We start from the raw sequence: 57,492 nt of genomic DNA, 5'->3' as shown, positions 1-57,492 counted from the left end.
GGCCGGGCGCTGGTCCGAGCGGCCCTCGAGGAGGCCCGCCGCAGAGGAGCCCGCCGCATCACGCTGCGCGTCCTCGGCCACAACACACCGGCCCGCAAGCTGTACGAGGCCGAGGGGTTCGTGGTGGAGGGGGTGCTGCCCGAGGAGTTCTTCCTGGGTGGGGAGTACGTGGACGACGTGATGATGGGGCGGAGTCTCTGACCGCGCCCGCTTGTCCTACGACCTGTCCTACGACTTGTCCTACGACGTGACGAGGTCCCCCGTGTCCACCGGTGCGGTGGCGTTCGCGGCGCGCTGCGCGTCGGAGGCGACCTCGGCCGCCGTCAGCACGTAGCCCGTCTCGTCGTCGGAGGTGGAGCGGGCGAAGACCACGCCGAACACCTTGCCGTCGGTGGTCAGCAGCGGGCCGCCGGAGTTGCCGGGGCGGACGGTGGAGCGGATCGAGTAGATCTCGCGGGTGACGGTCTCGTCGTTGTAGATGTTCTGGCCGGTCGCCCGCACCCGGTTCGCGACCGTCGCCGCCTGGAGGTTCAGGTCGCCGTCCTCCGGATAGCCCGCCACGACCGCCGAGTCGCCGCGCGTGGCGTCGTCGTCGAACCGCAGGACGGGGGCGCGCAGCTCGGGGACGTACAGCACGGCCACGTCCCGCTCCGGGTCGAAGAGCACCACCCGTGACTCGTACGACCGCCCGACGCCGCCGACGCGGACGCTGGGCTCGTCGATGCCGGCCACCACATGGGCGTTGGTCATCACGTGCTGCGGGGCGTAGACGAAGCCGCTGCCCTCGCGGCCCTGGGTGCCCGAGACGCCCTCGATCTTGAGCGTGCTGAGCTTGGCGGCGTTGGTCGCGGCAGGCGTGACGCTGTCGCCGGTGGGCCTTGCGACCTCGGCGGTCGACTCGTTCTCGAACGGGTTGAAGACCTGCGGGAAGCCTGCCTCGGTGAGTGCGGAGGTGGCCCGTGAGAACCAGGCGGGTGTCGTGTCCGGCATGGCACTTTGCACGGTCCCGAGCAGCCGGGAGTCCCGGATCGCCGAGGTGAGCATCGAGGAGGAGGACGCGGCGAGAACGCTTGCCGCCACCCAGGCCACGATCAGCACGGCCACCGAGTTGGCCACCGCGCCGCCGACGCCGTCGGCCACCCTCAGCGGCCCCCGGTCCAGCTCCCGGCGCAACCGCAGCGCCAGCCGGCCCGCCAGCTCGTGCACCACCGCGGCCGGGACCAGCACCGTGAGCACGGCGGTCACGGTCGCCTGCGTCGTACCCGGTGTGACCAGGCCCATCATCCACGGCAGGATCCATACGCCGATCACCGCACCGCCCACGAAGCCGGCCAGCGAGACGCATCCGGCGACCAGTCCACGCCGGTAGCCGGACGCCGCGTAGGCCAGGATCACCAGCAACAGCAGGATGTCGAGCAGGTCCACGGAGCCGCCTTTCTCTAGGACCCCTTAGTACGCGCGCGAGGCGCCTGTTGATCAGCACACGCACGCGTACTGATCGGAACCGGCCACCCTGCGTGCACCTGGAGAAACGCCCCGGACCAGGACGATGGTTCCACCGGGTGGCACACCACACATCGCGGGCGGACCGGATCCGTCGGACAGTAGGACCATGCGTGCCTTCCGACGGGCCACTCGACGGGTCTTCCGACGAACGCGGGGGAGACGAAGACCTCGTGCCGTACGAATACCGTGGGCTGCGCGGATGTGGGGGGTGGCGTGGGAGCGGGAGCAGGCCCGGGCCCAGGCCCAGGCCCAGGCCCAGGCCCAGGACCAGGCCCAGGCGGGGGCGTGGGCGCAGGCGGGGGCTGGGGATGCGCGTGGGTTGGGCGCGGGGTGGGAGGTAGGGGCTGCGCGTGGGTCGGGGGAGGGGGATGCGCGTAGGCCGGGACTAGGGCGGGTGCAGGGCGCGGTGTCTGGGCCGGGAGCAGGGCCTGTAGGCGACGCGGAGCTGGAGCCGGGAGTAGAGCCTGTAGAGGGCGCGGCGCTGGAGCCGGGCGTGGGGCGGGTTGGAGGCGCTGCGCGCGGGCCTGGTGCGGCGGGGCGTGAGCCCGGTGCGGGGCGTGAGGCGGGAGTGTGGAGGGCGGGGCGGGGCGCGGGAGCGTCGGGTTCCTGGGGCCGGGGGCAGGCCGGGTGGGGGGCGGATGCCGGGAGGACTGCCGATACCGGGAGGACTGTGGATGCCGGGAGGGTGTCGGCGGGCGGGGGAGCGGCGGATGTCCGAGAGACAACGCCGGATGCGGGAGCGTCGCTCGGTGCCTCGCGAATGTCGCCGGGCGGGCGAGATGCGCCAGGGGTGCGGGAAGCGCCGGGGGTGCGGGAAGCGCCGGCCGGGCGAGGGGAGCCCGTCGTACGAGAACAGTCGGCTGGGCGAGAGGTGTCGTCCGGGCGGGAACAGCTGGTCGAGTGGGAGCAGCTGGGTGGGCGGGAACGGGCGGCTGCGGAGGAACAACCGGCTGGGCGAGAGCGGTCGGTCGTGCGAGATGCGCCCGTCGTACGGGAGCAGCCAGCCGTGCGAGAGGTCTCGTCCGGGGAGGAACAGGCGGTTGAGTCGGAGCAGTCGACTGGGCGGGAACAGTTGGCTGGGCGAGAGCGGTCGGTCGTGCGAGAAGCGGCGGCCGGGCAGCAACAGCCAGCCGTGCGAGAAGAGCCTGCCGGGCGGGAACAATCGGCCGGGCGGGAGCCGCGAGCCGAGCGAGAAGCGCCGGCCGGGCGGGAACAGTCGGTCGGGTCGGAGCGGCGCGCTGGGCCGGTGCCACCACGTACCGCGCGGCAGGCCCGACACCGGCAGGGGCCTCGAAGCTTGCGGCAGGCCCGGGCCGGGCAGCGGTCCGGGGCCGGACTGCACTCCCAAGCCCAGCGGGACTCCCAAGCCCAGCGGGACTCCCGAGCCCAGCGGGACTCCCGAGCCCAGCGGGACTCCCGAGCCCAGCGTCGTCCCCGAGGCTGGCGGCAGCTCCGAGCCGGGCGGCCGTTCCGAGACCGGCTGCAGGCTCCTGCCGGACAGCACTCCCGAGCCGGGCTGGGGCCCTCGGTCGGGCAGAGATCCCGAATCCGGCTCTGGCCGTCGGCCGGGCAGCGGTCCCAAGACCGGCCGTGGCCGTGGGCCGGGCAGCGGTTTCGAGCCCGGCTGTGGCCCTCGGCCGGGCAGCGGTCCCGAATCCGGCTGTGGTCGTCGGCCGGGCAGCGGTCCCGAGCCTGGTTGTGGCTGCTCTCCGCCGGGCTGCAATCCCGGGCCACGGCGCAGTCCCCTGCCGGGCGGCCTGTACCGCCCCTCGTGCTCGTGCTGCTCGGCTGTCTCCCCGGCCTCGCCGCCGTTCTCGCGCTGGCGCTGTGTGCGGGTGGGGTCGAGCGGAGCGTCGCGGCGTCCGGGCGGCAGGTCGTCGCGCGCCCCGCCGCCGCGCACAAGGCGGCCCGGCCGCACATCGTGCCGAGATCGGTATGGCTGGACGACGACACCCGGCACGCCCAGCCGCCCCCGCGCTACGACGACAGGGTCATCGCCGTCTTCGTCCACCACACCGACTCGCCCAACGGCTACGACTGCGCCGACGCGCCCCGCATCATCCGCTACCTCTACGCGGGCCAGATCGGCTCCCGCGACTGGGACGACATCGGCTACAACTTCCTCGTCGACCGCTGCGGCACCATCTACGAGGGTCGTGCGGGCGGCGTCGACCGCCCTGTCACCGGCGCCCACACCCAGGGCTTCAACCACCGCACCACCGGCATCGCCGCCCTCGGCACCTTCACGGCCGGCGTCCCCGTGCCGAAGGAGATGACCGACGCGATCGCCGCGCTGGCTGCCTGGAAGCTGGGGCTGTCCGACACCGACCCGCGGGCGAGGGTCCGCCTGACCTCCAGCAACAGCCACAGCCGCTACGCCGCCGGCACCAGCACCACGTTCCCGGCCCTGGCCGGCCACAGGGACGGTTACATGACCAGTTGCCCGGGCGCGGCGCTCAGCGCCCTCCTCCCGGGGATCAGGGAGACGGCGGCCCGCCTGCAGGGCAGACACTGATCCGCGTGCTCCAGATCCACCGACCCATCAGCCCGCCGATCGCCGACCACCGACCCACCCCCTCACCGCCGCCCGAGATAAACCCCCAACGCCCGCTGCAGCACCCTGCCCTGGCTGCCCACCGGAAGTTCCCACTCGCCGAGGTACTCCACGGCCCGGCCGCCGGTGCCCGTCTTGAAGTGGAGGCGGCCGAGCAGGCGGTCGTCGGCGAGGGCGGGGGTGATGGAGCGCAGGTCGTACGTCTCGGCGCCCGCCGCTCGCGCGTCACACAGCATGCGCCACAACAACGCGCTGCTGGGCCGCAGTTGGCGCCCGCGGCGGCCGGACGCGGCGTAGGAGTGCCAGGCGCGGGAGCCGACGTTGATCATCAGGGCCGCGGAGAGCACCTCGTCGTCGTACTCGGCGAGGTAGAGGCGCAGCCGGTCGTCGTCCTCGGCGTTCAGGGCCTTCCACATGCGCCGGAAGTACTCCAAGGGGCGGGCCTTGAAGCCGTCGTGGGCGGCGGTCGCGGCGTACAGGCGGTGGAATTCGGGCAGGTCGGCCGCCGAGCCCCAGGAGACCCGAACGCCTGCCGACTCGGCCGTGCGCAGGGACTGTTCCCAGTGCGGGGCAAGGGCGCCGCGCAGATCGTCCACCGTGCGTCCCGCCAACGGGATCTCACAGCCGTAGCGCGGCTGGCCGAGACCGAATCCGCTGCCGTCGTCCTCCTCGCACCGCCGCCACCCGAGTCGCCGCAGCCGCTCCGCGGCGTCGAGCGCGTATCCGTCGATGCCGGCCGCGGGCAGCTCGTGCAGATGGCGTACGTCGGGGTCGGCGATGCCCGCCGCCACGGTGGCCGCGTCCCAGTGACGTACGACGAGGGGCGGGCCGATCCGCACCGAGAACGCCCCGATCCGCTTCAGATGGGCGACGAGCGGGTCCAGCCACCGCTCCAGGCGCGGCGTACGCCAGTCGATCCCGGGACCGTCGGGGAGGTAGGCGAGGTAGCGCCGGGTCCCGGGCAGCGGCCGGTACAGGACCAGTGCCGTCGCGACCAGCTCCCCGTCCTCGAACCAGCCGACGCTCTCCGGCAGCCAGTCGGGCTTCACATCGCCCCACTCGGGTATCTGCAGGTGGCTCGCGTCGGGATACCGCCGCAGATGGGCGAGGTGCTCCGCGCGCGGTATCTCCCGCACGAACAGGCTGGTCATGGGCAGGGTGCTCCTGGTCGGGGCGGCCACCCTAAGCCGGAGATCACACAACGGGTCAAGAGACGGGGCGTGAACCTTCCCGACCCGCCCGGTGACGTCGGTCACCAGGTGAAAACGCCTCACAGGTTTCTCGTAGCCGACTCAAGGATCGCCCCGAGACTGCCTCCCTATCGTCATGCACACGCACTGACCGGAGGTGGGGATCATGAGCAGCAGCAATAACAACAGCAACAACAGCAGCAACAACAGCCACAGGCGCGTGCGGGTCTGGACGGTGGTCTGCGCCGTCGCGACCGTCGTCCTCGGGCCCGCCGCCGTCACGGCGTCCGCGCTGGACCAGGCCAACAAGGCCCCGATGTACCACGCGGTGAAGGCCGAGCCGACGCAGGCCTACATCCCGTCGGACCCGAGCCGCCGACGGGCCATGGCCTGAGGCTCAGTCCTTGAACCGCTCCCACAGCCTGGGATACCGCTCCGCCAGCGCCCGTTCGTTCTCGAAGTCGACCGGTGCGCCTTCCGGTTCCGAGGGCGCGGGGGCGATGCCGAGGTCGGGGGCGACGGTGCCGGTGAGCTGTTCGTAGGCCTCGTCCGCGGCGTAGCCGAGTTCCTCGCCGTCGCCGTCGAACTCCTCGTCGAAGTCGCCCAGCAGGTCGGCGAGTGAGTCGGGCTCGTGTACACCGCCCTCGTACACCTCGCGGCCCTGGCCGATCAGCCAGCACCGGAAGAAGTCGAACGCGTCGTCGCTGGCCCCGTCCAGCAGGACCCAGGCGGCGCCCCACAGGTCCCAGTTGTACGCGCGGTTGTAGCGGGCCTCGAAGTGACGGGCGAAGTCCAGGACCATGTCCGGGTCCAGCTGCAGGAGCTTGTCGAGGAGCAGGTCGGCCTGCTCCTCGGGGTCGCCCTCGGCGGCCTCGCGGGTACCGTCGATCAGCTCCCAGAACTCCGTCTCGTCCATCACGGGTCAAGCATCGGCCCTGTGCGGGTGGGGCGCACGTGGAGTGCGACGGATTGTTATGGGCGGATCGACCGCGCAGAGGCGCCGTGCGGCATGCGGAGGGCGGAGGGCGGCGTGCGGAGGGCGGCCCGGCAGGTCTCGCGGGCGCACGGCTCATGACCGCTCATGACCGCTCATGACCGGTACAGTGCGGCCAGCCGTATCGCGTCGCTCGCGAACCGCTCCCGCAGTGCCTCCGGCGCGAGCACCTCGACCTCCGGGCCGAGCGATGCGAGCTGGCTGTGGGCGACCTCCTCGGATTCCACCGGGAGGGTCAGCGTCACCCACCCGTCCCCGTCCGGGGCACCCGCCGCCTCCAGCGCCTCCCGCGCGGCCTGCGGATCAACGGCGTACGGCAGTCCGCGCACCCCGCCCGGGGACACCCGCACCACGACCTCGGCACGCAGGATGGACCGCGCGAACTGCTCCGCCCGCTCCTCCCAGAAGCCCGGCAGATCGAACTCCTCGTCCCGCTCGAACCTCTCGAACCGCTCGTCACCTGCGTCCACTGCGGTGAACCGGTCGATGCGGTACACCCGGTACGACCCGTGCCCCGCGACCCGGGCGCACATGTACCAGACGCCTGCCTTCAGCACGAGCCCGTACGGCTCCAGCTCCCGCTCGACCTCGGCCTCCCCGCGCCGGTACCGAGCGACGATCCGCCGGTCGTCCCACACCGCGTCTGCGACGGCCGGCAGCAGCTCGGGGGTCTTCGGTTCCTTGAACCAGTTCGGGGCGTCGAGATGAAACCGCTGAGCGGCCGTACGGGAAGCGTCGCGCAGGGAGGGCATCAGGGCTGCCGACACCTTCAGCCGGGCGGCGGAGGCGGCGTCCTCCAGCCCCATCTCCCGCAGCGCCCCCGGCACCCCGGACAGGAACAACGCCTCGGCCTCGCTGCGCGCGAGCCCCGTCAGCCGGGTCCGATACCCCCCGATGAGCCGGTACCCCCCGGCCCGCCCCCGATCGGCGTACACCGGAACCCCCGCCTCCGACAACGCCTGCGCATCCCGCGTGACCGTCCGCTCGGACACCTCCAGCTCGCGCGCGAGCTCGGCGGCCGTCATGGCGGGCCGGGACTGAAGGAGCAGCACCATCTTGATGAGCCGAGCAGCACGCATACGGCCATCATGCCGGGGACCACTGACAACGAAGGGGTACGGCAGTCGCCGTACCCCTTCATCGCTCGTCGGCTCTTACAGGCCGTACTTCTCCCGCGCTTCCTTCACCGCCGTCGCCTTGACCTCGCCCCGCTTCGCGAGCTGGGCCAGGGCCGCGACGACGATCGACTGGGCGTCGACGCCGAAGTGGCGGCGGGCGGCCTCGCGGGTGTCGGAGAGGCCGAAGCCGTCGGCACCCAGCGAGGAGTAGTCCTGCTCGACCCACTGCGCGATCTGGTCGGGGACCTGGCGCATGTAGTCGGAGACCGCCAGCACCGGGCCCTCGGCGCCGTGCAGCGCCTGGCGGACGTACGGCACGCGCTCCTCGCCGCGGAGCAGGGCCGCGTCCGCCTCCAGGGCGTCCCGGCGCAGCTCGGTCCAGGACGTCGCCGACCAGACGTCGGCCGCCACGCCCCACTCCTCGGCGAGCAGCTTCTGCGCCTGCAGGACCCAGTGGATCGCGGTGCCGGAGCCCAGCAGCTGGATGCGCGGGGCGTTGGCCGTCGGGGACAGTGCCGCCGACTCCGCCGTGTTGAAGCGGTACAGGCCCTTGACGATGCCCTCGTCGATGCCGAGGCCCTGCGGCTTCGCGGGCTGCGGCAGCGGCTCGTTGTAGACGGTGAGGTAGTAGAAGACGTTCGGGTCCTCGCCCGGTGCCGCCTCGCCGTACATGCGGCGCAGGCCGTCCTTGACGATCGTGGCGACCTCGTACGCGAACGCCGGGTCGTACGTCAGTGCCGCGGGGTTCGTCGCCGCGATCACAGGCGAGTGACCGTCGGCGTGCTGCAGGCCCTCGCCCGTCAGCGTCGTGCGGCCGGCCGTGGCGCCGACCAGGAAGCCGCGGCCGAGCTGGTCGCCGAGCTGCCACATCTGGTCGGCCGTGCGCTGCCAGCCGAACATCGAGTAGAAGATGTAGAACGGGATCATCGCTTCGCCGTGCGTGGAGTACGCGGTGGACGCGGCGATGAAGTCGGCCATCGAACCGGCCTCGGTGATCCCCTCGTTGAGGATCTGGCCGTTCTTGGCCTCCTTGTAGTACATGAGCTGGTCGCGGTCGACGGGCTCGTACGTCTGTCCCTTGGGGGAGTAGATCCCGAGGGACGGGAAGAGGCTCTCCATGCCGAAGGTGCGCGCCTCGTCCGGCACGATCGGCACCCAGCGCTTGCCCGTCTCCTTGTCGCGGACCAGGTCCTTGATGAGGCGGACGAAGGCCATGGTGGTGGCCACGTTCTGGGAGCCGGAGCCCTTGTCGAAGGAGGCGAACGCCTTCTCGGCCGGGGCCGGCAGCGGGGCCACCGGGTGCACGCGGCGGGCCGGGGCCGGGCCGCCGAGGGCCGCGCGGCGCTCCTGGAGGTAGCGCACCTCGGGGGAGTCGGCGCCGGGGTGGCCGTAGGGGACGACCCCGTCGACGAAGTCGCTGTCCTTGATGGGCAGGTCGAGCAGGTCGCGCATCGCCTTGAACTCGTCCGCCGTCAGCTTCTTCATCTGGTGGTTGGCGTTCTTCGACGCGAAGCCCTCGCCGAGCGTGAAGCCCTTGACCGTCTGGGCCAGGATCACCGTCGGCGCGCCCTTGAACTCGACGGCGGCCTTGTAGGCGGCGTAGACCTTGCGCGCCTCGTGACCACCGCGGGAGAGGTGGAAGCACTCCAGGATCTTGTCGTCGCTCAGCAGCTTCGCCATCTCGACGAGCGCCGGGTCCTTGCCGAAGAAGTCCTGGCGGATATAGGCGGCGTCGCGGGTCTGGTACGTCTGCACCTGCGCGTCGGGTACCTCGCGCAGGCGGCGTACGAGCGCGCCGGTGGTGTCGAGCTGGAACAGCTCGTCCCAGGCCGTGCCCCACAGCGTCTTGACGACGTTCCAGCCGGCGCCGCGGAACTGGGCCTCCAGCTCCTGCACGATCTTGAAGTTCGCGCGGACCGGGCCGTCGAGGCGCTGCAGGTTGCAGTTGATGACGAAGGTCAGGTTGTCCAGGCCCTCGCGGGAGGCCAGGGCGAGTGCCGCCGTGGACTCCGGCTCGTCCATCTCGCCGTCGCCGAGGAAGGCCCAGACGTGGGACGCGGAGACGTCCTTGATGCCGCGGTTGGTCAGGTAGCGGTTGAAGCGCGCCTGGTAGATCGCGGAGAGCGGGCCGAGGCCCATCGACACCGTCGGGAACTCCCACAGCCAGGGCAGGCGGCGGGGGTGCGGGTACGACGGGAGGCCGCCCCCGCCCGACTCGCGGCGGAAGTTGTCGAGGTGGTCCTCGTTCAGCCGGCCGTCGAGGAAGGCGCGGGCGTAGATGCCGGGGGAGGCGTGGCCCTGGATGTACAGCTGGTCGCCGGAGCCGGGGGAATCCTGGGATTCCTTGCCCTTGAAGAAGTGGTTGAAGCCGGTCTCGTAGAGCCAGGCCGCGGAGGCGAAGGTGGCGATGTGGCCGCCGACGCCGTGTTTGCTGCCCCGGCTCACCATCGCGGCCGCGTTCCAGCGGTTCCACGCGGTGATCCGGGACTCCATCGCCTCGTCACCGGGCACGGACGGCTCGGCGGCGGTGGGGATGGTGTTGACGTAGTCGGTCTCGAGAAGCTTGGGCAGCGCGATGCCGGTGCCCTCGGCACGCTCCAGCGTGCGGCGCATCAGGTACGCCGCACGGTGCGGCCCGGCCGCCTTGGCGACCGCGTCCAGCGAGGCCTGCCATTCGGCCGTCTCCTCCGGGTCACGGTCCGGGAGCTGGTCGAGCGCGCTCGGCTGGATGGCGTTGGGGTCGGTCATGTCGCCGCCTTCCTCAGTCGAAGGGGGTTCCCTCAATCGGTAAGGGTTCGGGGGTGCCCTAGGTCTTTGGCAGGACAGGGCGGAGGGCCTCGGGTGCGGTGACACCCTGCGGCTCTGCCGCTTGGCCCGTCGGCGACTGTAACCCCCTGATCGATGATCGATCAAAGGGTGGAGGGCTAAAAAGTCTCGACATCGAGAAATTGGCATCCGGTGCCGGGGAAGCAGGCACGCGGTGCCGCGTTTTCGCTGCTCACCTGAGTTGCGAGCGGCTAGCTTGGGCGGCTTGGGCCGACGGCGTTCGGGGCGCGGACGGGGGCGTGGTCAACCTGTCGTTGCCTGAGCGGCCTTGCGGGCGCCCGCCCCGAAGGGGGCATTTGCCCGACCCGACCTGACCTGAACTGACCCGACCCGATCCGGCCCGAACCCGGCGCAGGCTACTCGCTCTCGTGCCGCGGCGCGCACCCCAGCACGTGGGCCTTCACGAGCTCGGCGATCCGGGGATCCCGGCGCTGGAACGCGGCCACCAGCGCCTCGTGCTCCTCCGCGTACGACTGCTGCACCGTGCCCAGCCACCGGATCGACAGGGCCGTGAACACCTCGATGCCGAGGCCCTCCCAGGTGTGCAGCAGCACCGAGTTGCCCGCCGCCCGCACCATCTCGCGGTGGAAGGCGACCGTGTGCCGCACCTGGGCCGTGCCGTCGGACGTGCGGTCGGCCTCGTACAGGGCGCTGACGTGCGGCTCCAGGGCGGAGCAGTCCTGCGCGAGGCGGTCGGCCGCGAGTTCCGCGGCGATGGCCTCCAGGCCGGCCCGGACCGGGTAGCTCTCCTCCAGGTCGGCGGCCGTCAGACTCCGCACCCGCACGCCCTTGTTCGGCGCCGACTCGATCAGTCGCAGCGACTCCAGCTCGCGCAGTGCCTCACGCACCGGTGTCTGGCTGACCTCCAGCTCGGTGGCGATACGCCGCTCCACGATCCGCTCGCCCGGCTGCCAGCGACCGCTGATGATCCCCTCCAGGATGTGCTCGCGGATCTGTTCGCGCAGCGAGTGGATGACGGGGGCGGTCATGAGGGCTCCTTAGGGCGCGTTGACGCTTAGACAATACGGCCGGTGCGCTCCGCTGGGAGGGCTGACGGGGGTGCTTTGTTGCAGGTGAGACGAGACTTACACGGCGTTGGGGTGGGGCCGGGCGCCTGGAGGCTCGGATTCTGAAAAGGCGGCGCCCCGCCCGGAGAAGTCCGGACGGGGCGCCGTCAGGCAGACGGACCAGCTGGCTTACAGGCCGAGCTCGACCTCGAACTCGCCCGCCTCCAGGATCGCCTTGACCGCCGTCAGGTAACGGGCCGCGTCGGCGCCGTCCACCAGGCGGTGGTCGTAGGACAGGGTCAGGTACGTCATGTCGCGGACGCCGATGACCGTGCCCTCCTCCGTCTCGATGACGGCGGGGCGCTTGACCGTGGCGCCGATGCCGAGGATCGCGACCTGGCCCGGCGGCACGATGATCGTGTCGAAGAGCGCACCGCGCGAACCGGTGTTGGAGATGGTGAAGGTCGCGCCGGACAGCTCGTCCGGGGTGATCTTGTTGGCGCGGACCTTGCCGGCCAGCTCCGCCGTGGCCTTGGCGATGCCCGCGATGTTCAGGTCGCCGGCGTGCTTGATGACCGGGGTCATCAGGCCCTTCTCGGAGTCCACCGCGATACCGATGTTCTCGGTGTCGAAGTAGGTGATCGTGCCCTCGGCCTCGTTGATCTTGGCGTTGATGGGCGCGTGCGCCTTCAGCGCCTGGGCCGCGGCCTTGACGAAGAACGGCATCGGGGAGAGCTTGACGCCTTCGCGGGCGGCGAAGGAGTCCTTCGCCCGGGCGCGCAGCTTCATCAGGCGCGTGACGTCGACCTCGACGACCGACGACAGCTGGGCCTGCTCGTGCAGCGCCTTGACCATGTTGTCGCCGATGACCTTGCGGATGCGGGGCATCTTGACGGTCTGGCCACGGAGGGGGGAGGCCTCCAGGCTCGGGGCCTTCTTCGCAGCGGCGGCCGGGGCGGCTGCGGCCGGAGCCGGAGCAGCGGCGGCGGCCTTCGCGGCCTCGGCGGCGGCGATGACGTCCTGCTTGCGGATACGGCCGCCGACGCCGGTGCCCTTGACGGTGGCCAGGTCGACGCCGTTCTCGGCGGCGAGCTTGCGCACCAGCGGGGTGACGTAGGCGCCCTCGTCGGTCGCCTGGGCGGCGGCCGGAGCGGCCGGAGCCGGGGTGACCGGAGCCGGAGCGGCCGGAGCGGGGGCCGGGGCCGCGGGGGCGACCGGAGCCGGGGCGGCAGCGGCGGGCGCGGCCGGAGCGGCAGGGGCGGGCGCCGGAGCGGCCGGAGCCGCGGGCGCGGCCGGGGCAGCCGGGGCCGGAGCGGCCGCCGGAGCGGCACCCGCGACGCCGATGACGGCCAGCTTGGCGCCGACCTCGGCCGTCTCGTCCTCGCCGACCACGATCTCCAGCAGCGTGCCGGAGGTGGGGGCGGGGATCTCGGTGTCGACCTTGTCGGTGGAGACCTCGAGCAGCGGCTCGTCGGCCTCGACGCTGTCGCCGACCGACTTCAGCCAGCGGGTGACGGTGCCCTCGGTGACGGACTCGCCGAGCGCGGGCAGGACGACGTCCGTGCCCTCGGCGGAGCCGGCACCGGCGGCGGCCTCGGCGGTGGGGGCCGGGGCAGGAGCGGCCTGCTCGGTGGACGGCTGGGCGGCCGGGGCGGGCTCGGCGGCCGGAGCCGGAGCCTCGGCGGCAGCCGGGGCCGGGGCGGCGGCGGGCGCGCCCGTGCCGTCGTCGATCACGGCCAGCTCGGCGCCGACCTCGACCGTCTCGTCCTCGGCGACCTTGATGGACGCCAGGACGCCGGCGGCGGGGGAGGGGATCTCGGTGTCGACCTTGTCGGTCGAGACCTCGAGCAGCGGCTCGTCGGCCTCTACACGCTCACCCTCGGCCTTCAGCCAGCGGGTGACAGTGCCCTCGGTGACGCTCTCGCCGAGCGCCGGAAGGGTTACGGAAACCGCCATGGTTTCGGTTGCTCCTTACGAATTGCGGAAGTCTGTGTCGTCGCTAAGACGCGGAGTCGCTTCGTCGACCGAGGGATCAGTCGTGCGCGTGCAGCGGCTTGCCCGCGAGGGCCAGGTGCGCCTCGCCGAGCGCCTCGTTCTGCGTCGGGTGGGCGTGGATGAGCTGGGCGACCTCGGCCGGCAGCGCCTCCCAGTTGTAGATCAGCTGGGCCTCGCCGACCTGCTCGCCCATGCGGTCGCCGACCATGTGGACGCCGACCACGGCACCGTCCTTGACCTGGACGAGCTTGATCTCACCCGCGGTGTTCAGGATCTTGCTCTTGCCGTTGCCCGCCAGGTTGTACTTCAGAGCGACGACCTTGTCCGCGCCGTAGATCTCCTTGGCCTTGGCCTCGGTGATACCGACGGAGGCGACCTCCGGGTGGCAGTACGTCACCCGCGGGACACCGTCGTAGTCGATCGGAACGGTCTTCAGACCGGCCAGACGCTCCGCAACCAGGATGCCCTCGGCGAAGCCGACGTGCGCGAGCTGGAGCGTGGGGACCAGGTCACCGACGGCGGAGATGGTCGGGACGTTGGTGCGCATGTACTCGTCGACGAGGACGTAGCCGCGGTCCATGGCGACGCCCTGCTCCTCGTAGCCGAGACCGGCGGAGACGGGGCCGCGGCCGACGGCGACGAGGAGGACCTCGGCCTCGAACTCCTTGCCGTCGGCGAGGGTGACCTTGACACCGTCGGCCGTGTACTCGGCCTTGGAGAAGAAGGTGCCCAGGTTGAACTTGATGCCGCGCTTGCGGAACGCGCGCTCAAGAAGCTTCGAGGAGTTCTCGTCCTCGACCGGGACGAGGTGCTTCAGGCCCTCGATGACGGTGACGTCCGAGCCGAAGGACTTCCACGCGGAGGCGAACTCGACGCCGATGACGCCGCCGCCCAGGATGATCGCGGACTTCGGCACGCGGTCCAGGACGAGGGCGTGGTCCGAGGAGATGATGCGGTTGCCGTCGATCTCCAGGCCCGGCAGCGACTTCGGTACGGAGCCGGTCGCCAGCAGGACGTGGCGGCCCTGGATGCGCTGGCCGTTGACGTCGACGGAGGTGGGGGAGGAGAGACGACCCTCGCCCTCGATGTACGTCACCTTGCGGGAGGCGACGAGCCCCTGCAGACCCTTGTACAGGCCGGCGATCACGCCGTCCTTGTACTTGTGGACCCCGGCGATGTCGATGCCCTCGAAGGTGGCCTTCACACCGAACTGCGCGCTCTCGCGGGCCTGGTCGGCGATCTCGCCCGCGTGCAGCAGGGCCTTGGTGGGGATGCAACCCCGGTGCAGGCAGGTGCCGCCGACCTTGTCCTTCTCGATCAGGGCGACGTCCAGGCCCAGCTGCGCCCCGCGCAGGGCCGCGGCGTAACCGCCACTACCACCGCCGAGGATCACTAGGTCGAAAACGGTGCTGGCGTCGTTCGCCACGTCACGTCCTCCATGCATGTGCGCCGTACGCCGGTCTTCGATGACCGGCAGGCGGCTGGTGTCCGGCCGCTCTTTCTTCGGCCCTGGGGTGGGGCCCTGTCCTGCCGAGCCCCATCTTCGCACTTGTCCACACCGAACGAGACGCCGGGCCGGTGTGTGAGACGTCCCACGTTCAGTCGAGCGGACACGGAAGAGGGGGCTCCGCCCTACCCGCGCGCGGAGCCCCCTCATTCAGAACAACTTCAGCCCAGGTCGCCGGCCGCCGTCAGCTCGGCCAGCCGAACCAGCGTCCGCACCGCGCTACCGGTACCACCCTTCGGTGTGTAGCCGAAGGGCCCGCCCTCGTTGAACGCGGGACCGGCGATGTCGACGTGCCCCCACGTGATGCCCTCGCCCACGAACTCACGCAGGAAGAGACCGGCGACCAGGCCCCCACCCATGCGCTCACCCATGTTGGCGATGTCGGCGGTCGGCGAGTCCATCCCCTTGCGCAGGTGCTCCGGCAGCGGCATCGGCCAGGACTCCTCGCCGACCTCCTCGGCCGCCTCCACGATCGCGGAGCGGAACGCGTCGTCGTTGGCCATGACACCGAACGTCCGGTTGCCCAGCGCCAGCACCATCGCCCCGGTCAGCGTCGCGACGTCCACGATCGCGTCCGGCTTCTCCTGCGACGCCGCCCACAGCGCGTCCGCGAGCACCAGCCGGCCCTCGGCGTCCGTGTTGAGCACCTCCACCGTCTTGCCGCTGTACATGCGCAGCACGTCACCCGGGCGCACGGCGGAGCCCGACGGCATGTTCTCGGCGAGCGCCAGCCACCCGGTGATGTTCACCTCGAGACCGAGGCGCGCGGCGGCGACGACGGCGGCGAACACGGCGGCCGCACCGCTCATGTCGCACTTCATCGTCTCGTTGTGCCCGGCCGGCTTCAGCGAGATGCCGCCCGAGTCGTAGGTGATGCCCTTGCCGACGAAGGCGAGGTGCTTGGCCGACTTGGAGCTCGTGTACGTCAGCTTCACCAGCCGCGGGCCGGCCGCCGACCCGGAGCCGACGCCCAGGATGCCGCCGTAGCCGCCCTTGGCCAGCGCCTTCTCGTCGAGCACCTGCACCTTGATGCCGTGCTCCTTGGCCGCCGCCGAGGCGATCGCGGCGAAGGACTCGGGGGTGAGGTCGTTCGGCGGGGTGTTGATCAGGTCGCGGGCGCGGTTGAGCTCCTCGGAGACGGCGGTGGCGCGCTCGATCGCCGCCTTGTGCTCCTTGTCGCGCGGCTTGCCGCCGAGCAGCGCGGCCTCGGCGAGGGGCGCCTTGCCGTTCTTCTTCTTGTCCTGAACGTTGTTGTCGTTGCCCTTGTAGGCGTCGAAGGCGTACGCCCCGAGCAGCACGCCCTCGGCGACGGCGCCGACGTCACCGGCGTCGCCCAGCGGCAGCGCGAACGCGGCCTTCTTGGAGCCGGCGAGGGCGCGGGCGGCGACACCGGCGGCCTTGCGCAGGGCCTCGCCGTCGTAGGCCCCGTCCTTGGGGTCCTCGGGCTCGGCACCCAGGCCCACTGCCACCACGAGCGGGGCCTTGAAGCCGGCGGGTGCGGGGAGCTTCGTCACCTCGCCCTCGGCGCCCGAGGCACCGAGGGTCTCCAGGACGCCGGCGAGCTTGCCGTCGTACGCCTTGTCCACAGCCTCTGCGCCCGGTGCGACAACCGGGCTCTTGGCGCCCTTGGCGACACCGATCACGATCGCGTCGGCCCGCAGGCCGGGCGCCGCGGCGGTGCTGAGAGTGAGAGCAGTCACGGTGGTGAAATCTCGCTTCCGATGTGAAGTTTGCGATGGCCGAATGGTGTGGGTCGACCGGGCCCGACGGCCGACCCTAGTTCCGACCTACGGGTGCGGTAGCAGCGGGGCCTTCCCCGGTACGGCGAACACTCGGGACGAGCCTACGCTCGTGTGAGCGTTCGCTCATTCCTACGGGCGTTCACCTGTCGGTGGCGTCGTCGCCATTTCTTGATCCTCGATCTTGGTGAGCTGAGTCACACTCGTCTGGTTCCGGTGAGCCATCAGCTTGCCGCTTTGCATGATTTCCACGGATCCTCCGCCGATTCATCGCAAGGGGAAGCAAGGGGATCTTCCGGGGGGAAGGGGCGACCAATGGCGCAGAGTGCGCACATCTGGAGAAACGCGGCCGCTGCTGTGGCGGCCGCCGGTCTGCTGGCGCTGGGTCTGGGAGTGCCCGGCGCCGCGGCCGCCGAGGAGCCGCGCATCGATCTCAGGGTGCTGGTCGTGGACAACGGCGACAGCCCCGTCCGGGCCATCACCGCCCAGCTCAAGAGCACCGGCATCCCGTACACCACCGTCGACCTGACCGACGCGAACCGCCCGACCATCACGGACGCGTTCCTCAGCGACACGGTGAACGGCACGCCCCGGGCCAAGTACCAAGGCGTCGTCCTGCCGAGCGAGGCCCCCTTCGGCGCGGGCTCCGCCGAGCAGACCGCGCTGGAGAGCTACGAGCGGACCTACGGCATCCCGCAGGTCGACGCCTACACCTGGGCCCACCCGGGCGTCGGCCTCGACTACACCAGCGAGGGCGGCTGGGCCGGCACTCTCGACGGGCGGGCGGCCTCCGTCACGACCGAGGGCAGGGCGGGGTACTTCGGCTATCTCGACGGCGCCTTCACGTTCGAGGACAACGACGCGTCCGTACAGGAGAGTTACGGCTTCGTCGCCAGGCCCCGGACGGGCTTCACCAGCTATGTCGACATCCCCGTGCCCGCCGGCTCCGGGCGCGGCAGCCTGATCGGCGAGTACAGCCACGACGGGCGCCGCGAACTGGTCGTGACCTTCGCGTACAACGAGTACCAGCAGCAGTTCCGGGTGCTTGCCCGTGGCATCGTCGAATGGCTGACTCAGGGCGTGCACCTGGGCCAGGCGCGCAACTATCTCGCGGTGCACGTCGACGACGTCCTCGCGCCCGACAGCCGCTGGGACACCGAACACAACTGCACGCCCGGTGACTTCGACTGCGTGGGCGGTGACGGCGGGGGGACCACGCCGATCCGTATGACGGCCGAGGACGCGGTCCACGCCGCGCAGTGGCAGCAGGAGCACGGCTTCACGCTGGACATGGTCTACAACGCCGGGTCCGGCGAGGAGTGGAAGAGCGCGAACGGCGGCACCGACCCGCTCGCCGACCGGCTGCTCGCCGACAAGGCGCAGTACCGCTGGATCAACCACACCTACACGCACGCGTTCCTGGGATGCGTCCAGGACACCTCGACCGTCCCCTGGAGCTGCGCCGAGAACGCCGACGGCTCGACCCGGTACATGAGCCGCGCGGACATCTCGGCGCAGATCCGAAACAACTACGACTGGGGCGTCACCAAGGGGCTCCCGCTCGACCGCACGGAACTCGTGACCGGCGAGCACTCGGGCCTGAAGACCCTGCCGCAGCAGCCCGACGACAACCCCGACCTGGCCGGCGCCCTCGCTGACAACGGCGTCAAGTGGACCGCCTCGGACAACTCCCGTGAGCCCGGCCAGCGTGCGGTCGGCGCCGCCCTGACCGTGCCCCGGCACCCGATGAACGTGTACTACAACGTGGGTACCGAGGAGGAGATGGTCGACGAGTACAACTGGATCTACACCTCCACGGCCGACGGCGGCAGCGGCATCTGCGCGAACAACCCCGCCTCCACCTGCCTCGACGACCCGCTGGACCCGGCCACCGGGTACACCGAGTACATCGTTCCGCTGGAGGCCCGCACCGCCCTCGGGCACGTGATCAGCAACGACCCGCGGCCGCACTACGCCCACCAGTCCAACCTGGCCGAGGACCGGACGCTGTACCCCGTCCTGGACAAGGTGCTCGCCGACTACCAGGCGCTCTTCGCCGACAACACCCCGGTGGAGAACCTCGCGCAGAGCGCCATCGGCACCGAGCTCCAGCGCCGCGCCGCCTGGCGGACCGCGCTGGCGGCCGGCAAGGTCACGGCGTACCGGATCGGCACCACGGTCACGATCACCGCACCGTCCGGGACCCGGATCCCGGTGACCGCACCGGAGGGCACCGGGAAGCAACTCCTGCTCTCCACCACCGCGTTCGGGACACCGTACGCGGGCAGGCGCTCGGCTTGGACCACGCCGGAGCCACTGCAGTCGGCAGTGACGCTGAAGCTGCCTTAGCTGGAGCGCCCCGTCAGGGGCGCGGGGCTGTATCGATATGCGGCTCCGCCGCGCGGGCGCGACCAGCCACGACGAACCCGCAGCCGGGGTCCGGGCAGCAGTTCCCCGCACATCATCCGCACTACAGGGGGAAGCAACGCAGCGATGCGCACAGGCCGTCATGTCACCATGCTCACCGAAGGCACCTATCCGCACGTCCACGGCGGAGTCAGCACCTGGTGCGACCAGCTCGTCAAGGGCATGCCGGAGGTCGACTTCCACATCGTGTCGCTCACCGGAACCGGCCGCGAACCCGTCACCTGGGAGCTGCCGCAGAACGTGTACCGGCACATCTCCGTACCGACCTGGGGCCCGCGCCCGGGGCGCAAACACGCGCCGTACGGCAGGGCCCGGCGCCGTTTCACCGACTCCTACGAGCGCTTCCTGCTCTCCTTCCTCGACCCCGAGGCGAGTGGCGACTTCGGTGAGGCCCTGTACGAGCTGGCCCAACTCGCCCGCGACGGGCGCCTGTCGGCGGCGCTGCGCACCGAGTCGGCGCTGCGGTCGCTGATGTGGATGTGGACGATGCCGCATCTGCCGACCGCCGCCGCCCGACCGACCGTCCACGACGCCCTGACCGCGACCGACCTGCTGGAACACGCCCTGCGCCCCCTGGGGATCCGCATCCCCGAGGACTCCGTCGCCCACGCGGTGAGCAGCGGCCTTGCGACTCTCCCGGCCCTCGCCGCCCGCAAGCTGGACGGCGTGCCCTTCCTCCTCACCGAGCACGGCATCTATCTGCGCGAGCGCTACCTCGGCTACCGCAGCGACGCCCAGCGCTGGCCCGTGAAGGCGTTCATGCTCGGCTTCTACCGTGAGCTGAATTCACTCGGTTACCGGACGGCCGACCTGATCACCCCCTGCAACCAGTACAACCGCCGCTGGGAGGAGCGCGGCGGCGCCGACGCCGACAAGATCCGCACCGTCTACAACGGCGTCGACCCGCACGCCTTCCCGCACGCCGGCCCCGAGCCCGAGGTCCCCACCCTCACCTGGTGCGGCCGCGTCGACCCCATCAAGGACCTGGAGACCCTGCTGCGGGCCTACGGCATGGTCCGCGCCGAACTCCCGGAAACCCGACTGCGGTTGTTCGGCCCGGTTCCACCGGGAGGCGAGGCCTACCGCACCAAGCTGGAGAAGCTCGCCGCCGAGCTGGGCGTGACGGACGGCCTGACCTTCGAGGGGTGCATCAGCGAGGTCTGGCGCGCCTACGCCGCCGGTCACGTCGTCATGCTGTCGTCCATCTCCGAGGGCTTCCCGTTCTCCCTCATCGAGGCCATGTCCTGCGGCCGCACGACGGTCTCGACGGACGTCGGGGGAGTGCGCGAGGCCGTCGGCGACACCGGCCTGGTGGTCCCGCCGCGCGAACCGGAGAAGATGGCGGCGGCCGCGCTGACCCTGCTCCGCGACGACGAACGGCGCCTGAAACTGGGTGAGTTGTCCCGTCAGCGCGTGATCGACCGCTTCACGCTGCGCCGCTCCGTGGACAATTTCCGGACGATCTACCAGGAGCTCGCGGGCAGCACCGAGGTGTACGAGCCCACTCTGGAGACGGTCGCCGACTGGACCCTCGAACTGCGCGACCCCTGGTACGAGAAGGTCGCGACGGACGGAACCGGCTGGTGAGCGGAAGCATCTGGATGCCGCCCGGCTCCCGCCCCGACACCCTGCCCGCCGTCCCGCGCCGGCGCACCACACCCAGCTGGGCGCAGCCCGACCCCCTCGACGAACTCGCCGAACGCCTCGACGACTTCATAGCCGCCGCCGTCCACCCGGACGAGATCGCCGCACTGCTGGAGTCCGACGGACTGTCGGACGACCAGATACGCGAGCGCTACGGCGTCAAGAACTCCTTCGCCCTGGCCGAGGAACTCTTCGAGCGGGTCGAGCGCCGCTACCCGGAGCCGGACGGCCCGGCCCACGACCCCTGGCAGGTGGGCCTGCTCGGCTGCCTGCTCAGAGGCGTGGTCTTCGCCCTTCCCGGCTTCGGCTACGTCCTCGGCGCCCCCCTGCTCGCGGGCCCGCAGGGCGACTTCGGCCTGCCCGCGGGCACGGTCCCGCTGCTGGCCGGCGCCCTGACCGGCTGGACCTGGAACCAGGGTCTCGCCCACCGGGCGTACTCCTGGCTCGGGCTGGGCGACCGGGGCGCCGCCCGCCGCTCCCTGCTCCTCGGCGCACCGGCGGGCGCCCTGCTCGGCGCCCTGGTCGCCCTGGTCGTCGCGGGGACGGCGGGTACGTTCGACGCGGCGGCGGCCGCCTTCGCCGCCGGGCAGTCCTGCTACCTCGGCGCGGCGACGGTCCTGCTGGTCATGGGCCGCGAACGGGCCCTGCTGGCGGCCCTGCTGCCGATGGCGGCGGCAGCGGTCCTCGCCCTCCTCCACCCCATCCCCGACCTGGCGGGATCCGCGCTGCTGCTGGGCTCCCTGCTCGCGGTGGCGGTGCTCGCGTTCCTCGAAGTCGCGCCTGCCACAAGGGAGTGGGGCAAGGGCGGCTGGACCGCCGGACTCACCGCCCTCCTGCCCTTCGGACCGTACGGCACCGCACCCGAGGGGCAGCCGGAGCGCACCGCCACTCCCGGCCTCACCGGCTCCCTCCCGTACGCCCTTTTCGGCCTGGGCACCGGCGTGCTCGTCCTGTACGCGGCCCTGGGAGACGTCCTGGCGGACGAGGGGGCCGGGACCGGCGCGGTCGCCGCGCCCGCCGCCGTCGCCCTCACCCTCAGCATGGGCCCCGCCGAATGGCTGCTGTACCGCTTCCGCAGCGGCAGCCTGGCGGGCCTGCGTTCCAGCAGCACGCCGAGGGCGTTCTGCCGGACGACGGTGCGCACGGTCGTGGAGTGCCTCTCCGGCTACCTGGTCGCCCTGCTCGCCCTGAGCCTCGCCACCTCGGCGCTGTGGCCGCACGCCCCGGGTGTCTCAGGCGTCCGCCTCGCAGGTCTGCTCCTGCTGGGCGTGGTCCTGTGGACGGGCCTGCTCCTGCAGTCCTTCGGTGCGGTGCTCAGCGCCGCGACGATCTGCTGCGCGACGGCCCTCGCCCAGACGGTGGCCCTGGTGACGCACTCGGGCAGCCCGCACGGGGTCGGCCTGATCGTGCACGGGACGGCGGCGGTGGCCCAAGTCGTCCTGGTCTGCGCGCTGTTGGGGAGGGCGACCGCCCACCGATGAGCGAGCTGCTGGTCCCTTACTACGAGCACCCGTCCGTCCGCCCCGCCGAATGGGACGCGATCATCGCGGCCGCGCCCCGCCTCTACGGGGTCGTCCTCAACCCGGCCAGCGGCCCCGGCGAGGCGCCCGACCCGGCGTTCGCCGAGGTCGTGACCCGGCTGCGCGGCGCCGGGGGCACCCCCTCGGGGGGCGTGCGGGTGCTCGGCTACGCCGACACCGACTACGGCCGCCGACCGCACGCCGACGTCGCACGCGACATCGCCCGGCACCGCGACTGGTACGACGCGGACGGCGTCTTCCTCGACCAAGTCGCCGCGGGACGCGAGGAGTTCGCGTACTACCAGCGGCTCGCGACGGCGGCCTGGGGCGCCGGCTGCGGCACGCTCGCCCTGAACCACGGCACGACACCGCACCCGTCGTACGCCAGGATCGCGGACGTCCTGGTCACCTTCGAGGGCACCTGGACGTCGTACACCCGGCTCGGCCCGCCGCAGTGGCGTGGCGGCGGCGGAGTGCGCCTGTGCCATCTGGTGTACGGCGTCCCGGCCGGGGCCGAGCTGGCGGACCTGGCCCGCGCCCGCGGGGCCACCGTGCACTGCGCGGTACCGGGGATGGGCGATCATCCTTGGGGAACGTTGCCGCACACTCTGGAGCCCGCTCGGTGAGACGCCTCATCATTCCGCTGGTTGTTCTGCCTCTCCTCCTCCTGGCGGGCTGCACGACGGCCCCTGACGGCGCCGGCGACGGCGAGGGCGGCGAGGGTGGTCCGAGCGGCTCGCGCTGGCAGCCGCGGCCCGGCACGGCCTGGCAGTGGCAGCTCCGCGGCCGTATCGACACCTCCGTCGACGTGCCGGTCTACGACATCGACGGCTTCGACCAGTCCGGGAAGACCGTCGCCGCGCTGCACCGCGAGGACCGCAAGGTCATCTGCTACCTCTCCACCGGGGCCTGGGAGGACTGGCGCCCCGACGCCGGGAAGTTCCCCAAGTCGGTGATCGGCAAGGGCAACGGCTGGGAGGGCGAGCGCTGGCTCGACATCCGGCGCCTGGACGTCCTGGAACCCCTGATGGCGGCCCGGCTGGACATGTGCCGCGAGAAGGGCTTCGACGCGGTGGAGCCCGACAACATGGACGGCTACAAGAACCGCACCGGCTTCCCCCTGAAGGCCCGCGACCAGCTCCGCTACAACCGCCTGATCGCCGGGCTCGCCCACGAGCGGGGCATGGCGGTCGGCCTGAAGAACGACCTGGACCAGATCCCGGAGCTGGTGGACGACTTCGACTTCGCGGTCAACGAGCAGTGCGCGCAGTACGGGGAGTGCGCGACCCTGAGCCCCTTCGTGAAGGCGGGCAAGGCGGTGTTCCACGTCGAGTACGAGGTCCCGACGCGCAGCTTCTGTGCCGAGTCGCGTCGCCTGAAGCTGAGTTCGATGCTGAAGAAGTACGAACTGGGGGTATGGCGCCGGGCGTGCTGAGGGTCAGCCCAGTGACAGCACGACGAGCGCGGTCGTCGCCGCCGTCTCCGCGAGCCCGCCGAACACGTCACCGGTGGCGCCGCCGAAGCGGCGCGTGCAGTGCCGCAGGAGCAGCTCGGCGGTGGCGAGTGCGGCGAGGACCGCGAGGGCGGTGCGGGCGATGCCGTTCGTCGTGCCGTACGTCACGCCGTTCGTCACGTCGTACGTCCCGAGCAGCGCTCCCGCCGCGGCGGCGACGCCGGTCACGGCCAGGGCGACGGCCACCGCACTACGTACGGGCACGACGCCGGCCACCGCCGCCCCCAGCCCCTCCGGCCGTGCGGCGGGCACGCCGGCCCGGGCGGCCAGGGTGAGCGCGAGCCGGGCGGCGACCGCCGAGACGACGGTGGCGAGGGCGCCCCGGGCCCATGAGTCGCCGTACAGCTGCGAGAGGGCGGCCACCTGCGCGAACAGCACCAACACGAGGGTGATGACGCCGAACGGCCCGATGTCCGACTGCTTCATGATCCGCAGCGCGTCCTCGGCGGGCTTGCCGCTGCCGAGCCCGTCGGCGGTGTCGGCGAGCCCGTCGAGATGCAGTCCGCGGGTGAGGGCGGCGGGCACGGCGGCGGCCGCGACGGCGGCCAGGAGAGGACCGGCGCCGAGGAACAGCAGCAGAAGGGCGACTAGCGCGGCGCCGCAGCCGAGCACCACCCCGACCAGCGGGGCGCACAGCATCCCGCCGCGCGCCGCTTCCCGGTCCCACCGGCTCACCTTGACGGGGAGCACGCTCAGGGTGCCGAAGGCGAAGCGGAGGCCGTGCAGACGGAGGCCGTGCAGGGGCGGCGGGGTCATGGACACGCCCGCAGAGTAGCCCGGACGCCGTATCCGCCAGGCGGCCCACCCCTGGCGCGGACACACTGAAACCATGGGTGACTGGTGGCAGCGCAACATCATCGAACCGGGCAAGCTTCCCCTGCTCCTGGCGCTGACCGCCTTCGTGGTCACCTTCGTCGTCACCCGGGTCATCACCCGCATGATCCGCGCGGGCAAAGGCCCCTTCCGCAACATCGAGACCGGCGCCGTCCACATCCACCATGTCGTCCCCGGAATCGTCCTCACGGTCATCGGTGGCTTCTGCGCGGTCGCCGGCGGTCAGCACGGCTTCGGCGCGGCCGTGGCCGCCGTGGTGTTCGGGATGGGCGCGGGCCTGGTCATGGACGAGTTCGCGCTGATCGTGCATCTGGACGACGTCTACTGGACCGAGGCCGGCCGCAAGAGCGTCGAGGTGGTCGTGCTCACCGCCGCCGTGGTCGGCCTGTTCCTCCTCGGCTACGCACCCTTCGGGGTCAACGACCTCAGCGACGACGAACTGCAGAACCGCGGGTCGGTGATCAGTACGGTCCTCGGGAACTTCCTCCTGGCCCTGATCGCCCTGGCCAAGGGCAAGGCCCGGATCGCGATCTTCGGGGTGGTCGTCCCCTTCATCGCCCTGTTCGGCGCCGTCCGCCTGGCCCGTCCCGCCTCCCCCTGGGCCAGACGCTTCTACCGTCGCCGTCCGCGCGCCCGCGCCAAGGCCCAGCTGCGCGCCTTCCACCACGACCGGCGCTGGGCGGGCCCCAGCCGCAAACTTCAGGACTGGATCGGCGGCGCGCCCGACGTGGACCGGGCCCTGGAACGCCACTGACGCAGCGCCGTCCCCGCGCACAGCACCAGCACCGCCGCGATCGCCGCCAGGTGCTCCTTCCCGGCGAGGTTGTCCTCCAGCACCACCTCGACCACCATCGCCACGATCACCGCAGCGGCCGTGACATACGCGCCGTAGCGCCATCCGAGGAACACGGCGAGGCCCACCACCGCCGCCGACGGTCCCGTGTCCACGACCTGCGCGTCCGAGGCGGGCAGCCCGATCGGGTGGTCCGGGCCGAGCGCGATGCCCACGCGCGCGTACAGGGTTCCGGCGAGGGTCGCGACGTACGCGATGACGAGCGTTCGCCACCAGCCCAGACAGAGCTCGGCGATCCCGAACACGAGCAGAATCTGCGCGAGCGCACCCCACACCGGCAGGTCGAGGGCGGGCACGAACAACGACAGCGGCGTCCGCAGGAGCGCGAGCCACAGCGGATCCTCGGCCTTCACCGCCCCGAGGTCCTGGACGACCTGGTACCCCCAGGACTGGTTCTGCACGACCTGCACGAGCCCCGTCAGGCAGACGGCCCCGAGGGTCATCGGTACGGCCCGCCACCGCCGCTGCACCAACGGCTCCCGCACGGCGAGATACAACGCCCCCCACTCGGCACGGGCCCGGCGGCCGAGGGTGTTCATCACGAGTGGGGATCATATGGGCGCAGTCGCGACGAACCGCCCTTTTCCGCTCGGCCGTGACGGCGCAGTCCGGCGGTGCCGAACCGCGCGCGACCCGTCACTCCGTCGCTGACTGTTCCTTCTGTTCCTTCTCCGCCTCGGGCTCCTCGGCCTTCGGCGTCTCCGAGTCCTTCGGCGTCTCCGAGTCCGTCGGCTTCTCCGGCAGCTCCGCGGCCAGTGCGGCAGCGGACTGGACCATCGGCAGGGCCAGCAAGCCTCCGGCGCCCTCTCCGACCTTCACGCCCGGGTCGAGCAGCGGCTCCAGGGCCATCCGGTCCAGCGCCTTCGCCTGCCCCGGCTCCCCGCTGTTGTGCGCGGCCAGCCACCAGTCCGGCGCCCGGAACGCGATCCGCTGCCCCACCAGCGCACAGGCGGCGACCACGACCCCGTCCAGCACGACCGGCATCTTCCGCACCGCACTCTGCAGCAGGAACCCGGTGATCGCGGCGAGATCGGCCCCGCCCACCGTCGCGAGCAACTGCAGCTGATCCCCGAGCACGGGGCGCGCCCGGCGCAGGGCGTCCCGGATCGCCGCGCACTTGCGCATCCACACCAGGTCGTCGATGGCCAGCCCGCCCCGCCCGGTGACGACCGACGCATCCGTCCCGCACAGCGCGGCGACCAGCACCCCGGCCGCCGTGGTGCCGCCGACGCTCACATCGCCGAGCACCACCAGATCGGTACCGGAGTCGGCCTCTTCGTCGGCCACCGCCACCCCGGCCCGGAAGGCGGCCTCCGCCTCCTCGAGCGTCAACGCGTCCTCGACGTCGATACGACCGCTCCCGCGCCGCACCCGATGCCGTACGACGGTCTCCGGCAGCTCCTGCGGATCGCAGTCCAGCGCCATGTCGACGACCCGCACCGGAACCCCGAGCCGCCGTGCGAGCACGGACACCGGCCGGCCGCCCTCGAGGATCTCCCGCACCAACTCCACGGCGCCGCCCGCACGTCGCGCCGAGACGCCCAGCTCGGCGATGCCGTGGTCACCGGCGAACAGCACGACCCGCGGCTGTTCGATCGGCCGCACCGGTACGGCGGACTGTGCCGCCGCCAGCCACTCACCCAGGTCGTCGAGGCGGCCCAGCGCCCCGGGCGGCACGATCTGCCGCTCACGGCGCGCCTCGGCGTCCCGGCGCACCCCACCGTCGGGGCGCTCGATCAGATCAGTGAAGTCGTCGAGATTAAGCGAGCTCATTCGCCGAACAGTACCGGCACCGGTCGAACAGAACGGCGCCACATGGCCACCAGCGGCCCCGCCACGGCACCACCACATCGGCGCGACGTCGTTGCACCCTAGATCGTCATCCCATACGTTCCGTTTTGCAGTGGATTGTCGGGGCATGCTCGCACCGTCCCGTCGTATGCCCCCTGCCGTACGCCCCCGCCATACGCCCGCGCGCCCGGGAGCCGCCCATGACCGCGACCGCACCCCCCGAACGCCCCCGCGCCGACTGCGCGTTCACCCTCGCCGCATGCCGGGACCAGCCGTACGTCCCCCGGCACCTGGGGCTCACACGGCTGCCGTCCCGCCGGCTGCGGGCCGCGGCCAGCGCGGCGCTGTCCTTCCCCGAGCCGGAGAGCTGGCTGGACGTGGGCACGGGCTACGCCCGCTTCCCGGAGGTGGCGAAGGAACTCTTCCCGTACACGGCGTTCGACGGCCTGGACCCGACTTACCGCGTCCTGCACGCACGCGTGGCCGAGCGGGTGGAGGAAGCCCACGTCGGCAACCTGACGGACGCCCGCATCACGGCCCGCCTGCGCGCCCGCTACGACATCGTCAGCATGTTCCGCCATCTGGAACACACCCCGGACCCCCGCGAGGAGCTCCGCGCCGCCCTGACGGTCCTGCGGCCCGGCGGCCTCCTCCTCCTCGAACTCCCCGACCCGCGCTGCGTGTTCGCCCTGCTGCTCGGCAGATGGTGGACCCCGCACAGCCGCCCGGGCCACCTGCACCTGCTGCCCCTGGACACGCTCCGCCAGGAACTTCAGTCCCAGGGCTGCACGATCCTCTCCACGGACCGCCGCACCCCGCACATCCCCTACGACCTCGCCGCCACGACCTCGCGTGCGCTGGCGCTCGTCCTGCCCTGGCCGCTGTCCCGGGCGTGCGCGCCGCTGGTGGCCGTGGCCTGGGCACTCGACCACATCCTGGCCCCCGTACTGCGCCACACCCGCTTCTCGAACACCTACCGCGTCGTCGCCCGCAAGGAGCCGACCGCACGGGCCTGAGGCCCGCGCCGAATTCCCGCCTGACGGGAGTTCGACGACAAGGCCTAACCCCGCAGCACCAGCGCCTGCCCCGCCACCACCAGCACCACCTGCTCGCACTCCCCGGCGAACGCGGCGTTCAGCCGGCCCAGCTCGTCCCGGTACCGCCGCCCCGACGCCGTGGCCGGCACGATTCCCGACCCCACCTCGTTCGATACGGCGACCACGGTCCGCCGCGTGGCCCGCACCGCCTCCGTCAACTCCCGTACCCGCTCCCGCAGCGCCCGCTCCCCGCCGTCCGCCCACACCGCGTCGTCCCACGCCCCGACGGAGTCCATGGCGTCCGTCAGCCACAGGGACAGACAGTCGACGAGCAACGGCGCCCCGGCCTCGGCCAGCAGCGGCACCAGGTCGCACGTCTCGGCCGTACGCCACGACCCCGGCCGCCGCTCGCGGTGTGCGGCCACCCGCGCCGCCCACTCGTGGTCGCCGCCCCGTGTGCCCCCGGTCGCCACGTACAGCACGTCCGGGAAGGCCTCCAACCGCCGCTCCGCCTCCACCGACTTCCCGGACCGGGCCCCGCCCAGCACCAGGGTTCGCCGCGGCACATCCGGCACGTCCTCGTACACCCCCACCACCAGCGTCGCCCCGTCCGGCACCGCCCGCGCGCCCGCCGCGGCCAGCCGCCGCCGCAACTCGTTCCCCGGCGGTACGTCATGATCCAGATGTACGGCGACGACATCCGTCGTCGGCCCGATCGCCCCCACCGCCCGCAGCTTGGCCAGCGCGTCCGGCCGCCCCACGACATCGGCGACCACCATGTCGTACATCCCGACGGTCCCGTTCTCCAGCCCGGCCGGCGCACCCCCCGGCGGCAGATACAGCAGCCGCTGCCCGCCCGGCCCGGTCAGCGCGTACCCCGTGCCCGGCGAGTCCATCGCCACCGCCCGCACCCGATGCCCCGTCAGCAGCGCCAACTCCCGCCCGTCCGGCACCCGCCCGGGCTGCGGCAGCCCTGCCGGCACCTCCACGGCGGGCCCGTTGTGCGGATGCGACAGCAGCACCTGCCGTACGCCCCCCAGCGAACGCCCCGCCCGAGCCGCCGCGAACGCCGCCCCGGGCGTCAGATCGAGCAACAGCGTCCCGTCCACGAGCAACGCGGTGGCCGCCCGCGCATCATCGCCGAGCGCGCCGGCACAGGCCGCACACGGACAGTCGGGGCGGGGGAGTCCCGCGGGGGCGCCGGTGCCGAGGAGAGTCAGTTCCACGGAACCGATTTTCGCGTGCCCGCGCAGGTCTCGCGCGCCCCCACTCTCGACTTCGCTCGAGCGGGGGGACCCCCACGGCTAGGCTCAGGGCAGGAGCCGGACCAAGATCCGGCTCTTGCTCTGCACGTGCTGACACCTTGGAGGCGTACATGGCGGCATGGACGTGGCGGTTCGAGAAGGCCGACGGGGCGGAGGTCCAGCCCGCGGTGCAGCCCGAGGAGTTCACCACCCAGGGGGACGCCGAGTCCTGGGTCGGGGAGAACTGGAAGGCGCTGCTCGAGGGCGGTGCGGACCAGGTGCGGCTGTACGAGGACTCCACGGAGATCTACGGGCCGATGAGCCTGCACGCCGAGCAGGCGTAGGCGGAGGGGGGCGGCGAGGGCCACACGGTCGTACGGCCCTCGCCCCGCCCTCCCGTCACTGCTCACCCAGCGTCACATCCACTGTCTTCTCATCGCCGTTGCGCGTGTACGTCACCGTCGTCCGCTCGCCCGGCCTGTCGGAGGCAAGCTCCTCGGAGAGTGAGGTGATGGTGGTGATGTCCGTGTCACCGAGCCGGGTGATGACGTCCCCGGGCTCGATTCCGGCCTTGTCGGCCGCCCCGCCCGCCATCACCTCGACGACCGCGACGCCCGCGACCTGGTAGTCGTCGTTCACGACCGTACGGCCCGTGATGCCGAGCGCCGCCCGGCCCGATTCGGTGACCCTGCCGTCCTTGACGATCTGGTCGGCGATCGTCCGCACCGTCGACGCCGGGATCGCGAACCCGATGCCGGATGCCGTGCTGTTCCCCTCGCCGGGGTCGGTGGCCGCCAGGGTCGGGATGCCGATGACCCGCCCGTCGAGGTTCACCAGGGCACCACCGCTGTTGCCGGGGTTGATGGCGGCCGACGTCTGCACCATGTTGGCGATCGTCGCGCCCGTACCGCCCCCGCTGCGGCCTTCGGTGACGGTCCGTCCGGTCGCCGACACGATGCCCTGCGTCACGCTGGACGACAGCCCGAGCGGCGAGCCCATGGCCAGCACGATCTGCCCGACCTCGACCCTCGCCGAGTCCCCGAACGCCGCCGCCTTCAGCCCCTTCGGCGCCTTGTCCAGCTTGATGACGGCGAGGTCCTGCTGTGGGTACGAGGAGACGAGCCGCGCGGTGAGAGTGTCCTCGCTGTTGGCGGTCGTCACCCGGAAGCTGTCCTCGTCCCCGACGACATGCGCGTTCGTGACGATGTGCCCCTGGCCGTCGTAGACCACGCCCGAGCCCAGATCGTTCCTGGCCTGGATCTGCACGACGGACGGCAGAACGTCCTTGATCACCTTCAGGTAGCCGTCCTGGAGGTCGTCGGCCGCCTTGACCCCCATCGGTACGGCGGCCTGCGTGGTCGTGTCCTCCTTCCCGCCCGGGGACGAGGAGCCGGAACACCCGGAGAGGAGGGAGAGGAAGGAGAGGAAGAGACCGAGGCAGCAGGAGAGGACGGCGACCGGGAGGGCCGACCGCAGGGCACGGAAACGGCGAGCGTCCATGCCCCGAGTCTCACCTCGGGGCGCGGGCCCGGCCTGTACTGCTCACCCGAACGAGCCCGGCCGCGCGCTGCACAAGGACAACGGGATCGGTCGCGCATCGCGCGCGGACGACGGGCTCAGCCACGCACTCCGCACAGATGCAGCAGCGCCGCGACGCCCCGATAGGGATCCGTCTTCCCGGCCCGCTCCTCGACCGCCAGCAACGCCTCCACGTCCGCCGGGATCTCCGCCCCGTCGACGGCCGTGTCGGTGAACACCCGCACCCCGTACCAGGCGTGCAGCGGCGCCGCGATCCCCGCGAGCGTCGCCGTCAGGTCCGCGAGCCGGTCCGCCCGTACGTCGAGCCCCAGCCGATTCCGGTAGGCGGTGGTGTCGAAGGAGGCCAGCGCCCCGGCCCAGTCCCCAGCCAGTCCCGGCCGCATGGCCAGCGCGTCGCCGTTGCGTACGAGCAGCGACAGCAGGCCGCCCGGGGCGAGCATCCGGGCCAGCCCGGCCAGCAGCGGATCGGGCTCCTCGATGTACATCAGCACGCCGTGGCACAGCACGACGTCGAAGCTGCCCGGCAGAAAGTGGACGCCGGTGTCCCGCCCGTCCCCCTGGACGATGCGGACCCGCTCCCGGATCCCCTCGGGCTCGCCGGCGAGCTCCTCGCGGGCCGCCGCGATCATCTTCGGGTCCTGCTCGACGCCGGTCACCTGATGACCGGCCCTGGCCAGGCGCAGCGCCTGCGTGCCCTGGCCCATCCCCACGTCGAGCACCCGCAGCCGCTGCCCGACCGGGAACCGCCCGGCTATCTGTTCGTCGAGCTGCCGGGCCACCAGCTCCTGTCGTACGACATCGCGCAGCCCGCCCAGCTTGCTGAGCCACGCATCGGCCGCACCCCCGGTGAAAGCAGCTGCGCTCAGGGCCGCTCTCCGCGCTTGACCTGCGGCTTCGGCAGTCGGAGCCGGCGCATCTGCAGGGAACGCATCAGCGCGTAGGCGACGGCACCACGCTTGGGGGTGTCGGGGAAGCGCTCGGCGAGCTGCTTCTTCAGACGGAAGCCGGTGACGACCGAGTCGAGCACGATGAGCACGATCACGATCAGCCACAGCAGCAGCGCGATGTTCTGCAGCGCCGGTACCTGGACCATGCTCAGCACGAGGATGACCACGGCCATCGGCAGGAAGAACTCCGCGATGTTGAAGCGCGAGTCGATGAAGTCACGCGCGAACTTGCGGACCGGACCCTTGTCGCGGGCCGGCAGGTACCGCTCGTCGCCCCCGGCCAGCGCCTGGCGCTGCCTCTCCAGGGCGGCCCGGCGCTCCTCGCGCTGGCGCTTGGCGGCATCCTTGCGCGTCAGCGACGTGTTGGCCACGCTGCGACGCTGCGACTGGGCCGCACTGCGCTTGGGCGTGGGGCGGCCCTTCGGGGCCTCGGGGTGACGGGTCTGAGTGGAGTCGGTCACCAGCGCCTTGTCGGCGGCCTGGGCCTTCTCTTCCTTGGCACGGCTACGGAACACAAAACCCAAGGGTACGGGGTGCCGGGGCATGGACGTCAGCCCGGCGGGGAACGATCCGGCAACACCAGTCGTCGTAGGGGGACAGAGGGGACGTTGCAGACGGTTCGTTCGGCGGCCACGGGGAAGGCACTCGGGCGGCACCGGGTGGACACTCATGAGCCCACCCATGAGCCACCCGGGAGTCACCTACTCCTTACGCCGGAGCGGGAGCGTCAGCAGTCGTCCTTGGGGATGAGCGCATCCGTCCCCGAACAGTGCGTCAATGGATGCAGGGCCCGTACTGTGGGTTCTGTCGCAGAGCTGGAGCTGGACGTCAGAAGGGGGCGCGCGAAGCCCATGAGCGGTGTCATGAAGCGTATGGGGATGATCTTCCGCGCGAAGGCGAACAAGGCCCTTGACCGGGCCGAGGACCCGCGCGAGACCCTCGATTACTCGTACCAGAAGCAGCTGGAACTGCTCCAGAAGGTCCGCCGCGGCGTCGCGGACGTTGCCACGTCGCGCAAGCGCCTGGAACTCCAGCTCAACCAACTCCAGCAGCAGTCGTCGAAGCTGGAGGACCAGGGCCGCAAGGCGCTCGCGCTCGGCCGCGAGGACCTGGCCCGCGAGGCGCTCTCGCGCCGCGCCGCCCTCCAGCAGCAGGTGACGGACCTGGAGACACAGCACGCGACCCTGCAGGGCGAGGAGGAGAAGCTCACCCTCGCGGCCCAGCGCCTGCAGGCGAAGGTCGACGCCTTCCGTACGAAGAAGGAGACGATCAAGGCCACCTACACCGCGGCCCAGGCCCAGACCCGGATCGGGGAGGCGTTCTCCGGCATCTCGGAGGAGATGGGCGACGTCGGCCTGGCGATCCAGCGGGCGGAGGACAAGACGGCCCAGCTCCAGGCGCGGGCCGGGGCGATCGACGAGCTCCTTGCCTCCGGCGCCCTGGACGACCAGTCCGGGATGCACAAGGACGACATCCAGGCCGAGCTGGACCGGCTCTCCGGTGGTACGGATGTAGAGCTGGAGCTGCAGCGCATGAAGGCGGAGCTGGCGGGCGGTTCGTCGGGCGGCCAGCAGGCCATCGAGGGCGGCAACGGCCAGTCGCAGTCCCAGCAGCAGCCGCAGGACACCCCGCGCTTCGACAAGCAGTAGCCGAGGTCCGGGGCCCACGCCGAGGAGGGCGAGATGGGCGAGATGATCGTCCGGATCATGGGTGAAGGGCAGGTGAAGCTGTCCGACAGCCACCTGCCCGCGCTGAACAAGCTCGACGACGAGCTCCTGGTGGAAATGGAGAACGGCGACGGCCCCGGCTTCCGCCGCACCCTCGACGCACTCCTGTCCAAGGTCCGCGACCTCGGCGAGCCCCTGCCCGACGACTCCCTCGAACCGTCCGAGCTGATCCTCCCGTCCTCGGACGCGACGCTGGAGGAGGTCCGGGAGCTGCTGAGCGATGACGGCTTGATCCCGGGCTGAGTCGACGGTCGGGGGCCGACGGTGGCTTCTCGGCGCCGGTCCGTATCATCCAGCCCGTCCGGCGTTTGAGGACGAGGCCCCTTAAGGGCCGAAGCGGGGGTCTGGGGGCGGCAGCCCCCGGGCGACGCACACTGCAACGCCGGGCACACAACACAAGGAACCTGCAGTTGGCCCCCGTTCCAAGCCCCGCAGGGACACGCGTCCGGCGGCACCTCAAGGCGCACCCCATGGCGCTGGACGCCGCGTTGGCGGTGGGCGTACTGGCCTGCATGGTGGCCGGCTCGCTCGTGGACCCGCACAGCGAGAACGGGGTCACCTGGGGCCTGCGCACCCCGGACGCGCTCAGCCTCCTGCTCATGACCCTCGGCGCCGCGGCCCTGGTCTTCCGCCGCCGCGCCCCCATGCCGGTCCTCGCCCTCACCGGCAGCTTCTCCCTCGTCGAATGCGTCAGCGGCGACCCCCGCGCCCCGGTCGCCATGTCCGCGGTCATCGCCCTCTACACCGTCGCCTCGACCACCGACCGCACCACCACCTGGCGCGTAGGCCTGCTCACCATGACCGCCCTGACCGCATCCGCCATGCTCGCCGGCCCCCTGCCCTGGTACGCCCAGGAGAACCTCGGCATCTTCGCCTGGACCGGCATCGGCGCCACCGCCGGCGACGCGGTCCGCAGCCGCCGTGCCGTCGTGGCCGCCATCCGCGAGCGCGCCGAACGGGCGGAGCGCACCCGCGAGGAGGAGGCCCGGCGCCGCGTCGCCGAGGAGCGCCTCCGTATCGCCCGGGACCTGCACGACGTCGTCGCCCACCACATCGCCCTCGTCAACGTCCAGGCCGGCGTCGCCGCCCACGTCATGGACAAGCGGCCCGACCAGGCCAAGGAAGCCCTCGCCCACGTACGCGAAGCCAGCCGCTCCGCGCTCAACGAACTCCGCGCGACCGTAGGCCTGCTCCGGCAGTCCGGCGACCCCGAGGCCCCCACCGAACCCGCCCCCGGCCTCGCCCGCCTCGACGACCTCGCGGGCACCTTCCGCAGCGCGGGGCTCCAGGTGGAGGTCGCCCGCGCCGATCAGGGCACCACGCTCCCCGCCGCCGTCGACCTGGCCGCCTACCGCGTCATACAGGAGGCCCTCACGAATGTGCAGAAGCACGCGGGCCCGGAGGCGAAAGCCGAGGTCAGCGTCGTGCGCGTGGGGCCGAACATCGAGATCACCGTCCTCGACGACGGCGCCGGCGAGGACGACACCCCGCAGGGCGGCGGGCACGGCCTGCTCGGCATGCGCGAGCGCGTCACCGCCCTGCGCGGCACCCTCACCACCGGCCCCCGCTACGGAGGCGGTTTCCGCGTCCATGCGATCCTGCCGCTCAAGAGCCGCACCCGCGTCGCGGAAGACGCCGTATGACCACCGAAGCGGAAGACGCCGTATGACCACCGAAGACGCGGTACGCCACACGACAGACGAGGACCCCGCATGACCATCCGCGTCCTGCTCGCCGACGACCAGGCCCTCCTGCGCAGCGCCTTCCGGGTGCTGGTCGACTCCGAGCCCGACATGGAGGTCGTCGGGGAGGCGTCCGACGGGGCGGAGGCGGTGCGGCTGGCCAAGGAGGAGCGGGCGGACGTCGTGCTGATGGACATCCGGATGCCCGGCACCGACGGCCTCGCCGCCACCCGCATGATCAGCGCCGACCCGTCCCTCGCCCAGGTCCGCGTCGTCATCCTCACCACCTTCGAGGTCGACGACTACGTCGTGCAGTCGCTGCGCGCCGGTGCCTCCGGCTTCCTCGGCAAGGGCTCCGAACCCGACGAGCTGCTCAGTGCCATCCGCGTCGCGGCGGGCGGCGAGGCCCTGCTGTCCCCGGCCGCCACCAAAGGGCTGATCGCCCGCTTCCTCGCCCAGGGCGACGGCGCGGACGACGACGGCGACCCCGCCCGCGCCGAGCGGCTCGACGCGCTCACCGTCCGGGAGCGCGAGGTCCTGGTCCAGGTCGCCGGCGGACACTCCAACGACGAGATCGCCGAACGCCTCGAGGTCAGCCCGCTGACCGTGAAGACGCACGTCAACCGGGCCATGTCCAAGCTCGGCGCCCGCGACCGGGCCCAGCTCGTGGTGATCGCGTACGAGTCCGGCCTGGTACGTCCAAGGGTGGAGTGACCTCTGACGGGCGTACTGCGCCCGGAGTATGCGCCGTATAAGGAAATGGACCTGGGGTCTACGAAACCGGGCTCCCCGATGGCTCAGGGTGTAAGGGCGGGCGCTCACATGTGCGCCACAGACGCCTCTGCCACGTCCGCTGCCCACTTCTGCCGCTCACAGAAGAGAGACCCTGACCCATGTCCTGGCTGTCGAGATTCAGCCTTGCCCAACGTGCCCTGATAGGCCTGATGTCGATCATCGCGATCGCCTTCGGAGCCATCGCGATACCCCAGCTCAAGCAGCAGCTGCTGCCCTCCATCGAACTGCCCATGGTGTCCGTGCTGGCGCCGTACCAGGGCGCCTCACCGGACGTGGTCGAGAAGCAGGTCGTCGAGCCCATCGAGGACAGCCTCGAAGCCGTCGACGGCATCACCGGCGTCACCTCCACCGCGAGCGAGGGCAACGCCGTGATCATGGCGTCCTTCGACTACGGCCCCGACACCCAGCAGCTCGTCGCCGACGTCCAGCAGGCCGTCAACCGGGCCCGCGTCCAGCTGCCGGACGACGTGGACCCGCAGGTCATCGCCGGTTCCACGGACGACATCCCGACCGTCGTCCTCGCCGTCACCTCCGGCCAGGACCAGCAGGCCCTGGCCGACCAGCTCGACCGGACCGTCGTCGCGGACCTGAAGGACATCGACGGCGTCGGCCAGGTCACCGTCGACGGCGTACGGGACCTCCAGGTCACCGTCACGCCGGACGACGCGAAGCTGGCCAAGGCGGGGCTCACTTCGGCCGCCCTCTCCCAGGCCCTGCAGGCCGGCGGCGCCACCGTCCCGGCGGGCTCCTTCGACGAGGACGGCGACAACCGCACGGTCCAGGTGGGCGGCGGCTTCACCTCGATCCAGCAGATCGAGGACCTCATGGTCACCGGCGAGGGCGCTGGCGCTGCCGGGAAGAAGCCGGTCCGCCTCGGTGACGTGGCCGACGTCAAGCAGGAGCAGGCCGCGGCCGACTCCATCACCCGCACCGACGGCAAGCCGTCCCTCGCGGTCGCGGTCACCATGGACCGCGACGGCAGCGCGGTCGCGATCTCGGACGCGGTGCGCGACAAGCTCCCGGAGCTACGCAAGGACCTCGGGTCGGACGCCACGCTCACCGTGGTCAGCGACCAGGGCCCGGCGGTGAAGAAGTCCATCGACGGCCTGACCACCGAGGGCGCGCTCGGCCTGCTCTTCGCGGTCCTCATCATCCTGGTCTTCCTCGCGTCGATCCGCTCGACGCTGGTGACCGCGGTCTCCATCCCGCTGTCGGTCGTCCTCGCCCTGATCGTGCTGTGGACGCGCGACCTGTCGCTGAACATGCTGACGCTCGGCGCGCTCACCATCGCCATCGGCCGCGTCGTCGACGACTCGATCGTGGTGCTGGAGAACATCAAGCGGCACCTCGGCTACGGCGAGGAGCGCGAGGAGGCCATCCTCAAGGCGGTCCGCGAGGTCGCCGGAGCGGTCACCTCCTCCACCCTCACCACGGTCGCCGTCTTCCTGCCGATCGGCCTGGTCGGCGGCATGGTGGGCGAGCTGTTCGGCTCGTTCAGCCTGACGGTGACGGCCGCGCTGCTGGCATCGCTGCTGGTCTCGCTGACCGTCGTACCGGTCCTGTCGTACTGGTTCCTGCGCGCCCCGAAGGGCACCCCGGCGGACGCCGACGAGGCCCGCCGCAAGGCCGAGGAGAAGGAGGCGAAGAGCAGGCTCCAGCGCTTCTACGTCCCCGTCCTGCGGTTCGCGACGCGCCGCCGGCTGACCAGCGTGCTGCTCGCGATCGTCATCCTCATCGGCACGTTCGGCATGGCGCCGCTGCTGAAGACGAACTTCTTCGACCAGGGCGAGCAGGAAGTCCTCACCGTCAAGCAGGAGTTGAAGCCGGGCACCAGCCTGGCGGCGACCGACGCGCAGGCGAAGAAGGTCGAGCAACTGCTCGCCGACACCGAGGGCGTGAAGGACTACCAGGTCACCATCGGCTCGTCCGGCTTCATGGCGGCCTTCGGCGGCGGCACCGACACCAACCAGGCGTCGTACCAGGTGATGCTGGAGGACTCGGCGTCGTACGACGAGGTGCAGGACCGCATCGAGGCGGGTCTGAAGAAGCTCGACGGCATCGGTACGACCACCATCGCGGCCGGCGACGGCTTCGGCGCCCAGGACCTGAGCGTCGTCGTGAAGGCGGCCGACGGGGGCGTCCTGCGCACGGCGGCCGAGCAGGTACGCAAGGCGGTGGCCGGCCTGGACGACGTCACGGACGTGACCAGCGACCTGTCGCAGAGCGTGCCGCGCATCTCGGTCAAGGCCAACGACAAGGCGGCCGCGGCCGGCTTCAACGACCAGACGCTCGGCATGGCCGTCGCCCAGGCGGTCCGTGGCAACACGGCGGCCCAGGCGACCCTCGACGACACCGAGCGGGACATCGTCATCAAGTCGGCGAAGCCCGCGAAGACGCTGAAGCAGCTTCAGGACCTGCGCCTTGGCCCGGTGAAGCTGGGTGACATCGCGGACGTGCAGCTGGTGGACGGCCCGGTCTCGATGACCCGGATCGACGGTCAGCGTGCCGCCACGATCACCGCGAAGCCGACCGGCGACAACACGGGCGCGGTGAGCGCGGACCTCCAGTCCAAGATCAACGGTCTGACCCTCCCGGCGGGCGCGACCGCCGAGATCGGCGGTGTCTCGCAGGACCAGGACGAAGCGTTCGCCAACCTGGGTCTGGCGATGCTCGCGGCGATCGCGATCGTCTTCATGCTGCTGGTGGCGACCTTCCGCTCGCTGGCTCAGCCGCTCATCCTGCTCGTGTCGATCCCGTTCGCGGCGACCGGCGCGATCGGCCTCCTGGTGGCGACCGGCACCCCGATGGGCGTCCCCGCGATGATCGGCATGCTGATGCTGATCGGCATCGTGGTGACGAACGCGATCGTGCTGATCGACCTCATCAACCAGTACAGGAGGCAGGGTTACGGCGTCGTGGAGGCCGTGATCGAGGGCGGCCGGCACCGGCTGCGCCCGATCCTCATGACGGCCCTGGCGACGATCTTCGCGCTGCTCCCGATGGCCGCGGGTGTCACCGGCGAGGGCGGCTTCATCGCCCAGCCGCTGGCGGTGGTCGTGATCGGCGGTCTGATCACCTCGACCATGCTGACGCTGCTGCTCGTTCCGACGCTCTACACGATGCTGGAGCTGCGCAAGGAGCGCCGGGCGAAGAAGCGGGCGGCGAAGAAGGCCGGGGCGCCCGCTCAGCCGGCGGAATCGGGGGAGCCCGAACCCGCGGGAGTGTGACGGCCCTCGTCGTCCAGGACGACGACGGACCCGCGCACGGCGGCCGGGTCCCCGATCCACAAAGGTCGGGGACCCGGCCGCTGCCGTACCCGGGTTACGTATTCTGTGGCCTCGAACTGCTCTGCGGCGGAAGGGGATTCGCGCGTGCCGCTGCACAGGGACGACCCGAAGTCGGTCGGCGGCTACAAGCTGGTCGACCGGCTCGGGGCCGGAGGCATGGGGATCGTCTACCGGGGCAGGGCACGCTCGGGCCGCGAGGTCGCCGTCAAGGTGGTGCACGCCCAGTACGCCGAGGACGAGGTCTTCCGCGCCCGCTTCCTCCAGGAGATCGAGTCCGTCCGCAAGGTGAGCGGCGCCTTCACCGCGCCGGTCGTGGACGCCGACCCCGAGGCGGTACGGCCCTGGATGGCCACCCAGTACGTGCCCGGCCGCTCGCTCGCCGACCGGATCCGCGAGCAGGGCGCGCTGCGCGGCGGCGAACTGCGGCAGGTGGCCCTGGGGTTGGTGGAGGCCCTGCGGGAGATCCACCGGGCGGGGGTGGTGCACCGGGACCTCAAGCCGGCCAACGTCCTGATGGCCGAGGACGGTCCCCGCGTCATCGACTTCGGCATCTCCCGCGCTGCCGAGAACCACCACACCCTCACCGAGACCGGCCAGATGATCGGCACCCCGCCTTTCATGTCACCGGAACAGCTCACCGACGCCCGCAAGGTCGGCCCCGCCTCGGACGTCTTCTCGCTCGGCGCGCTGCTGGTGTTCTGCGTGACAGGCCGGGGCCCCTTCGACGCCGACAGCCCCTATCTGACCGCTTACCGGGTGGTCCACGACGAGCCGGTGCTGGAGGGGGTGGCGGGCCCGCTGCGCGCCGTCCTGGAGCGCTGCCTGGCCAAGGACACCAAGGACCGCCCCGGACTCGACGAACTGGCCCACGAGTTCGCGGCCGTCCTGCCCGAGCCCGCGGAGGGCGATCCGCCCACGATGACCCGGCGTCCGGGCGCACCGCGGGCCGGCGCGGAGACCGACCCGGGGATCGCCGTCGGCCGCACCACCGCCGGCTCCGGCCGCCGCAGCCGTACGCGTCCGTTGTGGGCCGCGGTCGGCACGGTCGGCGTGCTCGGCCTGGGGCTCCTGGGCTATATGCGGTACGGGCCGGGTTTCGCGGACGACCCGCCGTCGGTGAGCCCCGACCCGGCCGCCGCGTCCGCCGCGCCCCGCTGGGCAGCCCTCCCGGCCGGCTGGAAGCCGTGGCAGACGGGAGTGACCGAAACCGCCGCGAGCGGAGTGACGAAGGCGCCGGACGTGAACGGTGCGGACGTGGCGCCGCACTGCGCGGTGGACCAGGGCTCCGTCTACTGCGGCGGCAACGCACTCCTCCCGGAACGGATCGACGGCGCCACCGGCAAGACCCTCTGGCGCGCCGGCATCGCGCCGGCCGGCATCCCCGCCGACCGGTACACCTCGACGGTCGTCGGGGTCGACGGCGATGTGGTGCTCGTCCAACTCCTCGTCAACAACGCGTCCGGCTTCACCCAGGAGCAGTCCCTCGTCGCCCTCGACCGCCACAGCGGCGAGGAACTCTGGTCCCGGAAGGTGTACAACGGCAGCCCGCCGTCGATCGACGTCGCCGGACTCGTCCTCATGCAGGAGGCCGACGGCCGGACGGTGACCGCCCGCTCGGCGGCCGACGGCAAGGAGCGCTGGAAGATACCTCTGCCGGCGAAGCACTTCTGCACCCTGCTCGACAGGGCGGAGCGTCCGTACGTCGAGTGCGTCACCGACTCGGCGGACGACGACACGCAGTTCATCGTCATCGACCCCGCCGACGGCTCCGTGCGGCGCCTGGCCTCGCCCGCGGACAGCGGCAGCTTCGTCGGCGCCCTCGACGGGAAGCTGCTGTTCGTGGAGTCGGACGCGGAAGCGGACGTGGTCGCGGCCGGCAGAGACCTGACGTACACCCGTATCGTGCGCGTCGACCCCGAGAGCGGGAAGCGCGCGGTGACAGAACTGCCCCAGCGGTACCGGGGGACCGTGGCCCTGGCGCGCGGCACGCTCTACTTCTCCAAGTCCACCGGCCAGGTGACCGCCGCCTCCCCGCTGACGGGAGTGAAGGTGTGGGAGACCCGCACCACCGTGGAGTCGCCCGGCCAGCTCTCGGTGGATGCCGGCGGGCGCACCGCGTACGTGGCCAGTGGGAGCGGACGGGTGGCGGCCCTGGACGCGGCGCGGGGCACGCTGCTGTGGGAGTCCTCCACCCGCGCCGAGGTCCTGGCCAGCGGGATCACGCCCGTGGTGCTGTTCGACAGGGGCGCCCTGGTGGTGGCGGCCGCCGACGGCACGATCTTCACCCTCGACCCGGCCCACCCCGACCGGACACCGGTCTCGGCGGGGTGAGCGCGGGCCGCGGTGGACGGGCTACGGCAGCGCCAGCATCCGCTCCAGCGCCAGCTTCGCGAACGCCTCGGTCTCCTTGTCGACCTCGATGCGGTTGACCAGGTTGCCCTCGGCCAGCGACTCCAGGGCCCAGACCAGGTGGGGCAGGTCGATGCGGTTCATCGTCGAGCAGAAGCAGACCGTCTTGTCGAGGAAGACGATCTCCTTGCCCTCCGGCGCGAAACGGTTCGCCAGGCGGCGTACCAGATTCAGCTCGGTCCCGATGGCCCACTTGGAGCCGGCCGGGGCGGCCTCCAGGGCCTTGATGATGTACTCGGTCGAACCGACGTAGTCCGCCGCGGCCACGACCTCGTGCTTGCACTCGGGGTGGACCAGCACGTTGACGCCGGGGATCCGGGCGCGCACGTCTTCCACCGACTCCGGGCTGAAGCGGCCGTGCACCGAGCAGTGGCCGCGCCACAGGATCATCTTCGCCGCCCGCAGCTCGTCGGCGGTCAGCCCGCCGTTCGGCTTGTGCGGGTTGTAGACGACGCAGTCCTCCAGGGACATGCCCATGTCCCGGACCGCGGTGTTGCGGCCGAGGTGCTGGTCGGGCAGGAACAGCACCTTCTCGCCCTGCTCGAAGGCCCAATCGAGAGCCTTCTTGGCGTTGGACGAGGTGCAGATCGTGCCGCCGTGCTTGCCCGTGAACGCCTTGATGTCGGCGGAGGAGTTCATGTACGACACCGGCACGACCTGCTCGGCTATGCCGGCCTCGGTCAGCACGTCCCAGCACTCGGCGACCTGCTCGGCCGTCGCCATGTCGGCCATCGAGCAGCCGGCGGCGAGGTCGGGGAGGACGACCTTCTGGTCGTCGGACGTCAGGATGTCCGCCGACTCCGCCATGAAGTGCACACCGCAGAACACGATGTACTCGGCCTCCGGGCGCGCGGCCGCGTCGCGGGCCAGCTTGAAGGAGTCGCCGGTCACGTCCGCGAACTGGATGACCTCGTCGCGCTGGTAGTGGTGGCCGAGCACGAAGACCTTGTTCCCGAGCTTCTCCTTGGCCGCGCGGGCGCGCTCGACCAGGTCGGGGTCGGAGGGCGAGGGTAGGTCGCCGGGGCACTCGACGCCCCGCTCGCTCTTCGGGTCGGCCTCACGGCCGAGCAGCAACAGGGCGAGCGGACTCGGCTGTACGTCGAGCTCCGTGGTCTGGGCGGTGGTCACGACACGCACCCTTTCTGCTTTTCGTCGAACTGACGTTATCTATCATAACCCGGTTCACGTCACTTTGACGATGGTCATAGCGTCGATGTGACATGAATCCCGATGAGGCGTTTTCCGCTCCCGGCCGCATGTGCGAGCATGAAGAAGGCGCCGGAAAAACCGGTGCCCGGCCCGGAATGAATCCGCGGCCTTGCCGGTTGGACCAGTCGGCAAGCAGTCTCCGTACAACCCGGGAGAGATGTAGATGTCCGTATCGGACGAGACCGGCACCGTCACCGACGGCATCATCCTGTCCGACGCCGCCGCGGCGAAGGTCAAGGCCCTGCTCGACCAGGAAGGCCGTGACGACCTGGCCCTGCGCGTCGCCGTTCAGCCCGGCGGCTGCTCCGGCCTGCGTTACCAGCTCTTCTTCGACGAGCGCTCGCTCGACGGCGACGTCGTCAAGGACTTCGGTGGCGTCAAGGTCGTCACCGACCGCATGAGCGCCCCGTACCTGGGCGGCGCGTCCATCGACTTCGTCGACACCATCGAGAAGCAGGGCTTCACGATCGACAACCCGAACGCGACGGGCTCCTGCGCCTGCGGCGACTCCTTCAGCTGAGCCCGGCTGACAGCTGAGCCCGGCTGAGACAGCCCGGCCAAGACACGGGAAGGCGGCGACCCCCTCCGACGGGGCCGCCGCCTTCCCGTTTCCGCGGGCCCTTACCGGGCCCCGGACGTCTGCGGTGCGTCCGGCAGCCGCGTCCCGGGCTTCTCCAGCGGGACCGCCTGGCCGTCCGTCCCCACGACCTTGCGGTCGCCGAGCGGCGCGTCCAGCTGCACGGTCTTGTGGAACACCTTGGCGATCATGATGCAGACCTCGTCCGGTTGAGAGGTCGCGGTCACCTGGACCCTCACCTGGTCCTCGCTCTCGCTCGCCGTCACCTTGTACTCGGCGCACACGCCGCCCGTGAAGGCCACGGTCAGTTCCCTGCCGTCGACGGTGTAGCCGTCCACCGCCACGTTCTGCGTGACCGGCGCCGAGGTCGGCTCGTCCTTCGGCCCGGTCGGCCGCGGGGTCGGCTGCCCGCTCGGCTCCTCGGACGGCGTGGCCGAGGCCAGATACTTAGGGTCGACGGCCGGATACGTCACCGTGAAGCTGTCCTGCGCGCCCGGCGCCCGCACCTGGAACAGCCAGGACGGCACCAGCGTCTGCCGCGCGTCCACGTAGTGCGAGGCCAGCCCGAACACCGCCGTCTCGACCGTGACGATGTCCTTCGCCGGCGCACCCGTCGAGGCCTCCGCCCCGCAGGGCGCCTCGAGGCGGTCCTTCAGCGGTACGGGGCTGGCGCAGCCGCCTATGCCCATGCGGTGGTCGGTCCCCGGCGCCGCGTTCATCAGCCCGAGCGTCTTCTCGGCATCCAGCACGGGGTACGTGTCCCCCTTCACCGGCGCCTTCAACTGGCCGCTTCCGCCGACCACTTCGCCCTGGGCGCTCACGGTGACCCCGGTCGTCCAGCCGTACGTGGGCAGCCCGCCGACCAAGGGGTTCGCGTTCACGACCCGCTGGGCGCCCATGAGCTGGCTCGCGTCGAGCTTCGCGTCGTCCTGACCCACCGCCTTGAGAACCGGTGCGGCAGCCTTCTTCGCGGCGTCCTCGCTCACCGGGTCGGCGGCCGGATCCGGGGCGTCCTTGCTGCAGACGGTGGTGCTCTCGCAGTTGTCGGTGCCGGGTGCGTACCGGTAGAACGTCCAGGTCCCCGGCGCCTGCTTGTTCACCTGCAGACTGGGCCCCGACCCGTCCTGTGCTCCGACCTTCCAGGTCTGCCCCTGCGCCACCGGCGTCCCGTCCACCCCGAGCGCCTCGGCCAGCCGGGCGACCTCCGCCGCGCCGACCTCACCCTGGGCCCGGTACACCGGCGCCGAGCCGGGCCCGTCCGCCAGCTCCCCGTCGGCCTGGTAGGTGACGCCGTACGGGTTGGGCTCCCCGGGCGCGATGCCGTTGGTACCGCCCTCGGTGTAGCCGTCGAGGTGCAGCGGCGGGGGAGTACCACCGCCGGAGGCCCCCGACGCCGTACCTCCGCCCGACCCTCCGGACGCGCTCGCGGCGAGGTAGGCCCCGCCCCCGCCGACGAGCAGCACGGCGGCAGCGACGGAGGCGATGACCGCGGGGGACCGGCGCCGGGCACCGTCGTGGGCGTCGTCGTGCCGGCGGGCGTCGTCATGCCGGTGGGCGTCGTCATGCCGGTGGTCGGCGGCGGGATCGGGGTCGGGGTCGGTGGCGGGTTCGGTGGCGGGGTCCGGGGTCTCGGCTGCCGGGGCCGCAGGGACCGGGGGAGCAGCAGGAGCCGGGCTGTCGGCGGGGGCGGCAGAAGCGGCGGCAGTCGCCGGGTCCGGGGCCGGGTCCGAGGCCCCCTCCGCATCGCCCTTCTCCGCAGAGGCCTCCTGCGAGGCGTCCTCACCCTCGGCTCCGAGCCCCTCCGCACCGACGGCGTCCTTCTCCGCCCGTGCCTCCTCCGTGTCCTTGCCGGAGGCGCCCGCGTCGTCGTTGTCGGGTCGCTCGGTGTTCACCGCATCGCTCCTTCGGCTGCGCACATGTCCCTTGACCCTGACCCGGCCCTGTCAAAAGGCCGGCTATCGGGTCGTATCCCGCATCCCCTTTACGGGGGACAGCGATGGGACGCAGCGGGGGAGCGCACGGTTCCCTGAAAGGCGCCGATTCGGCCGCCGGAGTTCGATCAGTCGCCGTGGCCCGATCAGTCGCCGTAGTCCGACATCGCGTCCAGCAGCCGCGCCGACTTCGGCGGCACGGTCACGCCATGGATGAGTGACGGGGGGACCGGACGGGAAAGGACACGGTCGGGAGCGGTCCAGTGCGGAGCCATCCGCGCGCAGTCACCGCGCAACGTCGCCAGGTCGCCCTCCAGGTCGATCGGAGCGTCGATCGGAGCGGGGGCGTGGACCTTGGTTTTCGTCATAGTGGCACCGTAGGCACGCAGGAGCCCGCGAAGAAAGATCTACTATCGGGTAGTTTTGCCTGCTTCAGAGTCCCGGTCACGAACGGTAGCGTGGACTGTCAACCCTTCCTCCCCGCAGGAGACTCCACGCCGTGCGCATCGCAGTCACCGGCTCCATCGCCACCGACCACCTCATGACCTTCCCCGGCCGTTTCGCCGACCAGTTCGTCGCGGACCAGCTGCACACGGTCTCGCTCTCCTTCCTGGTCGACAACCTGGACGTACGCCGGGGCGGCGTAGGCGCGAACATCGCCTTCGGCATGGGACAACTGGGCACGCAGCCGATCCTGGTCGGCGCCGCGGGCTCCGACTTCGACGAGTACCGGGCCTGGCTGGACCGGCACGGCGTCGACACCGGCTCGGTCCGCATCTCCGAGACCCTGCACACCGCCCGCTTCGTCTGCACCACCGACGCCGACCACAACCAGATCGGCTCCTTCTACACCGGTGCGATGAGCGAGGCCCGCCTGATCGAGCTGAAGACCGTGGCGGACCGCGTCGGCGGCCTCGACCTGGTCCTCATCGGCGCCGACGACCCCGAGGCGATGCTCCGCCACACGGAGGAGTGCCGCTCCCGGCAGATCCCCTTCGCCGCCGACTTCTCCCAGCAGATCGCCCGCATGAACGGCGACGAGATCCGGATACTGCTGGACGGAGCGACGTACCTCTTCTCGAACGAGTACGAGAAGGGCCTCATCGAGTCCAAGACCGGCTGGACGGACGAGGAGATCCTGTCCAAGGTCGGCCACCGCGTCACGACCCTCGGCTCGCGCGGTGTGCGCATCGAGCAGGTCGGCCAGGACCCCATCGAGGTCGGCTGCCCGGAGGAGGACCGCAAGGCCGACCCCACGGGCGTCGGCGACGCCTTCCGCGCCGGGTTCCTCTCCGGCCTCGCCTGGGGCGTCTCGCTGGAGCGGGCCGCGCAGGTCGGCTGCATGCTGGCGACGCTCGTCATCGAGACCGTCGGCACGCAGGAGTACCAGCTGCGCCGGGCGCACTTCATGGACCGCTTCACCAAGGCGTACGGGCATGACGCCGCCGCCGACGTCCAGGCGCACCTGGGCTGACGCTTCGCCCCCCGAGGCGTTCAGCTCACCCGGCGGACCAGGTACGCCGTCCCTTGGTCCGCCGGTTCCTCGCCGACGTACTCCTGCCCCCGCATCGCGCACCACGCCGGGATGTCCAGGCGGGCCGCCTCGTCGTCCGCGAGTACCCGGACCGTGCCGCCCACCGGCACCTCGCCGATGACCTTGGCCAGCTCGATGACCGGAAGCGGACAGAGCTTGCCGATCGCGTCCACGACCAGGACGTCCTCCTGTACGACCGTGCTGGGCACCGGCGCCCCGAGCTTCTCCCGTACGGACGCCACGGCCCCCGGCAGCACCTCCAGGAACCGCTCGACGTCCTCCGCCGCCGTCCCGGACGGCAACGACACCCGCACGTTCCCCTCGCTCAGCACCCCCATCGCCTTCAGCACATGGCTGGGCGTCAACGTGCTGCTCGTACAGGACGAACCGGACGAGACCGAGAACCCGGCGCGGTCCAGCTCGTGCAGCAATGTCTCCCCGTCGACATAGAGACAGGAGAAGGTGACGACGCCGGGCAACCGCCGCACCGGATCGCCGACCACCTCCACATCCGGCACCAGCCCCGGCACTCGCGCCCGGATCCGCTCCGTCAGCTCCCGCAGCCGTACCGCCTCTTGGGCCGCCTCCGCCTGGACGGCACGCAGCGAGGCCGCCGCGGCGACGATCGCCGGGATGTTCTCGAACCCGGCCGCCCGCCCCGACTCCCGCTCGTCCGCGGGCCCTTGCGCGGCGAACCGCACCCCTTTGCGTACGACGAGCAGCCCGACCCCCGACGGCCCACCCCATTTATGGGCACTCCCGGTCAACACCGACCAGTCACCCTCGACGCGCCCCCACCCGAGCGACTGCGCCGCATCCACCAGCAACGGCACCCCGGCCTCCCGGCACACCCCGGCCACTTCCGCCACCGGCTGCTCGGTCCCCACCTCGTGGTTGGCCGACTGGAGGCAGGCGAGCGCGGTGTCCGCCCGAAGGGCCTCCGCGTACGCACCCGCGTTCACCGCCCCCGCACGGTCCACCGCGACCTGCGTGACGGAACCGCCCCCGGCCTCGTGCGCGTCAGCCGCATGGAGCACAGAGGAGTGTTCGACGGCAGACACAATCAGGTGACGCCCGACCCGCCGCCGCCCGGCCAACACCCCGGCGACACCCGAGTGGACGGCCTTCGTCCCCGATGAGGTGAACACCAACTCATCGGCCCGGCACCCCACCGCCTCAGCGGCAGCCTCCCGAGCCGCGTCCAGCAGCATCCGGGCCTTGCGACCCTCCCGGTACAGGCGTGCAGGATCAGCCCACCCGTCGTCGAGCGAGGCCTGAAGAGCCTGCCGGGCAACGGGATGAAGAGGAGCACTGGAAGCAGCGTCGAAATAGCCCACACGGCAACGCTAAACCGCCGATCGCTGCAACGTCCCTGAAGGGGCGCGGGGCGGTGACATGTGCGGCTCCGCCGCGGGGCGCGACCAGCCACAAACAACCCGCAGCCGCCAATCAAGCGAACCCCCCACTCCAGTAGGCCCCCCTCCCCGCGAACCCTCGGAGAGCGTCGGCTAGGGTTTGGTCCGCATAAACATCCAAACCCCTGCCCGACGCAGGGCGGCGACCGACCCGCGAGAAGGCCAGGCCGCAGCCATACCGCGCGGGCGAGACTCTCGGGAAGGCGCTACGTGAGTCCCAACGGCTCCGACCGCTCGCCGCGGCGCCCGATGCGGCGGAAGCTGCTGCAGGCAATGACTGCGGGCCTGGTCCTGGCGACAGCCACCGGTTGCTCGTACAACTGGGAAGACTTCCCCCGCCTTGGTATGCCCACCCCGGCCACGGAAGAGGCTCCGCGGATCCTCTCGCTGTGGCAGGGGTCGTGGGCGGCCGCGCTCGCCACAGGCGTGCTGGTCTGGGGCCTGATCCTGTGGAGCGCGATCTTCCACCGGCGCAGCCGCACCAAGGTCGAGGTTCCCCCGCAGACCCGGTACAACATGCCGATCGAGGCGCTGTACACGGTGGTCCCGCTCATCATCGTCTCGGTCCTGTTCTACTTCACGGCCCGCGACGAGTCGAAGCTCCTCAGCCTCAAGGACAAGCCCGACCTCACCGTCAACGTCGTGGGCTACCAGTGGAGCTGGGCCTTCAACTACGTCCAGCCCGTGGACGGTTCCACCGGTGACGCGAAGACCGACAAGAACCTGGCCGCCATTCCGGACCGGTTCAAGGAGGACTTCCCGGCGAACGCGGGCGGTGTCTACGACGCCGGCACCCCCGGCACGCGGAACCCGGACACGGGCAACCCCGGCCCGACCCTGTGGCTTCCCAAGGGCAAGACGGTCCGCTTCGTCCTCACCTCGCGTGACGTCATCCACTCCTTCTGGGTGGTGCCGTTCCTGATGAAGCAGGACGTCATCCCGGGCCACACCAACGCCTTCGAGGTGACCCCCAACAAGGAGGGCACCTTCCTGGGCAAGTGCGCCGAGCTGTGCGGCGTCGACCACTCCCGGATGCTGTTCAACGTGAAGGTCGTCTCCCCCGACGAGTACGAGCAGCACCTCAAGGACCTCGCCAAGAAGGGGCAGACCGGTTACGTTCCCGCCGGCATCGCGCAGACGAGCCACGAGAAGAACCGGGAGACGACAAACCTGTGAGCATCCTCAACGAACCCCAGGGTGCCGCGGCAGCTGAGGACTCGTACGAGAACGAGCTGCCGGTCAGGCGCAAGCAGCCCGGCAACGTCGTGGTCAAGTGGCTCACCACCACCGACCACAAGACGATCGGAACGCTGTACCTCGTCACGTCGTTCGCGTTCTTCGTGATCGGCGGCGTGATGGCGCTGCTCATGCGCGCCGAGCTGGCCCGTCCGGGCCTGCAGATCATGTCGAACGAGCAGTTCAACCAGGCGTTCACGATGCACGGCACGATCATGCTGCTGATGTTCGCGACGCCGCTGTTCGCCGGCTTCGCGAACTGGATCATGCCGCTGCAGATCGGCGCGCCGGACGTGGCGTTCCCGCGGCTGAACATGTTCGCCTACTGGCTGTACCTGTTCGGCTCGCTCATCGCGGTCGGCGGCTTCCTCACCCCGCAGGGTGCGGCCGACTTCGGCTGGTTCGCCTACAGCCCGCTGTCGGACGCGGTCCGCAGCCCGGGCATCGGCGCCGACATGTGGATCATGGGTCTGGCCTTCTCCGGCTTCGGCACCATCCTCGGCTCGGTCAACTTCATCACCACGATCATCTGCATGCGCGCCCCCGGCATGACCATGTTCCGCATGCCGATCTTCGTGTGGAACGTGCTGCTGACCGCGGTGCTGGTCCTGCTGGCCTTCCCGGTGCTGGCCGCCGCGCTGTTCGCGCTGGAGGCGGACCGCAAGTTCGGCGCCCACGTCTTCGACTCCGCCAACGGCGGAGCACTGCTGTGGCAACACCTCTTCTGGTTCTTCGGCCATCCAGAGGTGTACATCATCGCCCTGCCGTTCTTCGGCATCATTTCCGAGGTCATCCCGGTCTTCTCCCGCAAGCCGATGTTCGGCTACATGGGTCTGATCGCGGCGACCATCGCGATCGCGGGCCTGTCCGTGACGGTGTGGGCGCACCACATGTACGTCACCGGCGGTGTGCTGCTGCCGTTCTTCTCCTTCATGACGTTCCTCATCGCCGTCCCCACAGGCGTGAAGTTCTTCAACTGGATCGGAACGATGTGGAAGGGCTCGCTGTCCTTCGAGACACCGATGCTCTGGGCGACCGGCTTCCTGATCACCTTCACCTTCGGTGGTCTGACCGGTGTCATCCTGGCCTCGCCGCCGATGGACTTCCACGTCTCCGACTCGTACTTCGTGGTGGCGCACTTCCACTACGTCGTCTTCGGCACCGTCGTCTTCGCGATGTTCTCCGGCTTCCACTTCTGGTGGCCGAAGATGACCGGCAAGATGCTCGACGAGCGCCTCGGCAAGATGACCTTCTGGACGCTGTTCATCGGCTTCCACGGCACGTTCCTGGTCCAGCACTGGCTGGGTGCCGAGGGCATGCCGCGCCGTTACGCCGACTACCTCGCGGCCGACGGCTTCACCGCCCTGAACACCATCTCGACGATCAGCTCGTTCGTGCTCGGCGCGTCGCTGCTGCCCTTCTTCTACAACGTGTGGAAGACGGCCAAGTACGGCAAGCCGGTCGGCGTCGACGACCCGTGGGGCTACGGCCGCTCGCTGGAGTGGGCGACGTCCTGCCCGCCGCCGCGGCACAACTTCCTCACTCTGCCGCGGATCCGTTCCGAATCCCCGGCGTTCGACCTGCACCACCCTGAGATCGCGGCCCTCGACCAGCTCGAGAACGCGCCTCACGGTGAGAAGGCTCTGGCTGGTGGCAAGGAGGCCGGCAAGTGAAGACTCAAGGCACGATGTTCGCTTGGCTGGGCATCTTCGTCCTCGCCATGGCGATCGTCTACGGCGTCTGGTCGAAGGAGCCGGCCGGTACCACGGCCCTCTTCCTGGCCTTCGCGCTGTGCATCATGATCGGCTTCTACCTGGGCTTCACGGCCCGGCGGGTCGACGCGGGCGCGCAGGACAACAAGGAAGCGGACGTCGCCGACGACGCTGGCGAGGTCGGGTTCTTCAGCCCGCACAGCTGGCAGCCGCTGGCGCTCGCCTTCGGTGGCGCGCTGGCCTTCACGTCGATCGCGATCGGCTGGTGGCTGATGTACTTCTCGGCGCCGCTGATCCTCATCGGCATCTGGGGCTGGGTCTTCGAGTACTACCGCGGTGAGAACCGCACCCAGTAACACGAGCTGAGCTCACAGGAGCCCGGACACTCCGTCAGGAGTGTCCGGGCTCCCGCTTTTGCAGCAATCGGCGTCACCCGTACGCATTACCCGGCGCGCCGTGGGTGACGCGGCTTCCTAGCGTGAGGCCATGAGCAAAACACCGCGCACGAGCACCGTCATAGGCTGCTCGCTCCTGCTGATCGCGATAGGCGCGAGCGCCGCCGGCTGCAGCAGCGACGGCAACCCCCTGGCCGCCGAGCCCTACGACGCGGCCGACCAGATCGCCTTCAACGGCCCCACGGGCGACGGCAAGAAGGCCGACCCCGACAAGCCCCTGGAGATCACCGCGGAGGACTCCGACGGCCGCATCACGGACGTCACCGCCAGGGACGCCGCAGGACGCTACGTGGCGGGCGAACTCTCCGCCGACGGCACCCGCTGGCACAGCACCTCCCCGCTGGCCGCCAACGCCCGCTACACGGTGCGGGTGAGCACCGAGGACGAGGACGGCGCCCCCGGCCGCAAGCTCCTCACCTTCGACACCAGCAAGCCGACCACCAAGAAGCACCTGACGGTGGAGTTCGGCCCCAAGGCGGGCACCTACGGCGTGGGCCAGCCCGTCACGGCCGAACTGAACCAGCCCGTCAAGGACAAGAAGCAGCGGCAGATAGTCGAGCGGGCCCTCAAGGTCGACTCCACGCCCGCCGTGGAGGGCACCTGGCACTGGGTGGACGACAAGGAACTCCACTACCGCCCCAAGGAGTACTGGCCCACCCACGCCACGGTCCGGGCCCGCAGCAACCTCGAAGGCGTCAAGGTCAGCGACCGCCTCTGGGGCGGCAAGGTCAAGCCCCTGACGATCACCATCGGCGACCAGGTCATCGCCGTCACGGACGCCGCGTCCCACCAGCTGACGCTCTACCGCAACGGCGAGGAGGTCAGGTCGATACCGGTCACGACCGGCAAGCCCGGCTTCGAGACCCGCAACGGCGTCAAGGTCGTCCTGGGCAAGGAGTACTTCGTACGTATGCGCGGCACCAGCATCGGCATAGCCGAGGGCTCCGCCGATTCGTACGACCTACCGGTCTACTACGCCACCCGCGTGACCTGGAGCGGCGAGTACGTACACGCCGCCCCCTGGTCGGTCGGCTCCCAGGGCTACGCCAACGTCAGCCACGGCTGCACCGGCATGAGCACCGCCAACGCCGAGTGGTTCTTCGACAACGTCCGCGAGGGCGACATCGTCAAGGTCATCAACTCGTACGGCAACACGATGGAACCGTTCGGCAACGGCTTCGGTGACTGGAACCTGCCCTGGAAGAAGTGGCGGGGCGGCAGCGCCCTGGTGGGCGGTACCCCTGATGGCCCAAGCCCGTCGGAGCGGGCGAGGTTGAGGCCCCAGAGCGTGTGAGAGGGACCGCCCCCCGAGCTCCTAGGCGCTCTGAAGCCTCTTCGTCCGCAACAGAGATGCCAACGCCGCCGCGAACTCCACCGGCTCCACAGGCAACGTCACCGCCGCCTCGGCCCGGCTCCACGTGGCCAGCCACGCATCCTGCGGCCGCCCGATCAGCAGCAGCACCGGCGGGGCGTTGAACACCTCGTCCTTGATCTGGCGGCAGACCCCCATGCCCCCCATGGGCACGGCCTCACCGTCCAGCACACAGACGTCGATGCCGCCCTTGTCCAGCTCGCGCAGCACCGCGGCCGGCGTCGCGCACTCCACGAACTCCACTACCGGCACGTCAGGAGCCGGCCGGCGCCCGGTAGCCAGCCTCACCTGCTCGCGGGTGTTGGAGTCGTCGCTGTAGACCAGCACCGTGGCGGTCGGCTGCATTGTTCCTCCGTGACGTCAGCGTCGTAAGGACAGGCCCGTTGGGCCGGATGCTACTCCCTTGAACACCACGTCAACACCGGTATGAACGGGGAAGACACTCCGAACGGCACCCCCCGGAGTGAGGGCGGGATAAGCGACCGACATAATGTCGGTCGTGGCGACAGCAACGACAGTAGACAAGGGTCACGCGCACCCGTCGGTCAACCGACCGAACCTCACCAGCGTCGGAACCATCATCTGGTTGAGTTCCGAGCTGATGTTCTTCGCGGCCCTCTTCGCGATGTACTTCACCCTGCGATCGGTGACGGGTCCCGAGTTCTGGAAGGAGAAGGCGGACTTCCTGAACTTCCCGTTCTCGGCGACGAACACCACGATCCTGGTGCTCTCCTCCCTCACCTGCCAGCTCGGCGTCTTCGCCGCCGAGCGCGGTGACGTGAAGAAGCTCCGGGGCTGGTTCATCGTCACCTTCATCATGGGTGCGATCTTCATCGGCGGTCAGGTGTACGAGTACACCGAGCTGGTCAAGCACGAGGGCCTCTCGCTCTCGTCCGACCCGTACGGCTCGGTCTTCTACCTGACCACCGGCTTCCACGGCCTGCACGTGACGGGCGGTCTGATCGCCTTCCTGCTGGTCCTCGGCCGCACCTACGCGGCGAAGAGGTTCACGCACGAGCAGGCGACCGCCGCGATCGTCGTGTCCTACTACTGGCACTTCGTCGATGTCGTCTGGATCGGCCTCTTCGCCACGATCTACATGATCAAGTAGCCGGGCCCGATCCCGCGCGCGTTCCACAAACGCACACACCGCAAGCATCGACGCAGAAGATCCTGACACCGGGGTAATCCGTGAAAAAGCTCTCCGCACGACGACGCCATCCGCTGGCGGCGGTCGTCGTCCTACTCCTCGCGCTGGCGTGCACGGGGGGGCTGTACGCCGTGTTCGCTCCCGCGGACAAGGCGCAGGCCGAGGAATCCGCCCAGTCCCTCACCATCGAGGAGGGCAAGAAGCTCTACACCGTCGGCTGCGCCAGCTGCCACGGAACCGGCGGTCAGGGCACCTCCGACGGTCCGAGCCTGGTGGGCGTCGGCGCCGCAGCCGTCGACTTCCAGGTCTCGACGGGCCGTATGCCGGCCGCCACCTCCCAGGGCGCCCAGGTCCCGGCGAAGAAGAACATCTACTCGCAGGCCGAGATCGACCAGCTCGCGGCGTACATCGCCTCGCTGGGCGCCGGCCCGAACGTCCCGACCGAGGAGCAGTACGGCCCCGAGGGTGCGGACATCGCCAAGGGCGGCGAGCTCTTCCGCAACAACTGCGCCCAGTGCCACAACTTCACCGGCAAGGGCGGCGCGCTGACGCACGGCAAGTTCGCGCCGACGCTCGAGAGTGTCGACCCGAAGCACATCTACGAGGCCATGCAGACCGGCCCGCAGAACATGCCTTCGTTCCCCGACACCACGCTGTCGGAGCAGAACAAGAAGGACATCATCGCGTACCTGCACGCGGTCAACAGCGATGAGACGGTGAATCCGGGTGGTCTGGAGCTGGGCGGCCTCGGGCCGGTCACTGAGGGCCTCTTCTCCTGGATCTTCGGTCTCGGAGCCATGATCGCGGTCGCCGTCTGGGTCGCCGCTCGGACCGCAAAGGCCAAGAAGTCATGAGTAGCCAAGACATTCCAGAAGAGAACCTGCCCGCTGAGCAGGACGCCACCGTCGCGGTAGCGGACGAGAAGCACCCCTTCGCCGACCCCGGCCTGCCGCCCCACGAGCACCGGATCCAGGACATCGACGAGCGGGCCGCCAAGCGGTCCGAGCGCACGGTCGCCCTGCTGTTCACGGTGTCGATGCTGGCCACCGTCGGCTTCATCGCCTCGTACGTCGCGATCCCGCACGACAAGTCGGTCTTCGTCTTCCCGATCGGTCACCTCAACGCGCTGAACTTCGCGCTGGGTCTGACCCTCGGCGCGGCGCTGTTCTGCATCGGCGCGGGTGCGGTCCACTGGGCCCGTACCCTGATGTCCGACGTGGAGGTCGCCGATGACCGGCACGCCATCGAGGCGGAGCCCGAGGTCAAGGCCAAGGTCATGGCCGACTTCCGGCAGGGCGCCAAGGAGTCGGCGCTCGGTCGCCGCAAGCTGATCCGCAACACGATGTTCGGCGCGCTGGCCCTGTTCCCGCTCTCCGGCGTCGTCCTGCTGCGCGACCTCGGCCCGCTGCCCGGCACCAAGCTGCGTCACACCCTGTGGTCCAAGGGCAAGCTGCTCGTCAACATGAACACCAACGAGCCGCTGCGTCCCTCGGACGTCGCGGTCGGCTCCCTCACCTTCGCCAAGCCGGAGGGCCTGGAGGAGCACGACCACGAGTTCCAGACCGAGATCGCCAAGGCCGCCCTGATGATCGTCCGGCTCCAGCCCGACGACATCAAGGACAAGCAGGAGCTCGACTGGTCCTACCAGGGCATCGTCGCGTACTCGAAGATCTGCACGCACGTCGGTTGCCCGATCTCCCTGTACGAGCAGCAGACGCACCACGTGCTCTGCCCCTGCCACCAGTCCACCTTCGACCTCTCCGACGGTGCCCGAGTGATCTTCGGCCCGGCCGGTCACGCCCTGCCACAGTTGCGCATCGGTGTGAACGACGAGGGCTACCTCGAGGCGCTCGGCGACTTCGAAGAGCCCGTCGGTCCTGCATTCTGGGAGCGCGGATGAGCACCAACGAGAACAACGCGAACAACGCAGACCGGCGCGACAAGGCGCCGGCCGGCGAGCGCGTCGCCGACTGGGCGGACGGTCGGCTCGGGATCTACTCCCTGGCCAAGGCCAACATGCGCAAGATCTTCCCCGACCACTGGTCGTTCATGTTGGGTGAGGTCTGCCTCTACAGCTTCATCATCATCATCCTCACGGGTGTGTACCTGACGCTGTTCTTCCACCCGTCGATGAACGAGGTGGAGTACCACGGCAGTTACGTCCCGATGCAGGGACAGCTGATGAGTGAGGCGTTCAGCTCGACGCTGCACATCTCCTTCGACGTGCGCGGTGGTCTGCTCATCCGGCAGATCCACCACTGGGCCGCGCTGATCTTCCTCGCCGGCATGTTCGTGCACATGATGCGTGTGTTCTTCACCGGCGCGTTCCGCAAGCCGCGTGAGATCAACTGGCTGTTCGGCTTCCTGCTGTTCGTCCTGGGCATGTTCACCGGTTTCACCGGCTACTCGCTCCCGGACGACCTGCTCTCCGGCACCGGTGTCCGCTTCATGGAAGGCGCGGTCCTGTCCGTGCCGATCGTCGGCACGTACCTGTCGTTCTTCCTCTTCGGCGGCGAGTTCCCGGGCGGCGACTTCGTGGCCCGCTTCTACTCGATCCACATCCTGCTGCTGCCGGGCATCATGCTCGGCCTGGTGGTCGGCCACCTGATCCTGGTCTTCTACCACAAGCACACGCAGTTCGCGGGGCCTGGAAAGACCAACAAGAACGTCGTCGGCATGCCGCTGATGCCGGTCTACATGGCCAAGGCCGGAGGCTTCTTCTTCCTGGTCTTCGGTGTCATCGCGGCCCTCTCGGCGATCGCCCAGATCAACCCGATCTGGGCCATGGGCCCCTACCGTCCGGACCAGGTGTCCACTGGCGCCCAGCCCGACTGGTACATGGGCTTCTCCGAGGGTCTGATCCGCTTCATGCCGGGTTGGGAGATCGACTTCTGGGGTCACACGCTCGTCCTGGGTGTGTTCATCCCGTTGGTGATCTTCCCGCTGGTCCTAGTGGCGATCGCGGTCTACCCGTTCATCGAGGCCTGGATCACCGGCGACAAGAGCGAGCACCACATCCTGGACCGCCCGCGCAACGCCCCGACCCGCACGGCCTTCGGTGTCGCCTGGATGTCGCTGTACCTGCTGCTGCTCGTCGGTGGTGGCAACGACCTGTGGGCCACGCACTTCCACCTGTCGATCAACGCGGTCACCTGGTTCGTCCGGATCGGCTTCTTCGTCGTGCCGGTCCTCGCCTTCATCATCACCAAGCGGATC

Annotated in this window: 49 protein-coding genes (2 of these 49 only partly in view); 27 read left to right on the top strand and 22 right to left on the bottom strand. The window is 70.8% G+C overall.

Going from position 1 to position 57,492, the window contains the following annotated elements; genetic code table 11:
* A protein-coding gene (locus PBV52_RS12465; RefSeq protein ID WP_274238400.1) for a GNAT family N-acetyltransferase crosses the window boundary here: on the top strand, positions 1 to 201 show its 3' end. It extends 300 nt beyond the left edge of the window; only the last 201 of its 501 coding nucleotides appear in the window; its start codon lies beyond the left edge, outside the window; it ends in the stop codon at positions 199 to 201.
* Positions 202 to 240: 39 nt separating this feature from the next.
* On the opposite strand, the gene PBV52_RS12460 is transcribed toward PBV52_RS12465, so the two are convergent.
* On the bottom strand, positions 241 to 1,425 hold the full coding sequence (locus tag PBV52_RS12460; protein WP_274238399.1) for a MarP family serine protease: 1,185 nt from the start codon (positions 1,423 to 1,425) through the stop codon (positions 241 to 243).
* A gap of 466 nt (positions 1,426 to 1,891) precedes the next feature.
* Positions 1,892 to 2,854, bottom strand: coding sequence for a hypothetical protein (locus tag PBV52_RS12455; RefSeq protein ID WP_274238398.1), 963 nt, complete (start codon positions 2,852 to 2,854; stop codon positions 1,892 to 1,894).
* Between the two features lie 429 nt (positions 2,855 to 3,283).
* Here PBV52_RS12455 and PBV52_RS12450 point away from each other — a divergent pair, with 429 nt between their 5' ends.
* Positions 3,284 to 4,021, top strand: a complete 738-nt coding sequence (locus PBV52_RS12450; RefSeq protein WP_274249366.1) for a peptidoglycan recognition protein — start codon at positions 3,284 to 3,286, stop codon at positions 4,019 to 4,021.
* A 62-nt stretch (positions 4,022 to 4,083) separates the two neighbouring features.
* On the opposite strand, the gene PBV52_RS12445 is transcribed toward PBV52_RS12450, so the two are convergent.
* The gene (locus PBV52_RS12445) at positions 4,084 to 5,211 is read right to left on the bottom strand and encodes a peptidoglycan bridge formation glycyltransferase FemA/FemB family protein (RefSeq protein WP_274238397.1); all 1,128 of its coding nucleotides are present in this window, start codon (positions 5,209 to 5,211) and stop codon (positions 4,084 to 4,086) included.
* Positions 5,212 to 5,416: 205 nt separating this feature from the next.
* Here PBV52_RS12445 and PBV52_RS12440 point away from each other — a divergent pair, with 205 nt between their 5' ends.
* The gene (locus PBV52_RS12440) at positions 5,417 to 5,644 is read left to right on the top strand and encodes a hypothetical protein (RefSeq protein WP_274238396.1); all 228 of its coding nucleotides are present in this window, start codon (positions 5,417 to 5,419) and stop codon (positions 5,642 to 5,644) included.
* A 3-nt stretch (positions 5,645 to 5,647) separates the two neighbouring features.
* On the opposite strand, the gene PBV52_RS12435 is transcribed toward PBV52_RS12440, so the two are convergent.
* The 7 genes from PBV52_RS12435 to PBV52_RS12405 form a co-directional block, all read right to left on the bottom strand.
* Positions 5,648 to 6,166, bottom strand: coding sequence for a DUF4240 domain-containing protein (locus tag PBV52_RS12435; RefSeq protein ID WP_274249365.1), 519 nt, complete (start codon positions 6,164 to 6,166; stop codon positions 5,648 to 5,650).
* 173 nt (positions 6,167 to 6,339) lie between these two features.
* Positions 6,340 to 7,323, bottom strand: a complete 984-nt coding sequence (locus PBV52_RS12430; protein ID WP_274238395.1) for a YafY family protein — start codon at positions 7,321 to 7,323, stop codon at positions 6,340 to 6,342.
* A 75-nt stretch (positions 7,324 to 7,398) separates the two neighbouring features.
* Entirely contained in the window at positions 7,399 to 10,110 is a 2,712-nt protein-coding gene (aceE, locus tag PBV52_RS12425; RefSeq protein WP_274238394.1) for a pyruvate dehydrogenase (acetyl-transferring), homodimeric type, read from the bottom strand.
* A 434-nt stretch (positions 10,111 to 10,544) separates the two neighbouring features.
* The gene (locus PBV52_RS12420; protein ID WP_274238393.1) at positions 10,545 to 11,177 is read right to left on the bottom strand and encodes a GntR family transcriptional regulator; all 633 of its coding nucleotides are present in this window, start codon (positions 11,175 to 11,177) and stop codon (positions 10,545 to 10,547) included.
* A 207-nt stretch (positions 11,178 to 11,384) separates the two neighbouring features.
* Entirely contained in the window at positions 11,385 to 13,151 is a 1,767-nt protein-coding gene (sucB, locus tag PBV52_RS12415) for a 2-oxoglutarate dehydrogenase, E2 component, dihydrolipoamide succinyltransferase (RefSeq protein WP_274238392.1), read from the bottom strand.
* A 76-nt stretch (positions 13,152 to 13,227) separates the two neighbouring features.
* A complete protein-coding gene (gene lpdA, locus PBV52_RS12410; RefSeq protein ID WP_274238391.1) occupies positions 13,228 to 14,616 on the bottom strand; it encodes a dihydrolipoyl dehydrogenase in 1,389 nt (462 codons plus the stop codon).
* Between the two features lie 242 nt (positions 14,617 to 14,858).
* Positions 14,859 to 16,397 carry a leucyl aminopeptidase gene (locus tag PBV52_RS12405; protein WP_274238390.1) on the bottom strand — a complete coding sequence of 513 codons (1,539 nt, stop codon included), beginning with the start codon at positions 16,395 to 16,397 and terminating at the stop codon, positions 14,859 to 14,861.
* 354 nt (positions 16,398 to 16,751) lie between these two features.
* Here PBV52_RS12405 and PBV52_RS12400 point away from each other — a divergent pair, with 354 nt between their 5' ends.
* From PBV52_RS12400 to PBV52_RS12380, 5 genes are all read left to right on the top strand, one after another.
* Positions 16,752 to 18,785 (top strand): hypothetical protein, encoded by a 2,034-nt coding sequence (locus PBV52_RS12400; RefSeq protein ID WP_274238389.1) that lies wholly within the window; start codon positions 16,752 to 16,754, stop codon positions 18,783 to 18,785.
* A gap of 144 nt (positions 18,786 to 18,929) precedes the next feature.
* Entirely contained in the window at positions 18,930 to 20,450 is a 1,521-nt protein-coding gene (gene pelF, locus PBV52_RS12395; RefSeq protein WP_274238388.1) for a GT4 family glycosyltransferase PelF, read from the top strand.
* Complete coding sequence (locus PBV52_RS12390) at positions 20,447 to 21,988, top strand: hypothetical protein (RefSeq protein ID WP_274238387.1); 1,542 nt, start codon at positions 20,447 to 20,449, stop codon at positions 21,986 to 21,988. Before pelF ends, PBV52_RS12390 begins: the two co-directional genes overlap by 4 nt.
* On the top strand, positions 21,985 to 22,653 hold the full coding sequence (locus PBV52_RS12385) for a spherulation-specific family 4 protein (protein ID WP_274238386.1): 669 nt from the start codon (positions 21,985 to 21,987) through the stop codon (positions 22,651 to 22,653). Before PBV52_RS12390 ends, PBV52_RS12385 begins: the two co-directional genes overlap by 4 nt.
* On the top strand, positions 22,650 to 23,462 hold the full coding sequence (locus PBV52_RS12380) for an endo alpha-1,4 polygalactosaminidase (RefSeq protein WP_274238385.1): 813 nt from the start codon (positions 22,650 to 22,652) through the stop codon (positions 23,460 to 23,462). The genes PBV52_RS12385 and PBV52_RS12380 overlap by 4 nt, the downstream gene beginning before the upstream one ends.
* Before the next feature lie 3 nt (positions 23,463 to 23,465).
* On the opposite strand, the gene PBV52_RS12375 is transcribed toward PBV52_RS12380, so the two are convergent.
* Positions 23,466 to 24,296: an adenosylcobinamide-GDP ribazoletransferase gene (locus PBV52_RS12375; RefSeq protein ID WP_274249364.1), complete on the bottom strand. Its 831-nt coding sequence runs from the start codon at positions 24,294 to 24,296 to the stop codon at positions 23,466 to 23,468.
* 73 nt (positions 24,297 to 24,369) lie between these two features.
* Between PBV52_RS12375 and PBV52_RS12370 the strand changes: the two genes are divergently transcribed.
* Positions 24,370 to 25,128, top strand: coding sequence for a hypothetical protein (locus PBV52_RS12370; RefSeq protein WP_274238384.1), 759 nt, complete (start codon positions 24,370 to 24,372; stop codon positions 25,126 to 25,128).
* On the opposite strand, the gene PBV52_RS12365 is transcribed toward PBV52_RS12370, so the two are convergent.
* Complete coding sequence (locus PBV52_RS12365; RefSeq protein ID WP_274249363.1) at positions 25,074 to 25,766, bottom strand: hypothetical protein; 693 nt, start codon at positions 25,764 to 25,766, stop codon at positions 25,074 to 25,076. The two genes, PBV52_RS12370 and PBV52_RS12365, sit on opposite strands and share 55 nt — an antisense overlap.
* Before the next feature lie 97 nt (positions 25,767 to 25,863).
* Positions 25,864 to 27,000, bottom strand: coding sequence for a nicotinate-nucleotide--dimethylbenzimidazole phosphoribosyltransferase (gene cobT, locus PBV52_RS12360; protein ID WP_274238383.1), 1,137 nt, complete (start codon positions 26,998 to 27,000; stop codon positions 25,864 to 25,866).
* A gap of 218 nt (positions 27,001 to 27,218) precedes the next feature.
* Here cobT and PBV52_RS12355 point away from each other — a divergent pair, with 218 nt between their 5' ends.
* Entirely contained in the window at positions 27,219 to 28,034 is an 816-nt protein-coding gene (locus PBV52_RS12355; RefSeq protein ID WP_274238382.1) for a class I SAM-dependent methyltransferase, read from the top strand.
* A gap of 44 nt (positions 28,035 to 28,078) precedes the next feature.
* On the opposite strand, the gene PBV52_RS12350 is transcribed toward PBV52_RS12355, so the two are convergent.
* Positions 28,079 to 29,281, bottom strand: a complete 1,203-nt coding sequence (locus tag PBV52_RS12350; RefSeq protein ID WP_274238381.1) for a bifunctional adenosylcobinamide kinase/adenosylcobinamide-phosphate guanylyltransferase — start codon at positions 29,279 to 29,281, stop codon at positions 28,079 to 28,081.
* A gap of 149 nt (positions 29,282 to 29,430) precedes the next feature.
* Between PBV52_RS12350 and PBV52_RS12345 the strand changes: the two genes are divergently transcribed.
* Positions 29,431 to 29,643, top strand: a complete 213-nt coding sequence (locus tag PBV52_RS12345; protein WP_062702765.1) for a hypothetical protein — start codon at positions 29,431 to 29,433, stop codon at positions 29,641 to 29,643.
* A 55-nt stretch (positions 29,644 to 29,698) separates the two neighbouring features.
* On the opposite strand, the gene PBV52_RS12340 is transcribed toward PBV52_RS12345, so the two are convergent.
* The 3 genes from PBV52_RS12340 to PBV52_RS12330 all read right to left on the bottom strand — a co-directional run bounded on the left by PBV52_RS12340 (position 29,699) and on the right by PBV52_RS12330 (position 32,330).
* Positions 29,699 to 30,799 (bottom strand): S1C family serine protease, encoded by a 1,101-nt coding sequence (locus PBV52_RS12340; protein WP_274238380.1) that lies wholly within the window; start codon positions 30,797 to 30,799, stop codon positions 29,699 to 29,701.
* A gap of 116 nt (positions 30,800 to 30,915) precedes the next feature.
* A complete protein-coding gene (locus PBV52_RS12335; RefSeq protein ID WP_274238379.1) occupies positions 30,916 to 31,617 on the bottom strand; it encodes a bifunctional 2-polyprenyl-6-hydroxyphenol methylase/3-demethylubiquinol 3-O-methyltransferase UbiG in 702 nt (233 codons plus the stop codon).
* Between the two features lie 83 nt (positions 31,618 to 31,700).
* Positions 31,701 to 32,330 (bottom strand): DUF3043 domain-containing protein, encoded by a 630-nt coding sequence (locus PBV52_RS12330; protein WP_274238378.1) that lies wholly within the window; start codon positions 32,328 to 32,330, stop codon positions 31,701 to 31,703.
* Positions 32,331 to 32,657: 327 nt separating this feature from the next.
* Here PBV52_RS12330 and PBV52_RS12325 point away from each other — a divergent pair, with 327 nt between their 5' ends.
* From PBV52_RS12325 to PBV52_RS12300, 6 genes are all read left to right on the top strand, one after another.
* Entirely contained in the window at positions 32,658 to 33,434 is a 777-nt protein-coding gene (locus tag PBV52_RS12325) for a PspA/IM30 family protein (protein WP_128437435.1), read from the top strand.
* 42 nt (positions 33,435 to 33,476) lie between these two features.
* On the top strand, positions 33,477 to 33,755 hold the full coding sequence (locus PBV52_RS12320; RefSeq protein ID WP_274249362.1) for a hypothetical protein: 279 nt from the start codon (positions 33,477 to 33,479) through the stop codon (positions 33,753 to 33,755).
* Between the two features lie 227 nt (positions 33,756 to 33,982).
* The gene (locus tag PBV52_RS12315; protein ID WP_274238377.1) at positions 33,983 to 35,155 is read left to right on the top strand and encodes a sensor histidine kinase; all 1,173 of its coding nucleotides are present in this window, start codon (positions 33,983 to 33,985) and stop codon (positions 35,153 to 35,155) included.
* 69 nt (positions 35,156 to 35,224) lie between these two features.
* Positions 35,225 to 35,908 (top strand): response regulator transcription factor, encoded by a 684-nt coding sequence (locus tag PBV52_RS12310; RefSeq protein ID WP_274238376.1) that lies wholly within the window; start codon positions 35,225 to 35,227, stop codon positions 35,906 to 35,908.
* Positions 35,909 to 36,087: 179 nt separating this feature from the next.
* Positions 36,088 to 39,216, top strand: a complete 3,129-nt coding sequence (locus tag PBV52_RS12305; protein ID WP_274238375.1) for an efflux RND transporter permease subunit — start codon at positions 36,088 to 36,090, stop codon at positions 39,214 to 39,216.
* A gap of 144 nt (positions 39,217 to 39,360) precedes the next feature.
* The gene (locus PBV52_RS12300) at positions 39,361 to 41,607 is read left to right on the top strand and encodes a PQQ-binding-like beta-propeller repeat protein (RefSeq protein WP_274238374.1); all 2,247 of its coding nucleotides are present in this window, start codon (positions 39,361 to 39,363) and stop codon (positions 41,605 to 41,607) included.
* 21 nt (positions 41,608 to 41,628) lie between these two features.
* On the opposite strand, the gene nadA is transcribed toward PBV52_RS12300, so the two are convergent.
* Positions 41,629 to 42,813, bottom strand: coding sequence for a quinolinate synthase NadA (gene nadA, locus PBV52_RS12295; RefSeq protein ID WP_274238373.1), 1,185 nt, complete (start codon positions 42,811 to 42,813; stop codon positions 41,629 to 41,631).
* A gap of 244 nt (positions 42,814 to 43,057) precedes the next feature.
* Here nadA and PBV52_RS12290 point away from each other — a divergent pair, with 244 nt between their 5' ends.
* A complete protein-coding gene (locus tag PBV52_RS12290; protein ID WP_020137379.1) occupies positions 43,058 to 43,414 on the top strand; it encodes an iron-sulfur cluster assembly accessory protein in 357 nt (118 codons plus the stop codon).
* Between the two features lie 101 nt (positions 43,415 to 43,515).
* Here PBV52_RS12290 and PBV52_RS12285 read toward each other — a convergent pair whose 3' ends face one another.
* Together PBV52_RS12285 and PBV52_RS12280 are read right to left on the bottom strand one after the other, a co-directional pair.
* Positions 43,516 to 45,363 (bottom strand): hypothetical protein, encoded by a 1,848-nt coding sequence (locus PBV52_RS12285; RefSeq protein WP_274238372.1) that lies wholly within the window; start codon positions 45,361 to 45,363, stop codon positions 43,516 to 43,518.
* A 185-nt stretch (positions 45,364 to 45,548) separates the two neighbouring features.
* On the bottom strand, positions 45,549 to 45,770 hold the full coding sequence (locus PBV52_RS12280) for a hypothetical protein (RefSeq protein WP_274238371.1): 222 nt from the start codon (positions 45,768 to 45,770) through the stop codon (positions 45,549 to 45,551).
* 131 nt (positions 45,771 to 45,901) lie between these two features.
* Between PBV52_RS12280 and PBV52_RS12275 the strand changes: the two genes are divergently transcribed.
* Positions 45,902 to 46,876 (top strand): carbohydrate kinase family protein, encoded by a 975-nt coding sequence (locus PBV52_RS12275; RefSeq protein WP_274238370.1) that lies wholly within the window; start codon positions 45,902 to 45,904, stop codon positions 46,874 to 46,876.
* Positions 46,877 to 46,896: 20 nt separating this feature from the next.
* Here the strand turns inward: PBV52_RS12275 and PBV52_RS12270 are convergent, their stop codons facing one another.
* A complete protein-coding gene (locus tag PBV52_RS12270; protein ID WP_274238369.1) occupies positions 46,897 to 48,273 on the bottom strand; it encodes a cysteine desulfurase/sulfurtransferase TusA family protein in 1,377 nt (458 codons plus the stop codon).
* Positions 48,274 to 48,561: 288 nt separating this feature from the next.
* Here PBV52_RS12270 and coxB point away from each other — a divergent pair, with 288 nt between their 5' ends.
* The 4 genes from coxB (at position 48,562) to PBV52_RS12250 (ending at position 53,048) form a co-directional block, all read left to right on the top strand.
* Positions 48,562 to 49,527 carry a cytochrome c oxidase subunit II gene (gene coxB / locus PBV52_RS12265; RefSeq protein ID WP_274238368.1) on the top strand — a complete coding sequence of 322 codons (966 nt, stop codon included), beginning with the start codon at positions 48,562 to 48,564 and terminating at the stop codon, positions 49,525 to 49,527.
* Positions 49,524 to 51,260, top strand: a complete 1,737-nt coding sequence (gene ctaD / locus PBV52_RS12260) for a cytochrome c oxidase subunit I (protein WP_274238367.1) — start codon at positions 49,524 to 49,526, stop codon at positions 51,258 to 51,260. Before coxB ends, ctaD begins: the two co-directional genes overlap by 4 nt.
* Entirely contained in the window at positions 51,257 to 51,655 is a 399-nt protein-coding gene (locus PBV52_RS12255; RefSeq protein ID WP_274238366.1) for a cytochrome c oxidase subunit 4, read from the top strand. The genes ctaD and PBV52_RS12255 overlap by 4 nt, the downstream gene beginning before the upstream one ends.
* 130 nt (positions 51,656 to 51,785) lie before the next feature.
* The gene (locus PBV52_RS12250; RefSeq protein ID WP_274238365.1) at positions 51,786 to 53,048 is read left to right on the top strand and encodes an Ig-like domain-containing protein; all 1,263 of its coding nucleotides are present in this window, start codon (positions 51,786 to 51,788) and stop codon (positions 53,046 to 53,048) included.
* 21 nt (positions 53,049 to 53,069) lie between these two features.
* On the opposite strand, the gene PBV52_RS12245 is transcribed toward PBV52_RS12250, so the two are convergent.
* On the bottom strand, positions 53,070 to 53,471 hold the full coding sequence (locus tag PBV52_RS12245; protein WP_274238364.1) for a hypothetical protein: 402 nt from the start codon (positions 53,469 to 53,471) through the stop codon (positions 53,070 to 53,072).
* Positions 53,472 to 53,616: 145 nt separating this feature from the next.
* On the opposite strand from PBV52_RS12245, the gene PBV52_RS12240 reads away from it, so the two are divergent.
* From PBV52_RS12240 to PBV52_RS12225, 4 genes are all read left to right on the top strand, one after another.
* Positions 53,617 to 54,237: a heme-copper oxidase subunit III gene (locus tag PBV52_RS12240; RefSeq protein ID WP_274238363.1), complete on the top strand. Its 621-nt coding sequence runs from the start codon at positions 53,617 to 53,619 to the stop codon at positions 54,235 to 54,237.
* 80 nt (positions 54,238 to 54,317) lie between these two features.
* Positions 54,318 to 55,130: a c-type cytochrome gene (locus PBV52_RS12235; protein ID WP_274238362.1), complete on the top strand. Its 813-nt coding sequence runs from the start codon at positions 54,318 to 54,320 to the stop codon at positions 55,128 to 55,130.
* Complete coding sequence (locus PBV52_RS12230; RefSeq protein ID WP_274238361.1) at positions 55,127 to 56,176, top strand: ubiquinol-cytochrome c reductase iron-sulfur subunit; 1,050 nt, start codon at positions 55,127 to 55,129, stop codon at positions 56,174 to 56,176. Before PBV52_RS12235 ends, PBV52_RS12230 begins: the two co-directional genes overlap by 4 nt.
* Positions 56,173 to 57,492, top strand: partial view of a ubiquinol-cytochrome c reductase cytochrome b subunit gene (locus tag PBV52_RS12225; RefSeq protein WP_274238360.1) — the 5' portion only. Its footprint extends 324 nt past the window's final position; 1,320 of the gene's 1,644 nt are visible here — the first part of the coding sequence; the start codon lies at positions 56,173 to 56,175; its stop codon lies off the right edge, out of view. The genes PBV52_RS12230 and PBV52_RS12225 overlap by 4 nt, the downstream gene beginning before the upstream one ends.

The sequence above is a fragment of the Streptomyces sp. T12 genome (assembly GCF_028736035.1).
Classification (GTDB): Bacteria; Actinomycetota; Actinomycetes; order Streptomycetales; family Streptomycetaceae; genus Streptomyces.
Note: the sequence above shows the minus strand (reverse complement) of the source record. Positions and strands in the feature narration are given on the sequence as shown.

Coding starts and splice junctions, on each gene's coding strand:
- PBV52_RS12445 (WP_274238397.1), bottom strand. CDS start 5,211: ATGACCAGCCTGTTCGTGCGGGAGATACCGCGCGCGGAGCACCTCGCC.
- PBV52_RS12440 (WP_274238396.1), top strand. CDS start 5,417: ATGAGCAGCAGCAATAACAACAGCAACAACAGCAGCAACAACAGCCAC.
- PBV52_RS12435 (WP_274249365.1), bottom strand. CDS start 6,166: ATGGACGAGACGGAGTTCTGGGAGCTGATCGACGGTACCCGCGAGGCC.
- PBV52_RS12430 (WP_274238395.1), bottom strand. CDS start 7,323: ATGCGTGCTGCTCGGCTCATCAAGATGGTGCTGCTCCTTCAGTCCCGG.
- aceE (WP_274238394.1), bottom strand. CDS start 10,110: ATGACCGACCCCAACGCCATCCAGCCGAGCGCGCTCGACCAGCTCCCG.
- PBV52_RS12420 (WP_274238393.1), bottom strand. CDS start 11,177: ATGACCGCCCCCGTCATCCACTCGCTGCGCGAACAGATCCGCGAGCAC.
- sucB (WP_274238392.1), bottom strand. CDS start 13,151: ATGGCGGTTTCCGTAACCCTTCCGGCGCTCGGCGAGAGCGTCACCGAG.
- PBV52_RS12400 (WP_274238389.1), top strand. CDS start 16,752: ATGGCGCAGAGTGCGCACATCTGGAGAAACGCGGCCGCTGCTGTGGCG.
- pelF (WP_274238388.1), top strand. CDS start 18,930: ATGCGCACAGGCCGTCATGTCACCATGCTCACCGAAGGCACCTATCCG.
- PBV52_RS12385 (WP_274238386.1), top strand. CDS start 21,985: ATGAGCGAGCTGCTGGTCCCTTACTACGAGCACCCGTCCGTCCGCCCC.
- PBV52_RS12375 (WP_274249364.1), bottom strand. CDS start 24,296: ATGACCCCGCCGCCCCTGCACGGCCTCCGTCTGCACGGCCTCCGCTTC.
- PBV52_RS12370 (WP_274238384.1), top strand. CDS start 24,370: ATGGGTGACTGGTGGCAGCGCAACATCATCGAACCGGGCAAGCTTCCC.
- PBV52_RS12365 (WP_274249363.1), bottom strand. CDS start 25,766: ATGAACACCCTCGGCCGCCGGGCCCGTGCCGAGTGGGGGGCGTTGTAT.
- cobT (WP_274238383.1), bottom strand. CDS start 27,000: ATGAGCTCGCTTAATCTCGACGACTTCACTGATCTGATCGAGCGCCCC.
- PBV52_RS12355 (WP_274238382.1), top strand. CDS start 27,219: ATGACCGCGACCGCACCCCCCGAACGCCCCCGCGCCGACTGCGCGTTC.
- PBV52_RS12345 (WP_062702765.1), top strand. CDS start 29,431: ATGGCGGCATGGACGTGGCGGTTCGAGAAGGCCGACGGGGCGGAGGTC.
- PBV52_RS12340 (WP_274238380.1), bottom strand. CDS start 30,799: ATGGACGCTCGCCGTTTCCGTGCCCTGCGGTCGGCCCTCCCGGTCGCC.
- PBV52_RS12330 (WP_274238378.1), bottom strand. CDS start 32,330: ATGCCCCGGCACCCCGTACCCTTGGGTTTTGTGTTCCGTAGCCGTGCC.
- PBV52_RS12325 (WP_128437435.1), top strand. CDS start 32,658: ATGGGGATGATCTTCCGCGCGAAGGCGAACAAGGCCCTTGACCGGGCC.
- PBV52_RS12320 (WP_274249362.1), top strand. CDS start 33,477: ATGATCGTCCGGATCATGGGTGAAGGGCAGGTGAAGCTGTCCGACAGC.
- PBV52_RS12315 (WP_274238377.1), top strand. CDS start 33,983: ATGGCGCTGGACGCCGCGTTGGCGGTGGGCGTACTGGCCTGCATGGTG.
- PBV52_RS12310 (WP_274238376.1), top strand. CDS start 35,225: ATGACCATCCGCGTCCTGCTCGCCGACGACCAGGCCCTCCTGCGCAGC.
- PBV52_RS12305 (WP_274238375.1), top strand. CDS start 36,088: ATGTCCTGGCTGTCGAGATTCAGCCTTGCCCAACGTGCCCTGATAGGC.
- PBV52_RS12290 (WP_020137379.1), top strand. CDS start 43,058: ATGTCCGTATCGGACGAGACCGGCACCGTCACCGACGGCATCATCCTG.
- PBV52_RS12280 (WP_274238371.1), bottom strand. CDS start 45,770: ATGACGAAAACCAAGGTCCACGCCCCCGCTCCGATCGACGCTCCGATC.
- PBV52_RS12250 (WP_274238365.1), top strand. CDS start 51,786: ATGAGCAAAACACCGCGCACGAGCACCGTCATAGGCTGCTCGCTCCTG.
- PBV52_RS12245 (WP_274238364.1), bottom strand. CDS start 53,471: ATGCAGCCGACCGCCACGGTGCTGGTCTACAGCGACGACTCCAACACC.
- PBV52_RS12240 (WP_274238363.1), top strand. CDS start 53,617: ATGTCGGTCGTGGCGACAGCAACGACAGTAGACAAGGGTCACGCGCAC.
- PBV52_RS12230 (WP_274238361.1), top strand. CDS start 55,127: ATGAGTAGCCAAGACATTCCAGAAGAGAACCTGCCCGCTGAGCAGGAC.